Annotated in this window: 21 protein-coding genes and 1 pseudogene (1 of these 22 only partly in view); 13 read left to right on the forward strand and 9 right to left on the reverse strand. The window is 54.2% G+C overall.

All coding sequences use genetic code 11. The features are described from left to right. Positions 1-231: 231 nt before the first annotated feature. The 5 genes from VO84_RS05910 to VO84_RS05935 form a co-directional block, all read right to left on the reverse strand. On the reverse strand, positions 232-6018 hold the full coding sequence (locus VO84_RS05910) for a beta strand repeat-containing protein (protein ID WP_058186384.1): 5787 nt from the start codon (positions 6016-6018) through the stop codon (positions 232-234). Positions 6019-6334: 316 nt separating this feature from the next. Then, positions 6335-9154, reverse strand: coding sequence for a GH116 family glycosyl-hydrolase (locus VO84_RS05920; protein WP_058186387.1), 2820 nt, complete (start codon positions 9152-9154; stop codon positions 6335-6337). Positions 9155-9593: 439 nt separating this feature from the next. Then, complete coding sequence (locus VO84_RS05925; RefSeq protein WP_058186389.1) at positions 9594-11168, reverse strand: ribulokinase; 1575 nt, start codon at positions 11166-11168, stop codon at positions 9594-9596. After that, positions 11165-12760: a fucose isomerase gene (locus tag VO84_RS05930; RefSeq protein ID WP_058186391.1), complete on the reverse strand. Its 1596-nt coding sequence runs from the start codon at positions 12758-12760 to the stop codon at positions 11165-11167. The genes VO84_RS05925 and VO84_RS05930 overlap by 4 nt, the downstream gene beginning before the upstream one ends. A gap of 166 nt (positions 12761-12926) precedes the next feature. Further along, positions 12927-13946 carry a LacI family DNA-binding transcriptional regulator gene (locus VO84_RS05935; RefSeq protein ID WP_058186393.1) on the reverse strand — a complete coding sequence of 340 codons (1020 nt, stop codon included), beginning with the start codon at positions 13944-13946 and terminating at the stop codon, positions 12927-12929. A gap of 476 nt (positions 13947-14422) precedes the next feature. On the opposite strand from VO84_RS05935, the gene VO84_RS05940 reads away from it, so the two are divergent. The 5 genes from VO84_RS05940 (at position 14423) to VO84_RS05960 (ending at position 22395) form a co-directional block, all read left to right on the forward strand. Further along, on the forward strand, positions 14423-15574 hold the full coding sequence (locus VO84_RS05940) for a glycoside hydrolase family 172 protein (RefSeq protein ID WP_197413914.1): 1152 nt from the start codon (positions 14423-14425) through the stop codon (positions 15572-15574). Between the two features lie 132 nt (positions 15575-15706). Next, positions 15707-16627 (forward strand): hypothetical protein, encoded by a 921-nt coding sequence (locus tag VO84_RS05945; protein WP_197413915.1) that lies wholly within the window; start codon positions 15707-15709, stop codon positions 16625-16627. A 70-nt stretch (positions 16628-16697) separates the two neighbouring features. Further along, positions 16698-18032 (forward strand): L-fucose:H+ symporter permease, encoded by a 1335-nt coding sequence (gene fucP, locus VO84_RS05950; protein WP_058186537.1) that lies wholly within the window; start codon positions 16698-16700, stop codon positions 18030-18032. Between the two features lie 56 nt (positions 18033-18088). After that, complete coding sequence (locus tag VO84_RS05955) at positions 18089-20413, forward strand: glycoside hydrolase family 88 protein (RefSeq protein WP_058186400.1); 2325 nt, start codon at positions 18089-18091, stop codon at positions 20411-20413. A gap of 146 nt (positions 20414-20559) precedes the next feature. Continuing rightward, positions 20560-22395, forward strand: coding sequence for a tetratricopeptide repeat protein (locus VO84_RS05960; RefSeq protein WP_231737804.1), 1836 nt, complete (start codon positions 20560-20562; stop codon positions 22393-22395). A 210-nt stretch (positions 22396-22605) separates the two neighbouring features. Here the strand turns inward: VO84_RS05960 and VO84_RS05965 are convergent, their stop codons facing one another. Then, entirely contained in the window at positions 22606-26088 is a 3483-nt protein-coding gene (locus VO84_RS05965) for a TonB-dependent receptor (protein ID WP_058186404.1), read from the reverse strand. Positions 26089-27398: 1310 nt separating this feature from the next. Here VO84_RS05965 and VO84_RS05975 point away from each other — a divergent pair. After that, positions 27399-28211, forward strand: coding sequence for an SDR family oxidoreductase (locus VO84_RS05975; protein WP_082661772.1), 813 nt, complete (start codon positions 27399-27401; stop codon positions 28209-28211). Positions 28212-28372: 161 nt separating this feature from the next. Continuing rightward, on the forward strand, positions 28373-31729 hold the full coding sequence (locus VO84_RS05980) for a glycosyl hydrolase (RefSeq protein WP_058186408.1): 3357 nt from the start codon (positions 28373-28375) through the stop codon (positions 31727-31729). Between the two features lie 86 nt (positions 31730-31815). Here the strand turns inward: VO84_RS05980 and VO84_RS05985 are convergent, their stop codons facing one another. Then, positions 31816-35895, reverse strand: a complete 4080-nt coding sequence (locus tag VO84_RS05985) for a DUF7948 domain-containing protein (protein ID WP_157439745.1) — start codon at positions 35893-35895, stop codon at positions 31816-31818. Positions 35896-36083: 188 nt separating this feature from the next. On the opposite strand from VO84_RS05985, the gene VO84_RS05990 reads away from it, so the two are divergent. Continuing rightward, positions 36084-36647 (forward strand): ECF-type sigma factor, encoded by a 564-nt coding sequence (locus VO84_RS05990; RefSeq protein ID WP_082661756.1) that lies wholly within the window; start codon positions 36084-36086, stop codon positions 36645-36647. 11 nt (positions 36648-36658) lie between these two features. Here VO84_RS05990 and VO84_RS05995 read toward each other — a convergent pair whose 3' ends face one another. After that, on the reverse strand, positions 36659-39736 hold the full coding sequence (locus VO84_RS05995) for a protein kinase domain-containing protein (RefSeq protein WP_197413917.1): 3078 nt from the start codon (positions 39734-39736) through the stop codon (positions 36659-36661). Between the two features lie 242 nt (positions 39737-39978). Here VO84_RS05995 and VO84_RS06000 point away from each other — a divergent pair, with 242 nt between their 5' ends. Continuing rightward, the gene (locus tag VO84_RS06000; protein WP_058186415.1) at positions 39979-41115 is read left to right on the forward strand and encodes a hypothetical protein; all 1137 of its coding nucleotides are present in this window, start codon (positions 39979-39981) and stop codon (positions 41113-41115) included. Positions 41116-41245: 130 nt separating this feature from the next. Here the strand turns inward: VO84_RS06000 and VO84_RS23425 are convergent, their stop codons facing one another. Continuing rightward, positions 41246-41560, reverse strand: a complete 315-nt coding sequence (locus VO84_RS23425; RefSeq protein ID WP_456243279.1) for an outer membrane beta-barrel protein — start codon at positions 41558-41560, stop codon at positions 41246-41248. Here VO84_RS23425 and VO84_RS23275 point away from each other — a divergent pair. The 4 genes and pseudogenes from VO84_RS23275 to VO84_RS06020 form a co-directional block, all read left to right on the forward strand. Further along, positions 41465-41923: a response regulator transcription factor gene (locus VO84_RS23275; RefSeq protein ID WP_197413918.1), complete on the forward strand. Its 459-nt coding sequence runs from the start codon at positions 41465-41467 to the stop codon at positions 41921-41923. The genes VO84_RS23425 and VO84_RS23275 overlap by 96 nt on opposite strands. Further along, positions 41868-41987, forward strand: a pseudogene (locus VO84_RS23280) (winged helix-turn-helix domain-containing protein); the annotation flags it as partial. The gene VO84_RS23275 and the pseudogene VO84_RS23280, both read left to right, overlap by 56 nt. A gap of 254 nt (positions 41988-42241) precedes the next feature. Further along, a complete protein-coding gene (locus VO84_RS06015) occupies positions 42242-50050 on the forward strand; it encodes a SpvB/TcaC N-terminal domain-containing protein (protein WP_058186421.1) in 7809 nt (2602 codons plus the stop codon). 169 nt (positions 50051-50219) lie between these two features. Continuing rightward, positions 50220-57671, forward strand: partial view of a Tc toxin subunit A-related protein gene (locus tag VO84_RS06020; RefSeq protein WP_082661759.1) — the 5' portion only. 1893 nt of this gene lie beyond the right edge of the window; 7452 of the gene's 9345 nt are visible here — the first part of the coding sequence; its start codon is at positions 50220-50222; its stop codon lies beyond the right edge, outside the window.

Below are 57671 nucleotides of genomic sequence, written 5' to 3' on the forward strand. Positions count from 1 at the left end.
TAACAGCGGGCGAGGGTCTCCGATTGATAAAGACGGAGGACGAGTGGACGCAGTTGTAGCGTGCTTGCCACTAAGGGAAAGCGCTGAGAGCTGAAGATGCTTCTCTCATTACCAGCTGCTCATGCAGGCAGGGTGAACTTGCATTCACCTGCATCCTCTAATTTGGGCGCATCGCTCTACACGAGCGGGCTCTCGTTTTTGCGGAGCTTCGGATTCATGCGTTGGCGCTGGTTAGTTGACCGTCAATTGCAACGTGGAGGTCTGTGAGACTGAGCCAGAGGTTGCGGTTACAGTCAGCGTATAGTTCTGCGAAGACGGCGGCGGAGTGGATGAGTTGTCGCCGCCGCCACCGCAGCCTGTCAGTATTCCAGCGAGCGCAACCGCCGCAATGGCGAACATCATGATGCGGGCTGTGCCGTTGCGCCGCCATGTGCGCCGCAGACCCATCATCGGCAGCAGAACCAGTCCGAGCCCCACGGGAAGGGGAATGCCCCTGAAGGGTGGTGGGGAGATGGCAGCCGAGCTGGATGGCACCTTGATTGAGAGCGTGACATTGGTAGCGCCGGAGCCCGCTGCAATTGTAGTCGGCGAGAAGGTTGCTGTAGCTCCTGCAGGCAAGCCTGTGACAGCGAAGCTAACTGCCTGCGGAAATGTCTCGTCGGGAGGCGGAGTTGCGGCGAGGGTGTAGGTCGCAGTTCCGCCGGGCGAGGCCGTTGCCGAGGAACTGGAGCCGGAGGGTGGCGCGAGAGTAAAGCTTGAGATGACCGATTCGCTCACCGCGGTGCTGGTGAGGGTTGTATAGTTCGCATCGCCGGCGTAGACGGCGGTGATGGAATGTGATCCTACGGAGAGTGATGAGGTGGTATAGGTTGCTGAGCCGGCGCTTACGGTACCAGTCCCGAGAAGTGTAGCGCCGTCGTAGAACGAAACAGTGCCCGTTGGGGATGCACCCGAACCGGAGGCGGTGACTTTGGCCGTGAAGGTGACGGAAGTTGCGGGGTAGATCTCGGCTGTCGATGTGCTCAACGCAACCGCAGGCGTAGCTTGCGACACGACAAGAGCGCCGTTGACCTTAGCCACGGTGTAGTCGGCGAGGTTTGTGCCTGTCACCGAGGGCGTGATCGTGTAGCTTCCTGGAGTGCTTGCTGGCGTGGCTGTTGTTGTGCCGGAGACGGTGAAGGTGTCTCCATTGACTGCACCGGTCGCGGTCCCGGTGAGTGCGGGATTGGCTGCGCCGTAGACGCGAGATGCGTTAGCAGCGGTGACGGTGAGTGCGGCCTGCGATACGGTCAAAGTGCCATTTACCTTCGTCACGGTGTAATTGGCGATGTTCGTGCCAGTAGCGGACGGCGTGATCGTATACGTACCCGGCGTGCTTGTTGCGGCAGCGGTTGTGGTACCAGAAACGGTGAACGTATCTCCATTGACTGCGCCGGTCGCGGTTCCGGTGAATGCGGGATTGGCTGCGCCGTAGGCGCGGGATGTGTTTGATGCGGTGACAGTGAGTATTACGGGACGGACTGTCTGAGTGATCATGCCACTAGACGACGCGGTAAACATATTGTCCCCCGCATAGTTTGCAACAATTGCGTCTACGCCTGCCGGCAATGTTGACAGCGTGAGCGAGGCCACGCCCGAAGCAAGCTTTGCCGTGCCGAGGGTGACGCCCCCCATTGAGAACGTGACAGGCTCTCCATTGGTGCCGACAGGGCTCAGTGTTGCGGTCAGTGTCACGGATTGGCCGTAATTTGTTGGATTCGATGTCCCGGTTGTCGTGAGCGAAAGTGTTGTTGTCTGCTTTGGAAGACCCACCGGTACTGGAGCGGATGTACTGCTACTGAAAAATGAGTTACCACTGTATTGGACAACCAGTGATTGATCTCCCGCCGGCAGCAAAATTGGATTTGTTTCGAACGCTGTTGTAAAAGAGTAGGCGTTCAGAAGTGCAGTAACCGTATGCGATGAATTGTTCGCACTGGCTACGTCCATCATTCCATCGCCATTCCAATCTCCAACTACTACCGAGACGGGAGCGTTGCCGTTGCCTATGCTCACTGTAACGAGGGAAGCGGCGCTTTCAATGGGAAATGCGCCACTTCCGTTGTTGGGCAATACGATAACGGAGTTTGAGGACGAAGCTGCTATCGCCAGGTCTGCATGGCCCAAGCCAACCAGATTTCCGGCTACTACAGATTCCGGGTAGGATTGGCCGAGCTGAGTGACGACCTGTGCCTGAAAAGTTCCGTCACCATTCCCTAATAAGACAGAGAGACTGCTGTTGCTGGAGAGGTTGATGACTGCGAGATCGATGCGGCTATCAGCATTCAAATCGGCTGCAGCAATGGAGACCGGCCCGGCACCTACGGTATAGGAGACGATTGACTGGAAGGTTCCATCTCCTTTGCCGAGGAGAACGCCCACTGTGCCATCAATATTGTTGGCTATGGCGAGATCTGTATAGCCGTCGCCGTTGAAGTCCGCCACGGCCACCGCGTCGGGGCTGTTGCCAGTAGCGAATGTCTGCTGCGCCTGGAAGGTCCCATCACCGTTGCCTATAAGTATGGAGACGGTGTTGTCCTTTTCGTTTGTAACTGCCAGGTCCAGGATGCCGTCTCCATTGAAATCACCCACGGCAATCGCGGCTGGCCCGGTTCCTACGGTATAGACCGTCTGCGCCTGGAATGTCCCATCGCCGTTACCCAGCAGAATCGATACTGTGCCGTCGGAGAAGTTGGCGATCGCAATGTCCGGGTTGCCGTCGTTGTTGAAGTCTCCCGCAGTCACGACAAACGCGCCATTCCCAGTACTGTAAGTTGCCTGTGCCTTGAAGGTTCCATCACCGTTACCGAGCAATACGCTCACATTATTGTCGCCGGAGTTGGCCGTTACCAGGTCGGGGAATCCGTCGTGATTGAAATCCGCAGTGGCGATGGAGAAGGGCTTGCTGCCAGTTGCCGATTGTGTTTCCAAAGTGAAACCCAGTGCTGAAGAAACCGAGGGAAGACCAATCGCGGCCGAGGTTGTGGGTACCGGGCCGGTATACAAGGTGTAATTGGAGTAGGTCTGGTCCTGCACCGTTACAGTGCCTGTTAATGGACCCGCAGCTGGCGACGCGGTTGCCTGTATGGTGAACCACACATTGCCTGGATCTGTCAGGTTAGGGAAAGAGGCCTGGACTGCAGACGCATACATCCCTGTAGCCGTGAGCACGGACGGGGCAGAAATACCGGGCGCCAGACTATTTGTACCTGCAAAATATGCTTGCAGCGAATGCGACCCGATTCCCGGCCGAACTATCAAAGAGGCGGTTCCCGAACTGGTCAACTGCGCTGTGCCCAGTTCAGGCGTTCCATTGCAAGCTGCGGTTGGCGATATAGATGCGTCGCAGAAGACCACCGTACCGTGCATAACCGAAGCGCCGCCAGAAGTGACCGTGGCGGTGAGCGTGACCGGCGTGCCGGATGTAACGGATGTGGCCGGAGAGCCCGCGCTGGTGACTCCTAACGATACGGCGGTTGCCTGAGCGGTTTGAGCCACCGTGTGGGAGACGGTATTTGAAGCTGCGTTGAGATTGTTCGCATCTCCCAGATAGGTTGACGTGAGGGAGCTGGAACCAAGCGGCAGCATGGAGGCGCGGAATATTGCCGTGCCTCCGGAGAGGGTTGCGGAACCAATCATCTGTCCTCCGCTGTAAAACCCGATGGACTCGCCGTTGGTTGTTCCGTAGTAGCCACTGAGGGTTGCCGTCAGAGCAACCGTCTGTCCGGGTAGGGTGGCTCCCAATGGGCTGGCGCTCAGAGTGATAGTGGGTTGAGCCTGCGTTGCGGTGATTGAAACCGATGGGTTAGAGGCGTATGTGAAATCGAGGTCACCTGAATAGATAGCGGTGAAACTATGTGGGCCGAGGGACAGCGGTGGAGATGCGAGCGTGGCTACTCCGCCGGAGAGCATACTTGTGCCTATTAGCGTGGTGCCACTTATGATGTCGCCGTCATAGAAAGAAATTGTCTCGCCGTTTGTGGTGAAGCTCAGGTAAGAATAAGGATTCAATGTGGCGGTCAGTGTGGGTGTCTGGCCGGCCACAAGGCCAGAACTGGGAGTCAAAGTCAACGAAAGCACCGTCTGTTCCCGGTTGTCAATGGTAATCGGCCCACTGACACTTGGAGCGAAGTTACTGTCGCCGGAGTAGCTGGCTACTATGGCATGCGATCCGTAGGTGAGAGTGGGCGAAATTGAAGCCGTGCTTTGCTGCCATGCAGTTAACCCGACAATATCAAGAACCTGTGTGTCACTGGTTATTGCCAAATCGGACATCCCATCTAAGTTGAAGTCCGCAGCCGCCATAAAAGAGATACCAGCATTTGGCCATTGTGTGGTGTAGGAAGCCGGAAAAGTGCCGTCCCCTTTGCCCGTATACAAGGTTGCCGCTGTGGAAGAGGCGTTTTCCCCGGCTATTCCTACCAGATCCGGAATTCCATCGCCATTGAAATCTCCGATGGCCATATCAGAAAATTGGACAGTCTGATTCGGAGCAGCTGCTTGCGTAAAGGTTCCATTCCCAACACCTTGGAATATAAATATGGCCGGACCGGAGAACGGCGCGGTGAGGATTGCCAGATCGGAGATTCCATCGCCGTTGAAATCGGCGACAGCGACATTGGAAGGATAGCCGCCGAGGGTAATTGGGGTGACTGCCGTGAACGTGCCGTCTCCGTTGCCCTGCAAAATATTCGCCAAATTTGGCGCATCGATAATTGCTTCTTCCGGTGGTGTGGCAGGTAAATAGACAAGGTCCGGAATGCCATCGCCATTGAAATCGCCGATAGCAAGCGCGGTGCGTGAAGCCGGACCGTAACTACTGAGAGTTAAGGACCCCTGCGAAAAGGTTCCATCCCCTTTACCAAGAAAAACTGCAACGCCACCTGCCTGGTTGAGAACGCCATCTACGTAGTAGTCGTTATTAACCGTAATCGCCAGATCGGGGATACCGTCGTTGTTAAAGTCTGCTATGACAGGAGCGCCTGGGTAAGGTTGATAAGCACTTGTCGGAGCATCGAGGGTAGCGCCGGCCGTGAATGTTCCGTCCCCATTCCCCAGCAGGATCATTATCTGTGATGTACCATTGGGCCCACTTACATAGACGGCCAGATCGGGAACGCCATCGCCGTTGAAATCACCGGCGGCCATCTCCTCGGGGTTAGACAATCCTGAAGCGGCTGCGAGCTGCGTAAAACTGCCGTCGCCATTTCCAAGATAGACAGTTATCGCGCCGACTCCCGATATCGCGATGTCCGGAATGCCATCTCGATTAAAGTCAGCGATTGCAAAGGATGATTCATAGGACACCGTATAGGGAGTTGCAGGCCCAAGATTGGCGGAAGTCACAAATGACATTGACGCCGAGGAAGAACTGAGCGGTGCTGTGCCGAGCACGGCGTTGCCATTGCTCTTGTCCAGGAAGGAGACTGTCCCTCCTGGTCCCTGGCTGAAGCCGGTGTCTATGACTGTGCTGGATAGCGTTGGGTTTGCTGTCGATCCAGACCAGGAAAGGGTAGTTGAAGTGGGAGGAAGCCCGGTGACGCCGAGCGGCGAGGCCGAGGAGCTGCTTGTGGCATTTGTTTTGGTGCCCACGAACACGGCTTTGTAGCTATGATTCCCCCCTGTTGGGCGGAGAACAACCTTTGCTGTGCCAGCGGAGGTGAGTTGCGCCGTGCCGACGATGTGGAAGTCTTCGCAATAAGTTACTGTGGCGTCGCAGAACTTTACCACGCCCTGCATGACGGGAGCTGAGCCGGCTATGACTGTGGCCGTGAGCGTGACCGGCGTGCTGGACGCAACCGACGTGACGGCGGTGCCGCCATTGGTGATGGCTAGCGTGGTAGTGGTCGCTGTCTGGGCGACGGCCGGAATGGTCGCAGCGAGGCAGCTGAGCAGCAGACATTGCGCGGCTCTATGCAAGGAAGTTAACAAGCGGCTGGAAACTTTATGGTCTTTCTGGGGCAAGGATACGCTCTTCATATAATCCTCCCGAACGCATGTGCGAGGCTCGGTTGGGGCTGGATTTTCTTGTTATGGTTGCTGGTTCAATAGGAAAATTCGAGTGATAGGAGCCTGCGGGCCAAGTATAGCCTGCGGAGCGGACGCGCTTCGATCATTTCAAACGAGATCATAGTTTCCGGAAACGGCCAGATGAGCGGAGTTGAATCCCTGCAGGAGCAGGAAAAGCGAAAGCCCGCTGATTCAGCGGGCTTTCGGCCTTTGTCAGGATGGACCTTATCGGAGAAAATCAGGTTCATTGACTTAGGCGTCGCGCTTTTAAGCTCGATTCTCCATATCAGCTTTTGGACCCTTCGGCGACATGCGACAGGCGTATGGCTACCGAATTTCCGGGCGAGAGACGTATTTCCTGCTCAAATTTGATCTGCAGTATTTCTCCGCTTAATTCGCTCTGAATCTTCGACAAGCGGCTTGAGGCCGAACCTGGAACGACAGAGGCCGACAGAATCGCCACGCCGGTTGCATTCTTGAGCTGAATCTGTCGTAACGGAATTTCTCCGTGAAGAACTTCGAGATGAATTTCCTGCACGGAGCCCTTCACTGATTGGGTATAAGTTCCCCACCCCGAGCCGGCGGCAAAGAAGCAGCGGAAGCTCTCCTGATTGATCCGCGGTGTGAAGGTGAGAGATTGCTCAATGGCTGAATACCGGAAGCCGGAGAGAGCGAGCAGAACAGCGTAACTGGCCATCGCACGCGAGTAGTGGTTACCCCATTCGATCTGGTTCCACGGGTTACGCCGCACGCCGTCGTAGCGATCGCTCACCGCCTTGGCGACGGCGAGCCCCTCTTCAAGCAGTCCACGATAGATCAGGTCGGCGGCAACCTGGTATTCGACTCCTGTCCAGACCTCATCGGAGTAGACAAACGGAAGTGCAGGACGGCCGCCGTCAGGCCAGGAACAGAGCACCAATCCATTTTCGTCATTGATGGCGTAGATGCGCTGAGTATTGGCATGAGTCCAGAAGGTGTGCATGAAGTTATTGCGATATACCGACTGAAGTGCTGAGCGTACATGATCCTTCGGCAGGCCTATATCCAAACCGAGGACGTCCGCAAAATACTGACCCAGCATTTGATCTGAGAGGCATCCCGCGCCGAACTGATACTTCAACTGGCCGTTGTCAACTACGCGCTCTTTCCAGTTGGCCTGATCGTAGGGCGGCATGGGCTTGATGTCGCTGACCGGAGTCGTCTTCTGGATATAGAACCGGCCATTCCACATGGTTTCGAAGTTCTTGACGCCCGATGCCCAGACGCTGTGATAGCGGGCGGCAACGTCGTTTTCGCCAAGCGCCGACGCCATCTTTTCACCAGCCCTGAGCGCGCCCAGATAGAGCGTGGTCATCATTGGGTTGGCGCCGAAGAATTCAATGTCATAGGTGTTGTGCTGTTCGCCTTCCATCACGCCATCTTTGTCCGCGTCCCAAAACTTCCAGGCAAACTCCAGGGCACGCTTCGCGTTAGGCCACATCTTCTTCAGGAACTCGGTGTCACCCGAGAGCTGCCACTCGCGATAGAGCTTCATGATGCAGCCCATCTGACCGTCGGCGGCGGGACGGAAATCCCACTGCTCGATGCCCAGCGGCACCATGGCGCGAAAGGCCAGGCTGTCGTCGCTGCGCATTTCGTATTGAAAGTCGGTGACGCGCATGAAACGCTCCAACTCGGGGAAGAGGAAGGCCACTACCTGCTCGTAGTTCCATACGTGCGAACAGTTCATCCATCCGTTGTGTTGATCATCGCCACATCCCTCGAAGCCGAAGAATTGTTTGCCTTCGAGAAGGATGCATGTATTGGTGCGCATGATCGAGGCTTGACTTGAGACAGCTTCAATCACGTACGGCGGAAGGGTGCTGGAAGTGAGGGACTCCGCGAAGGATCGGGTCTTGCTTTCCAATTCCTGCAGGCGGCTGGCGGTGTGGCTTGCAACTTCCCAGGCACTCTTGAAGCGAGTGCCATAGTAGTTCGTCAGCTTCTTGCCCTTCATCTTCGCGTTGTCGTCGTGCCAGTAGTTTTCACGCACGGGAAAATACCAGGCCAGCACGAAGGTGATCGTTGTCGACTCTCCGGGAGCCAGGTGCGCGTGAGGAGCAAGGGTTGCATAGTCCGATTTGCCGTCGTCGGTTGGTTTCGCCGGCGAGGGGTCTTTCAATGTGCCGTCGGCTGAAAATTGGTCGACCCACTTTTGATATGTATCCCACCATGCGCCGCTGCCCCAGGTTGTCCTCGCAGTGACTGAGGGATGGGTGGTCAGCAACGCGAGCGACCCAGACCGGGGATCTCCTGCAGCATACTTGCCTGAAGTCATCTCGAGGCCGGTAACTCGCGTGCCTGCGCCGGCATCCTCTTTCAGGGTTGTCAGATTTTTACCGAAGCCGGGGAAACTGGAGTCTTCGAGAAATGCCTTGCCGTCATAGCCCACAGGGTTCATCAGCGAGAATGCCAGTGCGAAGTTCACCGGCTTTTGCGTCCGATTCGTCACGCGATATTTGAAGATCACCACAGGCAGGCTGGAATCGTCAACGTTGAGGGGAATGAAGGGATTGAAGGCTTCCAGTTCAACGGTTACCGGGAGCGAGCTATCTTCAAAATCGATGTGAGCGATGGGATAGGTTCCGCTGAACCTGGCACCACGAAAGTGCGGTAGCCCTTGTCCTGACTCCCGTTTATATCCATTCCAGCCGCGGAATGGAGGAAGCGGCGGCCCCTCCACCACTCTCATGCTGCTATTGCCACCCTCGGACTTGGCCCACAGGGCTACAAAGCTGAACGGCAGGATTCGTCCCTTTGCAGGACGGTTGAAGATCTCCAAGTCGCGGAGTTGTCCCTGCCCTCCAAGGGAGATCGTCCCGGTGCCAATTCCTCCAAGCGGAAATGCGACCTCCGCCGCCTGTGCGCCAGAGAGAACTTTGGCGGACGATTTTCCGGTAAGCAGCTCGGAACGTGAATAAGGAACGAGCGATCCTGCCTTCGATTGAAAGGATGAAGGGCGCTCCGGCTCCGAGGCTTGCGCCCCTGGAAGTGCGGCGGCGCCCAAGGCTGCCGCAGACGATGCGAGGAGAAACTTTCTACGATTGATATTCTCTTTGTTCCACATAAATCCCCCTGAACTTCATCTACGGCTTGCCTTGTCAATCAGTCCTAGTTTGCGATCATTTTCGTAACGTTCTATTTCGGAAGAGAAATTTGAGCATGGGGCCATTCGCCTGTCAAGGAGTTTTTCAGAACGCGCTGGGGATAATTCTGAAGTGATTGAATTATCTTCCATTATTTTCATGCATTTAATGAGCAAACTAGGCACTCCATGCAGAGGATTAATGGGGATTTAGAAAGCTTCAAGGTAAGCTTCCCAATCTCTTGTTTTCAATCTATATCAGATCATAATCATAACGATGCAAGTGTCGACGTAAACGCCCATACCGAGACCATCTCGGTTTGTTTCGGGAGGATGCTGATTGAAGATTGAGTTCCCTGGACCGTTGGACAATTCAAGCGGGGCGGACCACAGATAAGCGGGAGCGGTAGGCCACTCGCGGTTACGAAACCGCCGCTAACCTTCGCAGGGTGGGAAGGACCTCAGTGAGATGGCACGAATAGGGTTCTTTGTTGCCCAATGCGTAATAGAGGCTCTTGAAGCAGCCGAAGAGTTCATCGTATACAGGCAGCGCCGCGGACTGCGGCTCGTAAATCCTGCAGGGAGGGCATAACGCCTGCTGCGCCTCTTCGAGTGAGGCAAAGATTCCAGCCGTGAGGAACGCGAACGCCGCGGCGCCGGTTCCGGTCACGTCTCCAACTGGGGTGACCACCGGGGTGTTCAGGACATTCGCATAGATCTGGTTAAGAAGTTCATTCTTGCGGGGAATGCCGCCGCCATTGATGACGCGTGCCACCGGTACACCATAGCTCTGCATGTGTTCAAGAATGATGCGCGTGTGGAAGGCAGTTCCTTCAATCGCCGCGAAGAATTCATCCTCCGGCCCGTGAGTCAGATTCCATCCCAGGGTGACTCCACCCAAGGAAGGATTTACCAGGATTGTCCTATCTCCATTGTCCCAGGCAAGGCGAAGGAGTCCGGTCTGCCCCGCGCGGTAGTGTTTCACCTGTTCACTTAACTGCTCCACGCTCCTATCTGCGCGACGGGCGATCGCGTCAAAGATATCGCCTGTAGCTGAAAGCCCGGCTTCAATTCCGGTGTAAGCAGGATGTACCGAGCCGGGCACAACTCCACAAACGCCTGGCACCAAAGTCGCTGCATCACTCATTCCGATGATGCATGTCGATGTGCCGATCACGTTGACAACATCTCCCAGCCTGATTCCCGCGGCTACAGCGTCCCAGTGCGCATCGAGAGCGCCCATACCAACAGGAATTCCCGTCGAGAGTCCCAGTCGCCTGGCCCACTCTGCGCTTAATGTGCCCGCCGGCACGCCTGCCTTGCGATATTTTCCCAGCGTGATTGCGGCGCGAATGCCTTCGAACAAGGGATCGACGGAGACAAAGAATTCCTCAGGCGGAAGTCCGCCGAGCGCTGCGTTCCACATCCACTTGTGGCCCATTGCGCAAACGCTGCGCGGCAGCTCGTCCAGGCGCTTGATGCCGCACAATTCGGCAGCAATCATGTCGCAGTGCTCCAGAGCAGTTGCGAACTGGCTGCGCTTATCAGGGTTGTGCCGCAGCCAATGAAGGACTTTTGCGAAACCCCACTCCGAGGAATAGACGCCGCCGCACCAGTCGATGGCTTCAAGGCCGTAGCTGTGTGCAGCCTGAGTAATCTCCGCGGCTTCACGCCAGGAGCGATGATCGCACCATAGGTAATAGTCGTCGAGCGGCCGGAGCTGCTCGTCGACCATTACGACACTCGACCCGGTTGTGTCGATGGCGATTGCAGCAATGGACAGACCGTTGATGCCGCCTGCAGCGAGTGCGGCAGCGGTCGCTTCGCACAGCGCTCGCAGATGATCCGCGTGCGCCTGCGTAGCGAAGTCCGGATCTTCTTTCTTCCGCTTCAGTGGATATGGCGCTGTTCCCGAGCTCAGTCTGCCCGCCTGATGATCGAAGACTGAAACGCGCACGTTGAGCGTGCCGAAGTCGACACCAAGCACGAGGCTCATTTCGTTGCGCCGCCGCAGAGATAGACATCCAATCCAAGCTCGCGGAAGGCTACTGCCTTTGCCATCAATGCCTCATCGGCGGACTGTGCATTGTCGCCGTATGCCACTTGAATGTGATTCGACTTGTGCCGTCCCATCAACTGGTCGCGCGTCACGCCATGCAAAACCGCGTTCATCATTGGCCATTGCGGGGTCGTGATCTGCCATCTGCGCTCCACTTCTTCTTTCGGCAATTCCACGACGGTCGCTCTTCCCATGTCGGCCTTGATTTTGTTGTCCTCAACATACACACGGCTCCATACAATCTCGCCTGGCTTGCTGATTCCTTTCAAGGTGCCGCCGCCCAGAGGGAAATACATGGGTGGCTGGCGTTCGCTTGTAGCGCCCTTGTAGCCGTCAACGAAGTGCTCCGGCGGCGCGGCGCCAGAAATCTCAAGCACCCACACGAATTGCCCGTCGTACTCTTCTCCAAAGCGAATGTCATGCAGGGTTGTTTCCGGTGCAAGCCCAAGCTGACGCCACACGCGATTGGTAACAAGCGCGTCAACGCCGGCGCACTCGTCCACTTCATTAAAGTGGGGCAGCGCCTGGCCTTCATACAACACGCGACCATTTCCCTCCGCCGTCACCGGAGGCCGATCTACGTTGTTCAGCAATCCCTCAACAAGATCAGAGGCCGGAGTCAGATCTTTCAAACCCTGCTGATACTGGATTCCGATCGCATCGCACCCAAAGTTGTCTGCAATCCGCAGCGCCGCAATGTACATCTGGCATTGTTCCAGAATCTGCGCATCTGTCAGTTCGGTAGCGGAGTCAGATCCGGTAGAAAACTTCATGCCGCGCGCATCCAGCCACGACCGAACCGACTGCGCAAGCTCAACAGGCACCTTGCGCATGCCGGCGTAAAGCGCCGACTGGCTCATGCGCTCTTTGAAGAAGCCGATCGCATGGAGCAGTTCATCGGGAATGATGGCGTTGTACATTCCCATGCATCCCTCGTCAAAGACGCCAAGGATTGCCTTCCTCTTAGCAAAATCTTCCGCTACAGAACGGCCAACGCGTTCTGCGCTGTCCGGCACCGGCGATGCATGCAGAGGCTTCACATGGGAGGAATCGTGAATGACGCGACCGCCATTGAGCCAGGCCTTCAGCCGGTCGAGGAAGTACGCGTCGGTAAAATCCTCACTCCAGAGGGTGTCATATTTCACTCCAGCCTTCGTCAGGCCGCCGTTCAGGTTCAGCATTCCAACCAGGCCGGGCCATTGCCCACTCCAGTTAGCCGCGGTGAGAATGGGGCCGCGATGGTATATCAGGCCGCCAAGTACATGATGGCTGTATTGCCACACCGCCTCGATCACGATGACCGGGGCTTCGGAAGGAATCTGCTGAAAAATCTCCAATCCATACCGCTGGCTATCAATAAACCCGTGCCCTTTTTCGGGGATCACCGGATGTGCACGCTCGACCTTAAAACCCAACTGGTGAATGGCCTGCGTAAGTGCGGCCTCAGCTGCCTGTTGCGCGGGCCAGCACTTTTGGTTGGCCGACGGCCGCAGATCACCGCTGGCGACCATGAAGATGGACGAAGACATTAGGGCCTGCCCCTCTCTAAAGCGAAGTCAGTGTACCGCAGGCTCTTGCACTGTGCAATAGAAACGTTACGATTTTGGATTCAGCGCATATTTCAGGGCGATTTTTGTCACGTTGGCTCGGTGTCGATCTCTCGGAACGGGAGCGGATCCGGCTATTCGACGCTGCTTATCGACGGGCTGTTGAATTCCTGATGCGCAGTTCCGCCGGGATCAGCATATGCGTTGGAGCGGTGTCATCAGTGGGGGGATTCTGGATGAGCTGATGGAGCAGTTCAAAGGATTTTCTGCCGATGTCACCTGTAAGTTGAGCAACGGCGGTCAGCCCGGGACTGAAGTGCATGTTCCACAAATAGTCGTCGAAGCCGAGCACGCTTAAGTCTTTTGGAATCGAGATGTTTCTTTCTTCAACAGCCTGAAGCACTCCCAGCAGGAGCTTGTTGTTACTGGCCAGGATTGCCGTGGGGGGAGTGGGCAAACCGAGCAGGCGATGACCGGCTTCAACGCCATCTTCCACCTGTACATTCCCTGCAATCAGGTACTCGTCCAGGATGGGTAGATGTGCCTCCTGCATTGCCTTGCGAAACCCCTCCAAACGATCGTGGTGGGGCGACAGTCCCATGTGGCCCGCCAGCATTCCAATGCGTTTGTGACCAAGCCCTAGCAGGTGTTCCGCGGCCAATTGCCCTGCCGCTACATTGTCTGTGCAAACGCTATAGACTGCCCTCGAAGGCGGTAAACGATCAATAAATATAACCGGAATATTGCGCCTTGCAATCTGCTCGGTCGCTCTTGAATTCACACAGCAGGCCAGGATGACGCCGTCAACACGGCGGGAAAAGAGTGCTGTAAGATGCCTCTCTTCGATGGCTCGATCTTCACTCGAATCACATAGCAACACGGAATACCCGGCAGCTTGCGCCGCCACTTCCACTCCGCGAATGACCTCGGGGTAAAAGGCGTTGGTAATGTCGGGAACAATGACCCCTATAGCGTTGGAGCGACCGGTCTTAAGGCTGCGCGCAATGGCATCAGGCTGATAGTCCAGCGCCGACATCGCCGCCAAAACTCGCTCTTTGCGTTTCGGACTGACAACAACCGACTCGTTGATGACGGCGGAGACAGTCGAAGTGGAAACACCAGCGAGGCGCGCCACGTCTCGCATTGTGTATTTTGCCCTTTCGGCCATTCTGACTGGTTTCCAACCCCTTCGATTTCAACAAGTATCGTGAACGATTCCAGTATTACCTATAACGTTCCAATTGCAAAGCGCCCCCATCACCGGGGCGTGACTCACTGTTCAGTTCCTTCCCTGCCAGCATTGCTTCCAAAATTCACTGGACTATCGATCATCCTGGCGGAAAAAGCCGTTTTTGGGCGGAGTGTCGGGCGAGTTCGCTAGGCAATCCCAATATTATCGTAACGTTTCGCTTGACAGCTGGGTACGGGCCGATTTAGAAAGAATCCCGACGTTTAACCGTGAAATCTGAAGTTCTGAGACAGGCTTGGATCATGAGGACCGGCATGACGTTATGGAAATCAGATTTGATTTTGGTGGCTGGCTTTTCGCAGGGACTTCCAAAGGTTTCAGGAGAGGTCAGCCAGAGTCAAATTGCGCACCTGTAAGGACTTTTCCCTCTTCTAAGGCTGCCATATGGAGAAACGATGACACGAATGCGCGATTTTGCATTACTCGGGGTATTGCTTGCACTGCCAGCCTCGACTTTGGCCCAGACCACGCAATATGATGGCCTCACTACCAGCCTCAGCAATATCTACCGGACGTCGGACGCGCATACCTATTCCATCAGCCCTGAGAATCTCACCGGGGAAAAAGGTAAAGGCGGCATAGCGACCGAGGGCACCGGCCGTAGCGCGGCTCGTGACCTGGGGCAGGGCTGGAAGATCAGCCCGTCGATCAATGTGAATGCAGGCCAGACCATTACACTGGCTGATATTGATGGATCGGGACAGGTCCAGCACATCTGGATGACGCCCACCGGCAACTGGCGCCTTTCCATCTTCCGCATATACTGGGACGGCGAGACCGAACCATCGGTTGAAGTTCCGGTCGGCGACTTTTTCGCTATGGGATGGAACAAATATGCGCCGATCTCGTCTTTGGCCATCTGCGTCAACCCGGGGAGCTCCTTCAATTCCTATTGGCCGATGCCGTTCCGGAAAAAGGCGCGCATTACACTCGAAAACCTCGACGACAAGCCTATGGTGATCTACTACCAGATTGACTACACCAAGGCTGCCGTACCTGCGGATGCAGCTTACTTCCATGCCCAGTTCAGGCGCGTAAATCCTGTTCCCTACAAACAGGTCTATACGATTCTTGACGGCGTGGAGGGCAAAGGCCAGTACGTGGGCACGTATCTTGCGTTGGGCACGCACAACAACGGCTGGTGGGGCGAAGGCGAGATCAAGTTCTACATGGATGGTGACACCCAGTTCCCCACGATTAACGGTACGGGCACAGAAGACTATTTCAACGGCTCATACGATTTCGAGAACCCAGTCACGCACCAGTACGACACTTTTACGTCGCCCTACTCAGGCCTGGCTCAGGTTATTAAGCCTGATGGTTTATATGAGTCCCAGCAGCGTTTCGGAATGTACCGGTGGCATATCCCTGATCCGATACGCTTCGATCATGACCTGCACGTGACCATCCAGGATTTAGGCTGGCAGAGCGCCGGCCGTTATCTGCCGCTCATGGACGATATCTCTTCGGTCGCGTACTGGTACCAGACTGAGCCGCACAAGCCTTTTCCGAAATTACCCGCCAGAGATTTGCTGCAGCCGAACTGACGAACTTCTCATCTTCGCTCCGCCGGCGCAACATGCGGCACAACAGATTTTTGCAAATGAGGGAATGTAATGGTTAGGAAGCTATTCGTTCTAGTGGCAATTCTCACTATGACAACTCTAACGAGGGCAGCCGTGAGTGTTGAAAAAGTAGAGTACAAAGGTTGGGCGAATTGCTACAAGATCAGTAATGGTGAAGTCGAACTGATTGTCACCGGCGACGTGGGACCGCGGATCATCCGCTTCGCATTCATCGGCGGCGAGAACATCTTCAAAGAGTACCCCGACCAGATGGGCAAAACGGGAGAGGCTGCCTTCCAGCTCCGCGGCGGCGACCGCGTTTGGAAAGCGCCCGAAGATCCCATCGCAACCTGGGCGCCAGACAATGTGCCAGTCACGATTGAGGTCACGCCGAATGGTGTTGTTGCGCGCGAACCTGTAGAACCACTCACCGGACTCCAGAAGGAGATTGCTGTCAGCCTCGCTCCAACGGGAAGCAATGTCACCGTCTATCACCGCATCACCAATCACTCTCTATTTCCGCTTGAGTTCTCGCCCTGGGCGCTGACCATGATGGCGCAGGGCGGAATGGTTATCAGCGGATTTCCGCCGCGCGGCCACCATCCTCAAAACCTCGAAGCAACAAACCCCTTGACCATGTGGGCTTATACCAATCTCGCTGACCCACGCTGGAAATTTACGCGCAAATACCTCACCCTGCGTCAGGATCCAAACAACAACGAGGCGCAGAAGCTGGGCATGTTCAACCAGGACACCTGGGCAGCTTACCTGCGTAAGGGCGAAGTGTTCGTGAAGCGCGGCACGGCCGATCCTTCAAAACAGTATCCCGATTTTGGATGCTCGTTTGAGACCTTCACCAACAATGAATTCCTCGAAATTGAAACTCTAGGCCCGCTCACGAAGCTGGCTCCAGGAAAGACCGTTGAGCTGGTCGAGCACTGGGGGCTTTTCCGCAACGTGAAATTGGATGCGATAACCGACGACGATCTGGATCGTGCCATCCTTCCGCTGGTTCGGCAGGTACCGGCAGTATAAGAACAACCGAGAGTTGTATCGTCTGAACACGACTTTCGGGACAACGCTGCCCTATAAAGGTGCTGATGCCATGCAAACTTTTCAAAGCAATCGACCGGACTCACAATCCGCGGATCCGAATCATAAGCCGCGGATGTTTCCTGTCGATCACCGGCTCCTGTTCGCGCTGGTCATTGTGCTGTTCTTTCTTTGGGGAATGTCGAACAACCTTACTGACATTCTGGTGCAGCAATTCAAGAAATCCTTTGAGCTGACGCAGCTGACTGCTCAGCTTGTGCAGACGGCAAATTTCCTCGGCTACCTGTGCATGGCTATTCCCGCCGCGCTGTTCATGCGGTCCCGGGGTTACAAGGCGGGTATGGTAGCGGGCTTGTCCGTTTTTGGTCTGGGAATGATTCTCTTCTTTCCGGCAGCCGTTATGGGGCAATATCTGCCTTTTCTACTGGCCTTGTTTGTCGTCGGCTGCGGCGCATCCATCCTTGAAACTGCCGCCAATCCCTTCATGGCGCAATTCGGGCCCGCCGAAACATCCGAGAGAAGACTGAACTTTGCGCAGTCGTTTAACCCTCCCGGCACCATCACCGGCGTCATTCTCGGCGCAAGCTTCATCTTCTCGGGCGTTGAACTAAAGCAGCCGCAGATTGATGCAATGCGCCAGGCGGGCACTTACTCCGGATATCTGCATCATGAATTGATGCGCGTAGTTCCGACTTACGTTGCCCTTGGCGCCACTGTCCTCATCTTTGCGCTGATTCTCTCGCGCATGGAATTCCCCACAATTCGAAGCGAGCATGAGAACACAACGGAAGATCACGGCTCGTTCCGCGCGCTGCTGCATTATCCGCAGTTGTGGCTGGCTGTGGTTGCGAACTTTGCCAATGTTGGCGCACAGGTTGCGACATGGAGCAGCCTGATTCCGTATATGAAGCAGTTCACCGGAGTGAGCGAGCGTACAGCCGCCGGTTACCTTACTGCGACTCTTGTGGCTATGGCTTTGGGCCGCTTCTTCAGCACACAACTGATGAAGTATGTGGATGCAAGGAACCTGCTATCAATTTACGCGATAACCAATGTTGCGTTGCTGGGATTTGCAGCCGCCGTTCCCGGAATGCACGGCGCTTATGCCATTGTGATAAGCAGCTTCTTCCTTTCGATTATGTTTCCGACCATCTTCGCCCTCGGCCTCAAGGGCCTTGGGCCCAACACCAAACTCGCCGGATCATTCCTGGTAATGGCCGTAGCGGGCGGCGCTGTTTTTCCGCCGATCCAGGGATATATCGCTCGTCAGACGGGCAGCATTGCAATCGGTTACGTGATACCGCTGTTCGGATACGTGGTTGTTTTTCTGTACGGCCTGATTGTGCGCCGCAAAGGTGTAACTGCCACAGCGGTTCAGCACGGATGAGCATCGCGCAGCATAGCTAACCGCAAATACATACGAAAGATGCAGGAGGTGCATCGGTGAAAGTTCGAAACTCCACTGCATTCATTTGCTTGGCAGTAGTAGCAGGATCGCTCACACACGCCCAGAAACTGACTGGTACCGCGATTCAGATCGAGGCGGCCACGACGGGCGCGCCACGAGAAGTCTTGTCCGTCAAGATCAATGGCGAGTGGCAACCGGTGCTTTCGGCCGCATCGCTGGTACACATAGTGACTAGCGCCGGTGCTGAAACCTGCCCTATCTCCAAGGCTGAGTTGACTGATGGCACTCTGGTGTTCAGCGGCACATGCAGCGCAGGCTCCTTTGTTCAGCATGTCACGCTGACGGCTGAGCACGACGTCGTCGATGTGTCCACGAGGCTCCAGCTCAATAAGGGCGCATCCGTGCGCTCCATGGAAGATCGCTACGACTTTTTGCCTCCACGGCATACATCGATCGACGAGCACACCGGTCCTCTCGATTTTGTGTGGTCCCAGGACATCAAAAGTGAAGCCGATGATTTGATACCGACCAACAGCTTCAAGTCTCCGGTCCTGATCATGCAGCAAGGCGATCTCTTTGCCGCGCTGTTGCCGCGTGTCAATGTGCATCACGCTGAAACGCGTGCTATGGATCTCGACGTGACATCGAACGACAAGCCCTGGATGTCTTATGGCGCAATTCCAAGCCAGCCGCATGGTCACAGCTACTTTCGTCGCGCGTCCAACGAGACGGTTCACAGCATTGATAACGGCCTCGATAACACCGTGAACTACGACTATTCGCTTGTGATCTCGGAGCAACCACCGCGGTTGGGATACCGCAGAGTTGTGCGCTTGCTGTGGGAGCGGCTGGGACATCCCGCGCTAATGGTTTCATCGGACGAACAGCAGAACGCGGTGCACCACGAACTGAGCTCGTTTGCAAGCTGGAGAGACCGGGCATGGAAGACCGATGCTGACCGCCTCTATGCCGGCTTTACCTGCGACGGCAAACAATGTGGCACGCTATCAAGCGATCGCAATTTAAAAGGCGAGTGGGACAAGCCGCAAACCGATGCCTGGTTCAATCCATGGTTCCAGACTCTGCGAACCGCGTATGGATGGTACATACATGGACGCGACACGAATGACACAGCAATGATGGCCAAGGCCGAGAGCGTTTTGAACCTCGCCCTCTCTTCACCGCGCAATGGCGGAGCCTTCTCAACCATCTATATGGTCGCAGACAAGAAATGGATACCCAGCGATGGTTGGGCGAGTTACGACGACAGCTATCACGCATTTGCAATGTCATGGACGGCCTATTGGATGTTGCGATGGGCCGAGGACCTGACCCCTGGACGCAAAGCCGAAGTTCTTGCCTTCGTTAAGCCCTATGCAGAGTTCCTGCTCACACACCAGGAGCCATCCGGGGTCATTCCTTCCTGGTATTACGCATCGACCCTTGTACCCCGCAAGGAGTTTCGCGATTTCAATGCGGAAACAACCGCATCGGCGCTGCTTCTTGCCACTCTAGGAGAGATCACAGGCGATCAGCGCTATATTGTTGGCGCAGAGCACGGCATGAGCTTCATCGAGCGTGAAGTGCTGCCGCGCCAGCGATGGTTCGACTATGAGACCTATCTCTCGTGCGCGCGCAAGGATTACAGCTTCTTCGATGCATGGACTGCGCAGTATCCGCAGAACAACATGGCTGAAATTCAGGCCCCGGTTACAATGCTCACCCTCTATCGTTTGACGCACAAGCCGGAGTACCTCGAGAGCGGCACAAAGATGCTCGATTATCTTCTGCTCACCCAGCAAGTGTGGAACAATCCCCTGTATACCCCCATGCTGCTGGGCGGTTTTACCACACAGAACACTGACCAGGAATGGAGTGACGCGCGCCAGGGTTATGCAGCCATCGTATTGGCCGACTACTACGACGTGACGGGTAATTTCGAATATCTCGAGCGCGCAATCACCGCGGCGCGATCTACCTTTGCCGTCGCACCCTCTGAGAATTGGGCGCATGTTGGCTATCCTGATGAACCCGGAGGTATATCGAGCTTCCATTGGGGCACCGGCAGTGCAATGACCTCAGTGGAGCTCCTCTCGCCCAAATTTGGCGATGCCTTCATTGATCTGCATTCGAAACGTGGCGTCGGTTTTGACCAGTGCACCGTTACCGATGTCGAGGTCAAAGGAGACAGCATCTCATTCCGCATCGCCTCTTCCGCGCGTGAGAGGCAATTCCTTGTCAAGTTCCGCGGCATTGATTCAATACACCAGTACCGAATCGTCTGGAATGGGAATGTAATCGACAAAGTAGCAGGGAGTGAGCTCTTAAAGAATGGGCAGCTCGTGGGGCCTCTTAAATAAGTCTGCCCCAACTTTTTTGCCTGATCAGGGCAGGCGCTGCCCATGCGGATGCCTCCCACTAAAAATGAGCAGATGGAATAAGCTCTGAAGTTGTAACAGTGGGTGATCGTATGAGTTGCGTCAGGAGAATGGGCTGCGTGGCCTTCATGGCTGCCATTTCAAGTATGGCGATATGGGCTACTCAGATTAACCAAACACAAAATCTCGAATCGATCCTGACCGCCGCAAAAGACGCTCAGGCGAGAAGCGATTTCTCTGCGGCTGCTGGATATTATCGGCAAGCTGTCAAAATAAGCCCCAACATAGCGGAGTTATGGGCCAACCTTGGGCTCATGGACGATCTGGCAGGAAATTCTGCCGAGGCAGTCACGAGTTTTACCCAGGCGGCTCATCTCAATGGATCCATGTATGTGCCTCAACTTTTTCTGGGGATCGAGTATCTGAAGCTGAATCGTGCTGAAACTGCAATTCCCTTTTTGCAAAAAGCAGAACAACTCAATCCACAAGATCCGCAAGCTCCGCTGGCATTAGGCCGAGCGTTAGCGATTGCCGGCAAGGGAGATCATGCAGGCGATGCATATTCAAGAGCCGTGAACCTGGCGCCAGACGACGGGAACGCGTGGCTCGGACTTGGTATGGCTGACTTGCAGCAATCCAGCGCTGATGATCGCTTGATGGCTGAAACTTACAAGGAATCGGTTTACACCAAACTACGCGCTGGAGAGACATTTGCGGAACAGGGCAAGCTTACTCAAGCTGCTGGAGCCTACACATCTGTGTTGACGGCCAAATCGCTCTTCCCTCCTTGTGTCCATGCCGGCTACGGCATCGTGCTGTTGCGGCAACAAGAGGTTGATAAAGCTCATGCGGAATTCGACAAGGAATTAACGCTCAATCCGAGTTGCAGTCTGGCCAGACTTGGCCTTGTCGCCGTACGCGTGGCGCAGGGGAATACCGACGGCGCATTGAAGGACCTGGTAGCTCTTTGGCATGCAGATCGAGGTTTTCTGCAGGAAAATTTGCCGCTGCTGCGCGATGGGCTCACAGAAAACCAACGCGACCAGCTTTTGCGCATGGCTGAAGATCTGCAAGCGCATGAAGTCGTCCCCCCCACCGAATCCGGGAATACACCTCATACTGAGTCGAAGTCGGAGACGACTCCACAGCTCTCGAAGGAAACAGAGGCATTTTACCTGTCTGGCCAGTACCAGAAATGCAGTGAGGGCCTGCGGCCCCGGTTGAGCGTTTTGCCCGCGCCCTCTCTCTTGCTTTTGACTCAATGCGCCTTCTACACAGGCGATTACAAAACCGCTTCATCAGCAGCACGAAGGCTTAAATCGACACCTGCAACACGTGTGAATGGGCTTTACTGGGAGAGCAAAGCGAATCAGAGACTGGCCGTTGCCGCGTTAACTCGCGCTGGCGAAACCGGCTCGAATTCTCCGCAGCTGCACGTTCTCCTGGGCGATGTCTATCGTCAAAAACAGCTCTGGGACGATGCTGAGAATGAGTATCGAAAAGCACTCGCTCTGGAAGCACAGAATCAGAGCGCGAGCCTGGGTTTAGCCATGGCGCTGTTTTCAGAAGGAAAGAACGATGAAGCGCTGGCTATCGATAAAGCGTTACTGGCAGAAACGCCAGATTATCCTGAAGAAAATCTTTTAGCCGCTGAAATATTGGTGCGCAACGGCCACTTTACTTACGCTGAAACCTATCTCAAAAAGATCCATGACACGGGACAGAAGTCCATGCCTCGCGTGCACACCCTGTTGGGTGAAATTTACGCCGGGACAGATCGGCTTCCTCAAGCCCTCTCTGAGCTCAAGTTGGCCCAGTCCGCCGATGATGATGGCAGTATTCACTACCAGCTCGGTCGCGTTTATCAGAAACTGGGTGATAAGGAAAAGGCTGCAGAAGCTTTTCGAGTCTCACAACAGCTGCGTGAACAGTCTGATGATCGCCTAGATCTCCCTCCACAATAAGCCTTAATAATTCACCTCAACTTGAGATGCGAACTGATGCTGCGCTATGTCGTACCGCATCGTGTCATGTAAATGGCTTTCCTTCCTGGGGATCAGACCGACGAACAACTCCTTCCCGAGTGCAGCTCTGCCCGGTACATTGTAAAGCTCAGAGGGCGCCGCGTATGCGGCGCCCTCTGAGCTTTTCCTTCCCGTGATTTCGTCTCCGTGTCAGAAGACGAGCCTCAAGCCAAGTTGCAGAGTTCTCGGACTATTCTGTTGGCCGTTAATCTGCCCAAAGGTTGAATCGTTGATCGTAGTATCCGGCGGAGCGAATTGAACGCGATTGAAGGTGTTGAAAGACTCTGCGCGGAACTCCATTTTTATCGTGTCATGAATGTCAAATTTCTTGAACAGTGACATATTCCAATCGTCCACTCCTGGCTGATACAGGTCTGGCATGAGCCGGGGTGCATTTCCGAATGTGAAAGGCGCGTTGTAGGAGAACTGGCTGGTGTCAAAGTATTTGTCGAGGCGCCCCGTCACAGATCCATGAAGAGTTGCATTCCTCCCGCTCCAATTAGGCCGCTGCTGACCCTCAAAGGTTCCGCTGCTATTTCCTCCATACATTTCCATTGGAGTTCCGCTTTGGAATGTCGTTAGGCCGTTGGTCTGCCAACCACCAACGATAGCATTAACAATTCCGCCCTTGTTCAAGAGGGGCTTACCCTTACCCAGGGGAAGCTCATAGATGTAGGACACTACGAGAGTTTGGGGAACATTGTAACCAGCCAGTGACCGCTCTGATTTCGGGTTCCAGTAATTCTGCGGAAGCCCTATCTGGAACGAAGACCCCGAGAACCCGCCCCAGTTCGGAGAAGGTATTACGTTATCGATCAACTTGCTCCATGTGTAAGATCCCGACACTGAGAAACCATTGGCCAGACGCCGCGTTACCGTCAAAAACAGCGCATGGTAACTTGACTCACCATAGGTGGCAAGGGCGCTGTTGACATCGGTAAATTGTGGATAGGGCCGCAAAGATTGTCCCAGAGTGATCGTAGGTGTTGCCAACGGTCCTGAGGTGATGACTCCGTAATAGGGATTCGGAACCTGGTTATTCAGCGCCGACCCCATGCTGAGGTACTTGGGATTTAGCTGGTCATAATCCCAGGTTCCAACAAGATGTGTACCCCTGGACCCCGAGTAAGCGATCTCAACGGCGGTCTTACCCGGCAACACTCGCTGGACGTTGAAGTTCCATGCTTGCAGGTACGGCTGCTTGTAATTGCGATCGACAAAGGTCAGTGGTGAGCCGAGGTTAGTCAAAAGACCGGCTGAGCTGCCGGATGCCTGGCAGAACTGGCCGCCCGGGAATGGATTCGAGTAGGTTGCGTACGGCGTCAGGCCGTTATCCAAAGTAGTAGGAGAATTTGTCGAACAGAAGAACCCGTTTTGGGGCATTGCGCTATTTGAGGTCGAGCCACCATTTCGTCCGTTCCCCCAGCTATTGCCATAGAAGATGCCATAGCCGGCGCGCAGTACCGTCTGAGTCCCGAGAGCATAAGTCAATCCGAGACGAGGTGCAAAATCCTTTTTGGTGCTGGTCCACTGACCGCTTGGAATGCCATTCACGCCGGGAAATTCCAGGCCTCCGGTGACGACCGTACCGTTCGGGAGGTTTGACGTATCGGTGAAGTCAAAATTTGACATCTCGTTATGAGCCTCTCTTCGAGGATCTTCATGGTCCCAGCGCAAGCCCAAGGTTGCTGTCAGATTGCGCGAAAGTTTGATGTCATCTTCCCCGTAAAAGCCGAAGTACGGCTGGGTGTAATGGCCGACGATTTCGGTTACGTTTTGCTCGCCCGAGCTCATTGTGCCAAGAAGGAACGAAGCAAATCCGAAGCCCGATGTGGCGCTCCCCTCAAGTGGATTGGGACCTTGCGTAAAGCTGAGGTTCGACGAATAAGCTCCAGTCGAATTGTCGATGGTGTTCATGTGGTATCTTCCCTTGGCCACGGTTCCACCAAATTTCACCGTGTGCTTTGACCACATCTTCGTCATATTGGCTTCGCTTTCGTAGCGATCCGTCACATCGTTCTCGTTATAGTAGTTGCCCAGGCAGGACATTTCTCCCGGACAAACCGACGGAATACCTAAAGTAATACTGTTCGCTGCCAGGTAGCTAGGAAAGCCAAGTTGGCTTGGGTCAAACCCATTCGACAAGCCTTGTGACGCGTAGAACCAGCGTGTCCAGGAAAAATGGAATTCTCCAAAGAAGGTGGGTGAGAACGTCTGAATAATTTTTGCCAGAGCATACGGATGATGCTGAGGCTTGGTAACGTAGCCTGGGCTTGCAATATTGCTCATGCCGAATGTTGCGGGAACAACCCAGGGCGAGAGGTTCTCAAGAGAGAACCGGCCCATGAGCGTGGTCTTGGAACCCAATTGGTAGTCTCCCCGGCCGGAAAAGTTGTTTACACTTTGCTGGTTTGACCCGCTGAAGAAGAAGTTGTTGAGATCAGTGCCGGGACTGCCTGGTTGATTCGGCTCGGGGAAAAATTTAGTCAGGTTCGCCGCTACCGTGTCGATCAGTCCTGCAGGAATCTGGTTGTTGGGAAACGCCGTGCGCATGTATTGACCAGGATTACTGGGATCCGCCACGGTGGACCACGGGTTGTAAATCGTTATCGGTTGCCCTGAGCCGTTTGTAAGTTGGGAGAAATCGCCGCTCCGTTCGAGATCTGTCGGGACGCTGGTAGTTACCACGTCAGGAGTTTTCTGTCTCAGCCCTTCGTAAGCAAAGAAGAAGAACAGACGTTTCTTAAGGATAGGGCCGCCAAGGGTTCCTCCAAACTGGTTATAGCGGAGCACTGGACGCGGAGACCCTGCCCTGTTGGAGAAGAAGTCGTTCGCGGAGAAATCATCGTTCCGCAGATATTCAAACAGGCTGCCGTGAAATTGGTTGGTGCCTGTCTTGGTGGCAATATTCACGATGCCGCCTGCGCTGTTGCCAGTTTCAGCGCCGAAATTACTTGTCTCAACACGATATTCCTGCACCTCTTCCACCTGGGGGGTGTACTCGGGGCCGTTAAAGGCAAGATTCGTGTCGTTGCCTCCGTCCAGGGTGAATTTGCTTTGATCTGGACGCGAGCCATTGATGGAAAAGAATTGATAGTGACTTTCCAGCACAGGATTGTCTGTTGTTTGCCTTGTAGAAATAACACCAGGCTCCAGAACCATGAGGGAGTTTGAATTGCGACCGAGCATGGGAAGATTTTCGACTTGGGCCGGCTCGACCACGCCACCAATCGCGTCACTTGAGACGTCGAGGAGGGGCGTGGAATCTGAGACGGTGACAGTTTCAACGTTCCCGCCCACGTGCAAATCAAAGTTCAACGTCGCGGTCTGCCCTACCTCCAGCACCACGCCGGTTCGGCTAATGGAAGTAAATCCCGTAGCGCTTATGTCGACCTTGTAAGATCCGGGTTTCAGAAATGTCACAGTGTAGACGCCAAGAGTGTTCGTCTTTGCTGTCTGTGTAATGCCGGTATCCACACTTGTGACAACTACGCTGGCCCCTGCCACCGCAGCGTTCTGCGCATCAACAATAGCGCCGGTGATTTGTGCTGTCGTCTGCGCATGTAATTGTCTGACCGCACAGCTGAACAGCAATACGGTAACTAGGACAAATTGCGTCACTTTCCGCATCATGCATTCCTCCCAAAGATTTTGTTGCTCTACAACGTTGCGGTCGCGGCCCGTTTCAAAAAGGCCATGGTTGAAGTTAGGTCATCCTCGAAGCTGCTTTTGATCGATAGATTGCCCACGGGATCCGTAGCTGAATCGATTAACAAGAAGAGTGAAAAGCCGGATAAAGGGCTTCGGGAAGGCTCATTTTCAGACCATGAAGAAACGTCGTTGAGGTTGATGAAGTTCTGCAGATAGCTGAAATTCGCATCAGATCTCACGAATTGACGGCAAGACCGCGGAACAACGAGATGATGTTTTCGAGATCTTGACGATTTCGGAAACGGTTGATTTGGGCCCGATTTGTGGGCACGTTTACGACTACCGTCACTAGAACGCCGGTAATCGGAAGAAGAGTGGAGATGGAAGTGGTCGGCACTCATGATTCGTGCCGATGCGCGACTCTCACTGAAGCCCTCGTGCCACTCTGCCCGCTCAAGAGGACATACTCTGCGGGCCTTGCACGCCTGGTGTCGCAGGGCAGCGTCGAAATCCTTTTGCCGTGCCAGCAGGCGCACTTGATTGGCAAATGGGAGACGACTGCTACCCGCAACTCGGTGGATGGATTGGCACATTTTGAATAGGCCTCAGTTCAACGGCACGAAGTCTACTCGATTCAGAGTGTAATTTGCAATAGGAACGTTTCGATATTTTATTTCCCTGTATTTGCGGGCATTATGCGGTTGTTCTATAAACGATTCGTTTTCCGATACCCATATCCCGGAAACCGAACTCAGGCACCATGAGAGAACCGCACTATGCAGGCTTACAGGTCGTCATCTTATACACAGTACGCGTCGTGAAAAATTCGGAAATAGTTCTTTATTTTCTCGCACTTATATAGAATTTCTCTTTTATATGCTCTGTTGCTTTGGCCGCATCGCTTCTTCAGGATGAAGGTTCGATCCCATTGCAAGTTGGGACTTTCTTCCCTGGGCTTTCCCTACTCCACTTCTGGGGTTGCAAACGAACTGATTACCGGCAGCGCGCTTTCGGGTCCCAGCCCACGGTCAGACGACTCCGTGCAAACAGTTCCATCATTCTCGTAACGTTTCGCTGGCGAGATACGCGCCCGACAATGCCCCACCTGATCAGACTCTGGGGACTTCGTTCGCGGCCCTGGACGACCGGCAGCAATTTGGCAAAAGTGCAAGAACAATAAGGCGGTTACGCGAACCAGATTTCAGCAGTCTTTGCGGCAGAACACTGGGAAGATGAGAAACATGTGACTCAAGTGGCAGCTGGAGGCCATTTTTTCGATATATTTGGATGCGGTGGACTTAGGGCTAAAAGATGCAGTAATCGTTGTGACCGGAGGCGCTAAAGGCGTCGGCGCTGCCATTGTAGAGTTGTGCTCAAGTGAAGGAGCGATTCCAGTCATTGTTGATCGTGATGAGGCCGCTGTAACGGCAATTCAACAAAAACTTCGGGGAAGAAATCACAGAAGTGAAGCCGTCACTATGGATCTAACCGATCACTGTGCGACCGATCTTGCTGTGACAGAGATCGCAAAGAAGCTTGGCCGTATCGATGCACTCATAAATAATGCCGGAGTCAACGATGGGGTTGGCCTTGAAAATGGTACTCCCGAAAGATTCACAGCCTCTCTACAACTTAATCTGGCACATTGCTATGCGATGGCAAAGACAGCTTTGCCGTTCCTGATCGCTTCCAAGGGTGCGATTGTGAACATCGGATCCAAGGTGGCAATTACCGGACAAGGCGGAACATTGGGGTATGCTGCCTCCAAGGGAGCGATTCTTGGGCTCACCACTGCGTGGGCGGACGAATTGGCAAAATATGAGATTCGAGTCAATGTAGTGATTCCTGCTGAAGTATTAACACCGCAATACCGTACCTGGCTGGATAAATTTCCAGATCCAAATGAAGCAGAAAGAAAAATTACTTCGAGAATCCCGCTTGGTCACCGTTTTACCAGTCCGGCCGAAATCGCTTCCGCCGTTCTCTTACTTCTGTCGCCAAGTAACAAGATGAGCGGTCAAGAAGTATATGTGAACGTATCCAAATTTGCCCGGATCTCCCTAAACAGAGGGCCAGTTTATTGGGTCATCCCTGGTCGCGATTAATCCAATAGAGAAATAATTTTACCTTTTGACACACCAACTCATGCACGCCTATAGTTTTGCTTGTTTATCAACCTGAAGCAGAACATACCTCGCCTCTCTGTACTCCTCGAGAGGCGCCGCGAAAAGCATGCTTCAGGATCAGCTTTCGGAGAACTCCAGAGATGACAAAGATCGTACATAGACTGGGACTGGCCGCCGCAGGTTTCAGTATGCTTCTTGCAACTTCCGCAGCAATCGCACAGCAATCGACGGATCCGCTCAGGAATGGATTTGAGAATCCGCCTGCAAGCGCTCGCCCGCGTGTGTGGTGGCACTGGATGAATGGGAATATTACAAAGGAAGGCATTCAGCTTGACCTTGACTGGATGCATCGGATCGGCCTGGCCGGGTTCCAGAATTTTGATGCCGCGCTGGATACGCCACAGGTAGTGAAGCAGCGCCTTGCCTACATGACTCCGGAGTGGAAGGATGCCTTCAAATATGCGATTCAAGTGGGAGACAAATATGGCTTCGAGATGGCCATTGCCGGTTCACCTGGTTGGAGCGAGTCCGGTGGCCCGTGGGTAAAACCGCAGGAAGGCATGAAAAAGTATGTGTGGAGCGAGACCGAAGTAGTCGGCGGCAAGCCCTTTCACGGCACGCTGGTACATCCGCCGACGAGCACGGGCGAATTTCAGGATTATGTGCGGCATGAGTTCAACGCGCCTGAATACTATGCGGATGCAGCTGTCGTAGCTTTTCGCCGTCCCGCAAGCGACCTCACGGCTGAGCAGTTACACGCAAAGATTACCGGCAGCAGCGCAGACTTGAACCCGGCGATGCTCTCCGATGGGAACCTGCAAAACAGCACGGGCGTGAAAATACAGCAGGAAGGGCAGCTCGCCTGGATTCAGTACGAGTATCCGCAGCCGGTAACCATGCATGCTCTGACAATCGTGGAGCCGGCGAGAGATTGGAGACGATTGGCTGCTGCCGCCGGGACGTCGCGGCCGAAGAAAAATCTGGAAGCGAGCGACGACGGCAAGAGCTGGAAACGCGTAGTTGAAATCAGAAATCCGGATTTCTGGGAAGACACTATCGCCTTCCCTGCCGTCACGGCAAAATACTTCCGCGTAACCTTCGAGAGAACTCCGCCTCCGCAGTCTGGTCGCCACGCGGCACGCACCCAGGATATGCCCAAAGCACCAACGACATTTGACCTTTCGGAGCTGGTACTGCATACCGGTGCGCGTGTAAACAATTGGCAAACCAAGGCAGCATTCCGGCTCGATGGCAATCTCTATCAATACGCGACTCCGCCTGCGGAACCTTCGGATGTGATTGCCAAGGCCGACGTGGTGGATTTGACCGGCAAGATGAGCGCCGACGGAACGCTGGACTGGACGCCTCCTGCGGGTGACTGGGTGATTTTGCGGCTGGGCTACTCGCTGCTCGGGATTGCGAATCATCCGGCGACTGCGGAAGCAACGGGCCTGGAAGTCGACAAGCTAGACCGACGCTATGTGCGTAGCTATTTCGAGAAGTATCTGGATAGCTATAAGGAAACAGTGGGCGCCGATGAGATGGGCAAAAAGGGAATCCAATTTGTCATCAACGACAGTTGGGAAGCAGGCTCACAGAACTGGACCGACAAGATGCTGGAGCAGTTCAAAAAGCTACGCGGCTATGATGCCACGCCATGGCTGCCTGTGCTTACCGGCCATGTCGTAGAGAGCTCCGAAGCCAGTGATCGCTTCCTGTGGGATTTTCGCAAGGCCATTGCCGACCTGGTCGCCACGGAACATTATGGCGAGCTCGAAACGATTTTGCACGAACGCGGAATGGGTCATTACGGCGAATCGCACGAAGGCGGTCGCGCCCTGCCGGCCGACGGTATGGAAGTAAAGAAGATGAATGAGATTCCGATGTCCGCGATGTGGACGACCCATCCCGGCGTCAATCCGAAGCAGTATGGTTACAATGCCGATGATCGCGAATCGGCTTCCGTGGCGCATCTTTATGGGCAGAACATTGCAGCGGCTGAGTCCATGACTGCCGGAAGCGATCCGTGGGCGTGGTCTCCTTATACTTTGAAACCAACAGCAGATGCGGAGTTCTTGAACGGCATCAACCGCTTTGTGATTCATGAGTCTGCACACCAGCCGCTGGCTGATCCGAAGAAGGCGCCTGGCCTGACGCTTGGACCCTATGGCCAATGGTTTAATCGCAATGAGACGTGGGCCGCGCAGGCCGGCACATGGATCAACTATCTTGCCCGCACCAGCTATTTGCTGCAGCAGGGGCATTTTGGCGCGGACATTGTTTACTTCTACGGCGAAGATTCCAACCTCACGGAAATCTTCGGAGGCAGTGCGCCACACATTCCTGCGGGCTATGGGTTTGATTACATCAATGCTGATGCGCTCATCCATGAGCTGAGCGTGAAGGACCATTTCATCACCACAAAGAGCGGCATGAACTACCAGGTTCTGGCGCTCGATCCGAACAGCCGGTATATGTCTCTTCCTGTGTTGAAGGCGATTCATACGCTGGTGGAGGACGGCGCGGTGGTTGCCGGGCCCAAGCCTCTGGACGATCCAAGCCTGGCTGATGATCAAACCGAATTCAAGCAACTCAGTGATCAGCTTTTTGGCAACGGCTCCGGCATGCAAACGGTGGGCAAAGGCAAGGTATATGCAGGGCAGAAGCTTGCAGATGTTTTAGCGGATTTGCATCTCGCACCGGATTTTGATGCCAACCGTGCGGGCGTGGATGTGGAGTTCGTTCATCGCAAAGTTTCTGGCGGCGATTTGTACTTTGTGGACAACCGCAGTGACCAACCGCAGACTCTTAATGCGCAATTTCGCGTAACCGGCAAGGCGCCCGAGTTGTGGTACGCCGAGAACGGAAGCATGAAACCTGCTTCCTTCACCATTGCCGATGGGCGCACGACGGTTCCTCTCACGCTTGAACCCTGGGGAACGGTTTTTGTGGTCTTCCGCAAACCTACTTCGGAAACTGCACACACACTTCCTGCCGTATCGGAGTCGCAGGTAGCAGCGGTGGATGGTCCATGGATGGTGGCCTTCCAGCCTGATCGCGGCGCACCGCCTTCGATCACGCTCAATGCGTTGGCTTCATGGACGGATAATTCCGACGCCGGTGTAAAGTATTTCTCCGGAGCTGGAACGTACACCAGGACAATCCAGGCAGACGCGAGTTGGTTTGCGAAAAGCGAGAATCTGTATCTCGATCTCGGAGACGTCAAGAATCTTGCCGAAGTGAAAATCAACGGCAAATATCTTGGCGTTGTGTGGCACGCGCCATATCGGGTGGACGTAACAGGGGCACTCAAACCGGGCCCCAATCAAGTGGAAATCAAAGTGGTGAATACGTGGGTAAACCGCATCATCGGCGACCTTCAGCCGGGCGCGACAAAATGCACGTTTACTGTCGTCGAAAGCTACAAGGCAGATTCACCGCTGATGCCTTCGGGACTTCTAGGACCGGTCACCGTGATCCGAGCGGATAAGCGGTAGACGAGGCATTTGCGGATGGAAGGACTTTTAAGACAGGAGCCCTTCCACCTGGTGATCGCATGCGATCCGCGTACTTCCGTCCTTTGCTACTCGGTCAGCGTGAAGGTTGTGCTTTGCGTAAGCGTTCCTGACGTAGCCGTGACAGTTACTTTGGAGACAGTGGGTTTCGGTGTACCGCCTCCGCAGCCGCTAATAGCCACGGCGCCCATCACACTGAGAAGCAGGACGCATAGCGATCGCATCCAACTGCGTGCTCCTTTGCCAATGAAGCAGAATGCCACTACGAGGACTGCGGGCAGCAAAGGCATTCCCTGTTTGACTGCCGCAGCGGAGGCTGTTTCTGCCACGGTAAGTGTAGACGTAGCTGCAGATCCTGAAAGCGTCACTGAACTCGGAGCAAACGTGCACGTAGTATTGGACGGCAAACCGGAACAAGTAAGAAGAACTGCGCTTGAAAATCCGTTCTGCGGCGTGATGGTGACCGCGTCTGTAGCCGAACTGGCAGACCTAACCGTAAGTGAAGATGACGCAAGCGCAAGTGTAAAGCCAGGAGGCGGCAAGTTGATGACATAAGCCGCGCTCGCCACGCTGCTGTTTGCGTAACCGGGCGCAGAGGCAATGGCTTCAATAGTCTCATTGCTGTTGATGGTGACCGAAGACATGCATTGCGATGACGAAGTTGTTGGAGTCGTACCGTCTTTCGTGCAGTATATGGTTGCGCCCGCTGTTGCATCGCTGATCGTCACGCTTTGCGCTGACGTATACGTCCCGGCCGCGGGTAAAAATGTAGGCGTGGTGGCGGCACTCAGCGCGGTGATCGTCAGCGTTCCGTCCACATATGTAAATGTATAGTTGGCCGCCACGAGCGATCCAAGCGAGGGCGTGATGGGATAGGTTCCCACCGGGGATCCCTGGGCTGCGTACACTAGTTCTTGCGGACCGCCGCTTATCGCCGATGCGGCAGTATCTCCGTTGACAAATCCTGTGACGGTAAAGCCGAAGAGTGGCGGAATGGCTTGGCCGTATGGCACGCTAACATTGTTTGCCGTCACAGTGAGTTGAACCTGAGTCGCAGTCAACGAAAATGCTGCTGAGCCTGATACGCCGGTCGCGCTTGCAGAGGCCATCAAACTCTTCGAAGCAACTGCCGTAGCCGTAACGGAGGCTTCGCCATTCGAACCTGTCGTTGCGGTCATGCTCGAAAATTTGAGCCCTGTGCCGGTAAATGTGACAATCACATCCGAAACCGGATTTCCATTTGTATCTTTAACAATGACTATGAGCGGATTTGCAAACGCAGAGCCATACGGTGCTGTCTGGCCTGAACCTGAGACTACTGAAATGCCTCCCGGCGAAGGACCATTGATAGTTTCCGTATACGGTGTGGCATTACTGGCCGTGTAGTTCGAGTCTCCTGAGTAGCTTGCATTGATGGTGTGTGCGCCAGCAACCAATGTGCTGGTGGAATAGGTGGCTTGGCCGCTCCCATTTACTGCTTCCGCGGTTCCGGCACCACCATCCACGCTGAATGTCACCGTTCCTGTAGGAACACCGGACATGCTCGCTGGGGTCACCGTAGAGGTAAACGTTACTGCTGCACCTACGTTCGCAGGATTGGGATCTCCAGTAAGCGATGTTGTAGTGGAAATCGTTGTACTGGTGGCGCTCATGGAAAATTTGGATATGAATGCACTGCCATTTACAGGATTCGTCGTCTGGTATGCACCAGTCGTGATCGGGAAATTTGACGAAGGTGCGTTTCCGGTCAGATACACATTGTTGCTCGAATCCAGGGCAAGCCCATATCCCTCATCGCAGTTATAGATGCTAACGAGAGGGCCTGATACGTTAATCGTGCCACTACCGCCAAAATAAGTGGAATAAACGAGCTCTGTGCCGGTGGGGTTTAACTCCGCAAAGACAGGGCTTTCGTATTCGTACGGTACTGATTCGTAGATTGCCAAAGCGCAGGCAGGAGCAGCCTGATAAGCGTTGGCTGTAACGGGAAAATCCGTTCCCATTGCATAGCCGGTTATATACACATCTCCGCTTGAGTCCACGGCCATGCCTGCCGATCCCGCATTCGCATCAAGAGCACTGCCGCCAAGATAGGTTGAATACACAAGAGATGCACCGGATGTATTTAACTTTGTTACAAAGTAATTTGGGCCTGAAGCCGAACTAAAAGCATTGTTTGCTATTTGGTAGGCTCCCGATGAGGTGGGAAAATCGGACGAAGATGTGAGTCCAAAAATATAAGCATTGTCTGAAGAATCGAGAGCAATGCTGAGAGCCCCGTCTCCGTTATTATTTCCAGACGGTCCATTCGGGTTTCCAGAACCTCCCAGGTACGTGGAATAAATGAGGGATGATCCAGTCGCGTTCAGCTTAGCGACAAATGCTTCACTGCCATTTCCAGAATCATTGTTTGAACTTTGATAGGCTCCGCTTGTCACAGGAAAATCACCTGAGTAGGTCCCTCCGGCAATGTAAGCATTCTCGCTTGCATCCACGGCAATTCCCATGCCACTGTCGCCATCGCTGCCGCCGAGATACGTAGAGTAGTCAAGGGTTGTTCCATCGGGGCTGATTTTGCTCACAAAGGCGTTGGGACGTGAGTTCGTTGCACTCTTATTAGTAGTTTGATAGGCGCCACTGGTGACAGGGAAATTGCTTGAATATGCTTCACCAGCTGCATAGGCACTCCCCGAACTATCGATAGCGATCGCAGAGCAACCATCGCCTCCGGCGACACCGAGTGAAGCTTGCCCGGCATATCCGGAGATGCCACTTCCGCCGAGATATGTCGAATAGACCAGCGCTGTTCCGGTAGTATTCAACTTCGTGGCGAAGCAGTTTGAAACTCCATTCGTGCCGCCATTATTGACCGTCTGATAGGCACCGCTGGTCTTGGGAAAATCAGTCGAGAAGGCGATGCCCGCCACGTATGCATTGCCACTGCCGTCGACACGAATTGAGGTTGGATAATCTCCGTGATTCAAAGTTCCGGCCACACTGATATTTCCGCTGCCGCCGAGATAGGTCGAGTAAACAAGCGCGGTACCGGTTGCATTTAACTTGGTGACAAATACATCGAACACTGTCGGTGTGCTGCTATTGTTTGCAGTTTGAAAAGCACTGCTTGTCGTGGGAAAGCTTGTCGGATACGCAATTCCAGTGACGTAGGCATCGCCGCTTGAGTCCACCGTGATTGCTGTTCCATAGCTTCCACCGGACGTGCCTCCAAGATAGGTCGAATAAGCCAGTGTTGGATCAATGATCAGCGGCTCGGAGTGATCATAGGGGCCCACGACAAAACCGATGGCGTGGCCAGCTTCGAGGACAAATCGCCCTTCGACCGGTCGCCGCAGGCCATCTTTATTTTGATAAACAACAGGCTTGTGGAACGTGATCTCGCCATTCTTCACGATCACATCGAGATTACCGTTTTTATCGATCTCGAGTCGCTTCGCACCGTCGAAATGTACCTTGATTGAACCCGGATTGGAGTTCGGTGCAACGATGAAGTCATACTCCAGTTGCTGCTGATTGCCATAATAAACAAGGTCAACGCCCGGATATACGCCGGTATATTCCACCTTGCCGTAAGTAGGTACATTGCTATGCCACTTCTGTGGATCGCTGCCGATGAAGTAATTCGCCGTGCCGGGCAGTTTGTCTTCTCCACTGATACGCAGGCCTCTGCCCGTGCCTTCGAAATGCATCCGGACTACGTCGGTATTGAATTTTTTTCGGCCCGGTTCAGCAGGTTTGTCATAGAGGAGACCACTCGCTTTATGCGGCACGCGCGCATCAGGCTTGCGCAATGCAAGGACGGCTTCTCTGTCTGTCAAAAACAACGAGTAACCGCTACCGCGCGAGAGAAACCGGACCTGTGTGCTCGTCTGCCCCTGGTTTGCTTCGAAACTCATCGGCAGCTTGCCGTAGTTTGCAGAAATAGAGGTGCGATTGACCGTTGCTACGGAAGACGATGTGGCTTGTGCAGTGGGCTGGCCCTGCATTGTCGCGATTAACGACGTCGCCAGTAGTAATGCTGCCTGAGTCTGCCGCGCAATATGTTTCGGGATAAGCGATAGAAGGGGACGTTCCTTGCCGTGAATCGGCTGATCACACACTGAGACTGAATTCGATAAGACAACGCGCACGATTCCTCCGGGGCTCGACGAGCATGGTGAATGAAGCTACCGCTCCGGGGGGAAGGAAGGTAGAATTGGCTGCTATAGGGTTATGCGGAAAAAACCGCTCTCTCTGCCACAGCGATATAAAAAATTCATGCGCTAGGACTGAAATCAACCAGCGCAAAACACATAACCTCACCTGACCGAGGAAGAACGTGGCAGCCCAGACTTCTTTAACTGAGCAGTTGCAACGCTATTTTGAAGGCGATATCGAAGTGGCCGAGTCTGTCTTGCAGACGGTCCTGCCCCAGCTTCACAATATTGCCGAGCGCGAACTGAGGCGCGAAAGGCATGGGTCGCATCTATCTCCCACCGAACTCATTCATGAAGTGTGGATGAAGAACATGAGCAAAGGCGGTTGGGAGATTACCAGCCGACGGCATTTCTATGCTCTGGCTTCACTCGCCATGCGTCACATACTTGTCGACTTTGCGCGGGCCCGGCTGGCGCAGCGGCGGGGGAACGGTATCTCGCCGGAGCCTTTCGACAAAGCCGCGTTCAATCAGTATGCAGAGAATACAGATCTCGAGAGCATTGTCCGCATCGGACAGCTTATGGACCTGCTCACGGCAGTTGATCCTCAGGCTGCCCGAGTAGTCGATATGCACTACTTCGTCGGCTTCACCTTCGATGAGATTGCCTCTCACACAGGCATGACGTTTCGTCAGGTTCGCCACCGTTGGGAAAAAGGCCGCGATTGGCTGAAGCGGCAGATGTAGCACGAGCTGAATTAATCGGATTCCAGATCGTAGGCAATGCAATCGGCAAATTCCCCAGCATTTGCCGGCCTGCGCGCAGGATCGAACTCAAACGCGGAGCTGAAAAGTTGAATGGACTCGGCCGATAGCCTGACGGGCAGAGACGGAATCAGATCGCGCATCCGGTCGGGCAGATCCATTGAAGCGTCCGGCAGTAACATCGCCAATCGCGTACCGGTGATCATCTCAATGAGCACCTTGGCAAGGCTGTAAATGTCTGTGGCGGGGTGCGCAAAACCGATTGCCTGTTCCGGAGCCATGTAGCCGATTGTCCCGGCTGCGCGAGAAAGTCCGTGAACCGTCTTGTCCGGGTCTTTAACAATTGCAATGGAAAAATCAATCAGTACCAGCTCCTGGCCGGGCGCAGCGTCATGACGCAGCATCAGGTTCTCAGGCTTCACGTCACGGTGGTAGATATTGTGGCGATGAACAGCATCGAGCGCGCTGCCCACCTGGCGCAGGGAACGAGCAATTTGCCGCGGCGGAATCGGTCCCTGATCCAGCAGTGTCCGTAGTGTGATGCCTTCAATGAATTCCATGACGAGGTAAAACGAGCCATTCGGCGCCACTCCGCTGCCGTAGATGCCCACCACATTTGGATGGTTCAACTGTTCAAGGGCGCGCACCTCGTGGCGAAAGCGATGTCCGATCCATTCCTGATCAACTGCGTCGTGGTAAAAGACCTTGATGGCGCAGCGCTTGTTTCCCTGACTTTCATCGTGCCCATCGGCAACTAATGCAAACCCTCCGCGCGCCAGGATTGCGCCTACACGAAACCTGTCGTCGAGTAGCTTACCCTCCAGCGATTGAAATTCCGGGGAGAGCGCGGCCAGCCGCCACGGCGCCAGATCCGGCAATCTGCGGCGCATTATCTCCTTGCGTCTCTGTCTCCATCGAAGGCCGGCGAGGCCGGTACCGATTCCCACGAAGGCATACGAACCAAGGGCCGGCCACGTCAACGCAACCGGAACCATTACTGCCATTGCCTGCTCGACCGGCTGTGACCATGGCCCGCTGCCAACCTGTCCCTGCAGTTGCAGCGTGTGTTTGCCCCACCCCGGTCTGCCAAGCGGCAAATCAAAATCGTTTGCTTCTCTCCATGCGCCATCTCCCGGCAAAAGCCGGTATCGCATATGCAGCGATTGACGCCTGTCGAACTGTAAAGAGCCAAGATGCGCTGTTACAACTGAGCCGCTCGGAAATCGTGCACTCGCCTCGTCGATGCGCAGAGGATGATCACTGGAGGAAAATCCTGTTATCGCAACAGAGGGCGCGAGAGATGGATGAACCAGATCGTCAGGGACGAAAAAGTGGATAACATCATAATCTGCGCCAAACCATATAGAGCCGTCCCTATCCTCAAAGATTGAATTTTGATTACTGTTGAGGGCAGGCAGGCCATCGGTCAGACCTAAATGAATCCATTTCCCCTGGCGCGCCTGTTGGGGATCGGCAACATAGAGGCCGTCCGCATTACCCCGCCAGATCCAGCCCCGTTTGTCGACTGTTATGACATTGGTTACGCCGCCAGTCTCGCCGACTGTAGGCGCCACTCGCGCAACGGGTGTTTTGCCTGCAGCCTGCTCAACATAATAGACAACCCCTTTCACGCGCGCCGAATACCAGACGCTGCCGTCTGCCGTAACCGCCAGCGATTCGCATCCCGAATTTGAATCGGCATTTTCAGTCGGCACCGGCTCCCATGCCGAGGTCACTCTTCGCATCAGTCCGTATTGGCCGCATGCCCACAGGACTCCGTTTGCGTCTTCTTTGATGTTGAGAGTATCCGGCGCAACTCTGACGGCATTGTCAGATTCAAACGACAGTTTTCCGTTGCCGGAGTCAATTCGGTAGAGAACGTCACCGACTGCCCAGATATTGTTATCGCGTCGGCGAGTCAATCCTTTTAGATCAGCGATCTGGGAACGCCCCAGCTCATGCCAGCCGGGCGTCATTCGATAGACGGTGTTCCCCTGCGCTACAAGCATATTGCCGTCGGCTTCAGGCATCATGCTCCCTGCCGGCGATTCCAAAGAGCGCCAGGTTTTTCTGTCAGCATCCAGAATTTTCGTGGTTTCATCATCCTGGACATACATGTTTTGTTGACTCCGGGCGATCGACCACGTGTTTCCCTGTAGCCCTTCCGATCTGCTCCAGTATTCCAGTTTGAGACGCCTAGGCAGGTACATAAGGCCATCCGCAGTATTGGCCACCAGTCCTCCGTCCCGCAGAGGAACTACGATCCCGGTTGAGATATTCGTTACCTCCATCTTTTCCGGCCTACCGATGGCAATTTTGGCAAAGCTGGGGATTAAGACGGCTCCATCGTCAAGTTCATAGAGTTGGGGATATCCGGCACCAACATATCTGGGATCCAGCTGGATTGGCTTCGCATCACGTGGGCATTGATAAGAGGCTTGAGCGATGCTACGGAACCAGATGCAATTTTGTCTGTCGCGCAACACAGCCGACGAACCAGTGGCGTACTCGTCTCCCAATCCCAACACATATTGACGGACGACGAGCTTTTGTCCGGGCTTCCATCTGACTACATCGTCAGCCGAAAGCTCACAGAAACCGCCTGTGCATCCGTAGAGAAGATTTCCTGCCGCATCCTGATGAAACTGAATCTCCCGTACATTGGTCAGAACGCTATCGAACCGCCATCCATTGCCTGTTCTGGAAACACGGATCGCGTCAGTCGTGGCCGACTTTTGTCCCTGCGATTGCATGGTAAATAGAAAGACGTCGGGCGCGACGCGCACAATGCCTGCGAGCGCTAGTCCGGCAAAGACGTTCGTAAGCTTACCCTGGTAAATCCGAAAAAGGCCCTGGCTCGATGAGAGCCAGATTCCACCTTCTGAATCCTCCACTATTCCGCGTACAACTCCGCCATTCTGTACCCCCTGTGGAGAGAGAAACCGCGAGCCGTCGAATACATAGAGGCCTTCAGACCCGGTCTGGCACCCCGCCAGCCAAAGCCTTCCTCGGCTGTCTTCAAACGGGAACAGGCAGCCCACCTTTGGAGAACTTGATCCGCCGATTGACACGAAAGGATGCTGCTGCGCCATCGAGATATACGCAGGCGACAGGGCTAAAACAGCGTTAAGAAACCACAGTATGAATCGTTTTTTTTTCGTCGTCATACGTGTGAGCCACTGGTTGCCTATTTTTTAAACCTCGTGGCACCTGACTGTGATTTATACGCATAACAATACAACAACGTCTTCATGTCGTCCGTCCCCGAAGGCGGCAGCTCAACTAAATACGCTTATCCATTACAGGAGAAATTGTGCGCGCCAAAAATCTTCCTATTTTTTTAGCCTGCCTCCGCGGTCCGAGTACCGAATCTTCTGTTGCCTATAGCCTTGCGCTGTCAGAGAGCCGACGATGGCTGGCGTTAATTCTGCTGGCGACGGGACTATGCGCCAGCACCCAGAAATTGTCTGCGCTACAGGCGCAGAAACCGAGCGTTGTAGAGCAAAACAGACTGGTTTCGCCCAGCGATGCGATCAAGGGCGCAGACTGGCTGAAGGCGCAGGGCGTGCAGACAGGGCTGGATCAACTGGATCTGGGCGTGGATAAGAAAGGACATCCGATCAAGTTCCAGGTGTCGACCGATGGCGCGGGCGTGCAGATCAAGCTGACTGGTTCGGGACTGGATATGGCGCTGGCCGGGGATAAGACCGGTGGCGGAATTATGGGGAAGCTTAAGAAGAAGGACGAGAGCGCAAAGGGAGCCAGTGGCCTCACGATAACAGATATCCTCGGCCCAAAATTTGCACCTTACGATCCTGAAAACAAAGGCAGCCGGGAAGAAAAAAGCGTAGGACACGAGTTGGACAAGGTTGGCAAAGTAAATGAGTGGCTAGGCGGAGGAAAAGACCATTACCTGAAGGGAACCAATCTCTATCCATCCGATGTGAGGACGATTGAGCAGAATGCCCCTGTCATTAAGCTGCTGGCGGAGGGCAAGCCTGACGAAGCCAATAAGCTCTTTTCCTCTCTGCATTCGAGCGCTGCGGATGCCGACCTTGGCACGAGCGATCCGGCGAATTTGGCTCTGATCCAGAAGGCGAATGCCACGATGGACAACCTGACGGCGCAGGAGCAGATGGGCGCGAAGACCCTGCACTTCAAGGCGGAGAGCGGCAATATCATCACGCATCTGGACGATCAACAGGCAACGAATCTCGATAAGGTTCTACAGAGCATGAACCAGGAGAAGCTTTTCGAGACGGGCAAGTTTACCTATGCAAAAGATTCAGCCGGTAAAGGCATTGTGACGATGGACAGCAGTATCACTTCCGGGGAGATTGACGCAGGAGCAGCGTCTTTTAAGGTTGCGATTGACACCGGGGATGTGAAAAAGGTGCAAGCATACCAGAAATACAAAGGGCTGAGCGATCTCAACGTGCCGAAACGGTGACCGTAGTGCATTCAATGCTGCAATAGTCGTTTCGTGCCGTTCTTTGCCCTTGCAGTCAAAAAGTGCGGGCCGGAACTCCTTGAAGTTCCGGCCCATCTTCGGCGGCGGTTGGCTTTCCTCCGCCTCGGCTTTAGAACTCAACCCGCAGTGCGAATTGTCCCGTGCGGTGGCCCGCATTCTTTGCAGTCTGCGCTGCTGTGAGGTTGCCAAACGAGCCGGGATTGCTAATGTTCGTTGCAGGATGCGCGAAGTTGGTATGGTTCAGCACGTTGGTAAACGTCGATTCGAAGCGTACATGCCAGTGCTCTCGGCTGACGAGAATCTTCGCGAGGCCACCATTGACTGCGATATGCCAGGAATCGGCGGTATCAAAACCTGTCGCCGTATCCGTCGAGTCTCTGCAAAGCAGCAGATCCTCATGCCGACAGTCCGCGACGATGAAGATGACAAGGTTGAGGCGTTGGAGGCCAGCGCCGACGATTACGTGACCAAGCCATTTCAATTCCGCGAATTGACCGCCAGAATACGCACCGCCATTCGCCGCTTCAGAGCTCCGGAAATACCTGCAGAAATGGCCATCTTCATTGGGTCCATCGAGCTTGATCCGGTTCGCAGGCGTGTTGAACGAAATGGATCCGAGGTGCACCTGACTGCGCGCGAGTTCAATGCGCTTCAGCTTTTGATGACACACGCCGCAGACCGGTTACCCATGCGCGACTGCTTCATGCGTTGCGTGGCCGGAGTTTGTCAACGATCATGCGTATGTGCGCGTTCTCATCGGCCAGCTGCGCAAGAAGATCGAAGATGATCCAGCCAACCCAGCGTACCTTCTCACCGACAGCTATATCGGGTACCGTTTTCGGGAGCCATGACGTAGTTTTGATCAATTGACTTGCAAAATCCACTAGACTTTCCCGGTTAAAAGTGAAACGATGCTCTCCCGTTCGTAACTATAGCGTAGGCGGCTGCTACTTTGGTCGGACTGAGCGAAGAACCGTCAAAGCAAAGAGCTGGCTTCGGCTCAGAGGCCGTGCATTCGAGGCCTTCGAATTCGCTTGATTCGTCGTCGAATGCCGTCCAGGCACCCTCCCTGAGTCTTCCCAAAGGCGGTGGCGCGATCCGAGGGATGGGAGAAAAATTCAGCGCCAATCCGGTTACTGGCACTGGATCTCTGAATATACCGATCTACACCAGCCCGGGTCGCTCTGGATTTCAGCCTCAACTCTCGCTCTCTTATGATTCTGGCTCGGGAAATGGTCCCTTCGGATTTGGATGGACATTGGCGTTGCCGGCTGTGGCACGCAAAACCGAGAAAGGCCTGCCACAATACGAGGACGCCGGGGAATCCGACATATTCATTTTGTCTGGAGCCGAGGACCTTATACCTTCCCTTGAGGAAGTTGGCGGGCAATGGGTGCGGGATATTGCACCAACCAGAACGCTTTATGGCAGCCAATATTCAATTCATAGTTATCGTCCCCGCGTAGAAGGGCTGTTTGCGCGAATTGAACGCTGGGTCAATCTGACAGATTCTCAAGACACGTTCTGGCGTTCTATTTCCCGTGACAACGTCACGACCTGGTACGGCAAAACACCTGAAAGCCGGATTGCAGACCCGGCAAATCCGGCCCATGTCTTCAAATGGCTTGCCTGCATGACCTATGACGATAAAGGGCATGCAATGGTATTTGAGTACAAGTCAGAAGACTCGAGCGCCATTGATTTCACGCAAGTAAACGAGCGCAACCGCACCGATATGGGCCGTTCTGCAAACCGTTATCTGAAACATGTCTTCTACGGTAATCTCACATCCTATTTTCCCGACCTGACAGCTGCCGCCGAAGTGCCGCTGCCAACCGACTGGTGTTTCGAACTTGTCTTCGACTACGGCGAGCACGATCTTCTGAATCCTGTTCCACAAGAGACAGGCACCCTTTGGACCCTCCGGCCCGATCCTTTTTCGACTTATAGATCGACGTTTGAAATTCGGACTTACCGGCTCTGTCGGCGAACGCTGATGTTTCATCATTTCCCGGCTGAGACGAACGTTGGACCCAACTGCTTGGTGCGTTCAACCGACCTTTCATATGCTCTCCCTCAGAATCTTCAGGATGCGAGCCAGCCATTCTATTCTTACCTGCTGTCTGCAACCCTAACCAGCTATAGCCGCAACGGCGCCGACGGATATTTTTCAAAATCACTGCCTCTTCTGGAACTTAAGTACACGCAGGCAACCGTAGATGAGACCGTACGGGAGATTGATCCCAGGAGTCGGGAAAACACGCCGTATGGAATTGAAAACATCCAGTACCGCTGGGTCGATCTGAATGGGGAAGGTTCAGCGGGCATCCTTACTGAGCAAGCTGGAAGCTGGTTTTACAAACCAAACCTGAGCCCTGCAAATTTGCAGACCATTAACGGCGAAGCGTGCACGCTTCCGCAGTTCGGACCTCTGGAGTTGGTTGCCAGACAACCCGCCGCGGCCAATCTCAATGGCGGGCGGCAACAACTGCTCAACCTTTCTGGTGACGGTCAGTTGGATCTGGTGGACTTTCAAGCTCCGATGCCCGGTTATTTCGAACGAACTGAAAATGCTGATTGGACGCCATTCGTCAGCTTTCAATCATTGCCGGTTTTGGACTGGCATAACCCTGAACTAAAATTTGTCGATCTTACCAGGGACGGCTTCGCAGATTTGCTGGTAAATGAAGGCGACGGTTTCTGGTGGTACAAATCGCTGGCGACACTGGGGTTTGCCACCGGGCAGCGTTCGCCACAGGCCCTGGACGAGGAGAAAGGTCCAAGGATCCTCTTCTCGGACGGCACGGAATCCATCTTTCTTGCCGACATTTCCGGCGATGGACTAACCGACATTGTTCGTGTTCGCAATGGAGATGTGTGTTACTGGCCCAACCTTGGCTATGGGAACTTCGGTCCCAAAGTCATCATGGATCATGCGCCACTTTTCGACCGTCCGGACCTGTTCGACGGGCAGCGTATTCATCTCGCGGACATCGATGGTTCAGGGACAGTCGACATTCTTTACTTCGCCGGCGGTTCAGTCCAGCTTTACTTTAACCAGTCTGGAAATGGCTGGGGAACGGCGCGAATACTAGGCCATTTCCCCACTGTGGATAGTCTCTCGTCTGCTGCAGTTTTTGATCTTCTGGGCAACGGAACAGCATGTCTGGTGTGGTCATCTCCACTTGCGGGTAATGCTCAAAGGCCTATGCGTTACATCGATTTGATGGGCGGCCAGAAGCCGCACCTATTGGTGCAAATTACAAATAACCTCGGCGCCGAAACGATGATTCAATATGCGCCGTCCACCAAATTCTATGTTGAGGACAAACTAGCCGGCACTCCATGGGTAACTCGCCTTCCCTTTCCAGTGCATGTTGTCGAACTCGTGCAGACCTATGACTGTGTAGGGCGCAATCTGCTGGTAACACGATATGCCTATCATCACGGCTTCTTCGATGGAGTCGAACGCGAGTTTCGTGGTTTTGGGCGTGTTGATCAATGGGACACCCAGGAATTCTCAGCCCTCGCAAATTCCGCTGATTTTCCTGAGTCCAATAACCTGGATACTGCCTTTAATGTGCCGTCAGTGTTAACGAAAACCTGGTTTCATACGGGTGCATATTTTCAATCGGCAAAGATCTCCAGTTGCTTCGAAAAGGAGTATTACGCGGAAGGAGATGTTTCCGGTGCAATCGCGGGTCTACCTGACTCGCAACTCCAGGCCATGCTCCTTGACGATACAGTTTTGCCCTCAACTATCTTGCTTCCCGATGGCACACATCGGCCCTACACCCTTTCGCCAGAGGAGCTTCGGGAAGCATGCCGCGCGCTGCGCGGATCGATTTTAAGGCAGGAGGTCTATGCACTCGATGACACCGAGATGGCGGATCGGCCGTACACCGCGTCGGAACGAAACTACATGATCGAGGTTGTCCAGCCTCGAGGCCCGAACCAGTTCGGCACGTTTTTCGCGCATCCGCGTGAAGCTATTGATTTTCAATACGAAAGAATACTTTACAGCGTTGTGGACAACACCATAACGACTCAGATCCCGCCGCCGTCCAACGCAATCGTTGCTGCTGATCCAAGAGTCACTCATGCAATGACGCTGAAAGTGGATCCATTCGGAAATGTTTTGCAGTCTGTCACCGTGGCCTATGGGCGTCGTTTTTCCGACCCGTCCACAGCTCTCACTGCAGAGGATCGCTCAAAACAATCCATTCTCTTGGCCACTTATTTAGACAACTCATATACCAACGCAATCATTGCGGATGACAGCTATCGCGTTCCACTGCCCGCCGAAGCAAACACTTATCAGCTCCTCCAGGTCCAACCGGAGAACACGCACCAGGGTTTGACTAGCATTTTTGGATTTACAAAAATGCAAGGCCTCATCCAGGCAGCAAGCGATGGAAACCATGACATTGCTTATGAAGATCTCAACCCTATGGGATTGAACCCCGGCGAACCTTACCGCCGAATTCTCGGGCAGGCACGCATCTTGTATCGGCCGGATGACCTCGGTGCATCTGCTGGTTCCCCGCAAGCTTTGTTGCCATTAGCCAAGCTCGAATCTATGGCCATTTCTGGCTGCAGCTACGAACTCGCTTTCACAGAGTCGCTCATCGCGCAGGTCTATGAGCGCGGCGGAACGCCTCTGCTGCCTACGCCGGTCACTGTGTTAGGCGAAATTGGCGCTGACGGTGGCGGATATGTGGACATGGACGGCAACGGTGATTGGTGGACACAATCCGGACGTGTTTACTATTCAGTCGCTCCAGGCATTCCGGATGAATTGCAGGAGGCTCGCAACAGCGGTTTTCTGCCGCGCCGTTTTGACGATCCCTTCGGTAACGCCGCTACAGTCGCATACGACAATTACGGATTGCTGCCCATTCAGACAGCCGATGCCATAGGCAACACCACGATTGCCGTCAATGACTACCGCGTTCTGCAGCCTTTATTGCTCACCGACGCCAATGGGAACTGCGTAGCCGCCAGCTTTGACATTCTTGGCATGGTGGCCGGCACCGCAGTGATGAGCAAGGCCTCTAATAGTCCTGTGCTCGGGGATTCACTCAACAACTTCATCCCGGATTTGACCGACGATCAAGTTAACGATTTTTTTGCAGCTGACGATCCACATTCCATCGCAAACGATCTTCTGGGAACGGCTACTACTCGCATCCTTTACGATCTAAACCGATTCCAGAACTCGCAGGCTGCAGCACCAACAGACCCAACCCAATGGCAGCCCATCTTTGCGGCCACTTTAGCTCGCGAGACGCACGTCAGCGATCTGGCAACGGACGAGGCGACCAAGATCCAGATCACTTTCAGCTATTCCGATGGCTTAGGGCGCGAAATTCAGAACAAAGTCCAGGCGGAGCCAGGTCCCGTGGTTGATCAAGGTCCTGTTGTCGACCCGCGTTGGGTAGGCAACGGATGGGTCATCTTCAACAACAAGGGTAAGCCTGTTCGTCAGTACGAACCTTTTTTCAGCCAACTTGCGAAAGGGCATCAATTTGAATTTGGTGTGCAGGTGGGTGTAAGTTCCACACTCTTTTATGACCCGGTTGAAAGGGTTGTGGCAACTCTTCATCCCAACCAGACCTACGAGAAGGTGGTCTTCGATCCATGGCATTCGCAGAGTTGGGATGTGAACGATACAATCCTGCAGGCAAACCCCGCTGAGGATGCCGATATTGGAGACTTCTTCCAGACGCTGCCAGAGAGTGATTATCTGCCGACTTGGTATGCTCTGCGCACCGATCCCGCATATGCAAGCCAGTCCGCCCAACTCTGGCCCGATCCAGTCATTCTGGCTAAAGAGGTAGAGGCCGCAGGAAAGGCCGCCGCACACGCAGGCACTCCTTCTATTGCGTATTTCGACGTTCTCAGGCGATCATTTCTGACCATTGCGGACAATGGCGGAGAGCAGAAATACGCAACCCGCGTGAAACTGGATGTTCAGGACCTTCAACGGTCAGTGACGGATGCGCTCGGTCGCAAAGTCATGGAATACGACTATGACATGCTCGGCAACCGAATTCATCAATCGAGCATGGAAGCTGGCGAGCGTTGGACCCTCAATGACGTTACAGGCAAGCTGATCCACGCCTGGGATACGCGTGGACACAACTTCAGAACAACGTATGATACTTTGCGCCGTCCGTTGGGTTCGTTTGTCCTTGGAATTGACGCTGTCAACTCGGATGCGCGAACAACAGCAGCGGAAGTTCAGATACAGAAAACCGTGTACGGTGAAGGACTCTCGCCCGCGCTCAATCTCAACACCCGCGTGTATCAGGTCTACGATACCGCCGGCGTGGTAACCAGCGCCGCGATCAATCCAACAACTGGAGAGCAGGAGGCCTACGACTTCAAGGGAAACATGCTGCGCTGCAGCCGCCAGTTCGTCGATGATTACAGGGCCCTCCCTGATTGGTCATCTACGACCGCACCGGTACTGGTGGAGAAAGTTTTTGCCAGCGGCACGCAATATGACGCTCTCAACCGCCCCCTGGCGGGCACCACGCCGGACGGGAGTGTCGTCCGCGCAACCTACAACGAAGCGAACCTGCTTGAAACAGTGAGCGTCAATTTGCAGGGCGCAGCAAGCTCGACACCCTTCGTTACGAATATCGATTACGACGCCAAAGGACAGCGAACCCTGATCAATTATGGCAACGGTGCTGCGACAAGCTACGCCTATGATCAGACGACTTTCCATCTGACTCGCCTCACCACTACCCGCCCCACATTTCCCATTAATCAGCAGGTTGTGCAGGACCTTCAATATGTTTATGACCCCGCCGGAAACATTACGCACATTCAGGACGACGCAGATATCCAGAATGCCGTTTTCTTCAGCAACCAGCGCGTGGCGCCGAGCAGCGACTATACGTATGACGCCATCTATCGGCTAATACAGGCTAGTGGACGCGAGCAGCTTGGGCTGGATAACAATGGCAAGCAGCTGGCGGCGACACCTGGGTCTTACAATGACATTCCTCGCGCCGGCTTGCTCAATCCGAGTGACGGCAACGCGATGGGAACTTATACGGAGCAATACAACTACGATCCGGTTGGCAACTTCCTTCAGTTCATTCATAAGAGCAGCAGCGCGAGTAGCCCCGGATGGACGCGCTCTTATAGCTACAACGAAGCCAGCCTGCTCGAACCTGCAAACATGAGCAATCGGCTGAGCACCACCGGCTTTGGTGAACAGCCACCGAGCGAGACCTATGGGTATGACCTTCATGGAAACATGATCGACATGCCGCAACTGCAGCTAATGCAATGGGACTTCAAGGACGCTCTATACATGTCGCAGCGGCAGGCTGTGAACTCGACTGATGCCGACGGCATCGCGCATCAGGGCGAGCGGACATACTACGTGTACGAGGGTAGCGGTCAGCGTATTCGGAAGGTGACGGAGTCGGCTGCGCAGCTCAAGAAGAACGAAAGATTCTACCTCGGCGGTTTTGAGGTCTATCGCGAGTACTCGCTAAGTGCAGTCACCCTGGAACGAGAAACCTTGCATGTCATGGATGACAAACAACGCATCGCTCTGGTGGAGACACGAACGCAAGGGACGGATGGCTTAGCAGAACAGCTTGTCCGCTATCAATTCGGCAATCACCTCGGTTCTGCTTCTCTTGAACTGGACGACTATGCGAATGTGATCACGTATGAAGAGTACTGCCCCTACGGCAATACTTCGTATCAGGCAGGACGCAGCGCAGTAGAAGTAGCCCTGAAACGCTACCGCTACACCGGAATGGAGCGAGATGAAGAAACGGGACTTAACTATCACGGGGTACGGTACTACGCTTCGTGGTTGGGAAGGTGGACATCGAGTGATCCGATAGGAATAGGTGATGGCGTTGACATGTACGCCTATGCGCGAAACTGTCCTGTCTTGTTGACTGATTTAGGTGGGACTGATTCGCGCAAGCTTCCGCCAATCTCTCCAGGCGAATTCGAGTCAGATGTCGAAGTTGTTCACCGCTATGGGGTACACTCGCGCTACGCCGATAGAGAGAGTATTCGGACCCTTATAGATCTCGGATTCGCTCAGAATACCAAGGATCATTCTATTTTCTCTCATGACAATAACACCCCAGCAAAGGCCAATCTAGCTGACATATTCGACATAGGGGCAGCGGCCTATGCTACGCGCTACAACCTGAATCAGAGATTTTTATTTGCCGCTCTGCGTGGAAACCAAGCTTTTGAGAATGCCAACGACAGCCACATTTACCAGGACGACGACGGCAAGAATCGGACTGGCAAGGATTCGCGGGAAAACAAAGTCATCCGAGAAAACGACAGACTTTTCGCGATCCCGGTAGCGTTGGATTTGCCCGGCCTATTAGGTGAAGGCACAGCAGGAGGTGGGGGCGGGGGTGGCGATACGGGTCCTGTGGAATTCGCCTGGGGAGCGCCACTCGAACCGCCTCCAGCGGAAGGCGGAGGCGCCAGAGAGGGGAATAATGCAGCGGGGCAGATTCGCGAAGAGTATTCAGGAACACCATTGGGAAAAAACACGGAGTATGTGGAGGATTTAAGCCATGTAAGCGGTCAGACTGCATTCGTTCGGAACGCTTTGATACGCCATGTGCTAGCGAATGATCTGCCAGGTTTTGAACTGCCATTTATCCCCAAATACAATCCGTTTTTAAAACCTTTGGGGGTCGCCAAGGAGGGTCTAGGAAGTCAACTCGGAAAACTGGCTTTCGCTAGCCGGCGGCAAATAGCAGACACAATCGTCCATGAAACGCTTCACCACTTCTGGTGGTCACGTGGCCTGACGGACCATCATAACGTGGCAACGGACGCTTTATTCCATGAAGAAGTAGGGCAAATTCTAGATCATTATGGAATACCAAGGAGCAGCTATCGATAATTGTGAGTCGCCCATTGCTACGACCGCAGACAAAGCAAAGATGTATACGACCAACGGTTTGTGGCGAGCGCTACGAACATTTCTTTCAATCACATCTCGTAGCGAATCATCACTGTCGCTCTCGACTCGCTCGCAACGGTGACCTTAAGTATCAAGAAGGAAAACGCTGATGACTAACCCGTTACTAACACCAGGCACTATGGGCCATATCGTAGCGCACCTCCACGCGCTATTGCAGCAGCTCGGTTTCCATATCCCTGCCACTGACATAGAGCAAAAAACATACGGCCCGGCGACACAAGAGGCAGTGCAAAAGCTTCAGTTACAGCATGGTCTACAGGTAACTGGTGTGGTCGATTTTGAGACTGCGAATAAGTTGGCAACTCTCACCAATTCCCCCTCTTTGCTGCTTTCGCGTATCTACATGCCAGGGGATCAAAGCGAGCCCAATGCCATGGTGCGAGGCAGGCTTGTAGATCAAGACGGCGAGCCCATCGTCGGCGCGAAAGTCGCACTGTTTGCAAAGAGTGTCCGGAATGAGACGCAACTTGGCGAAGCCACAACGGGAGATCAGGGCGACTATTTGTTCACTTACCTTCGGCCGAATGCCTTCAACCTGGTAGTGCGGGCCTACGGTGCGTCCGGGAATATCATCGCGCAGTCCACTACCGTCTTCACGGCAGCAGCGGAAGTCGATATCGACATCACTACCGCTGCAAGCGGAGTCATAAAGACGCAGTCCACATTTACAAGTATCTCAAAAGCCACCGCTGCGAATCTGCAAGCTACGCCGCTCACCGACCTCAGGGAAAACAAAGATACGCACGAACTCCAGTTTTTGGCAAACGCCACGGGCATCCCTTTCAATCACATCTCCCATCGATTCATTGCTGCCGCCCTCAGCACCAGGAGCGGCATCCAGGAGGAAACCCTGTTCGGCATTTTCTCGCAGAGCCTCCCGCCGGCCCTCGGCTCTGCCCTTACGAGCCTTCCGGACGCCGGCATCAACAGTGCGTTTGCCGCGCAGGTCCTCAGCGGTGTACTAGCGCACTCCAGAGACGCACTGAGCAGAGCGCTCACTGCCGCAGTAAGCTCAAATTTTCTTCCGGCGTCATACACATCCTCGCAAGATTCTGAGCTCAATCTTCTGGATGCATTGCGAGTGCAAAGCGTGGGAAATTCTCCCTACCGCCACGGGAAGACATCTTTGAATGACTTGCTTGCTGCAGGAGGTATAACCGACACGCTGAAGACCGCGTTTGTTCAAGCCTACGCCGATAATAATCGTCATATAAAGTCGACCTGGACAAGTCTTCGCACGAAGAAAGATCTTGTCGCAGAGGATCTCGCAACACTGGAAACAACGCTGAATGTTGGTGCACTCCTCTCCGGGCATCTTCCACTTGTGAAGGATACGCTTACGCGTCTCTCGCAGAAGACTCTCACCAGTGTGCAGCACCTCGCTCTCCTCGATGAAGATGACTGGACGGCCCGTCTCACGGCAGTCGATCCGCAGGCGACCTCCATTCCGAAGCTGTTTCCAAACAATTCACCTCAGCTGAAGATCTCGTACTATGCGAAGAAACTTACTACCCGCTTCGCCAACAAATATCCAACCACGGCATTTGGCGGTCGCATGTCCAAGGCGAAAACGTCTTCGTTCGCAAAAACTAAAGACGAGCTGGTTCCGTTCTTCGTGTCGAATCCCGCTTTTTCCTTTGAGAAGACGAATGTGGATCACTTTGTTGCTGCTAACAAGATCACAATTTCTGCAGACGCGCTGGTTGATTTGAAAACAGCCTATCGGCTGGCTAGAGTTACGAAAACTTATGAATCGATTGAGGCATTAAGAAATGCAGGTCTGGACTCAGCACAGAAAGTTTATTTTATGGGCCGGGGCCCATTCATTGCCCAAATGAGTAATGCTCTCGGCAGCGCATCAGCAGCCAAGATGGCCTATGCGCGTGCGCAAATGATCTATGCCACAGCGATGGCCACATACGGGCGTTACAACCTGGCACTGAATGGAACCTCAATCGCAACTCTTGCCATGGCGACTCCGGATCCTGCGCTTCTTACAAATCTTCCTGATCTGCAGGCGCTCTTCGGTTCCCAGGATTCCTTTCAATGCTCAGACTGCCAATCTGTTTCAAGCCCGGCCGCCTATCTGGTGGACCTGTTGCAATACCTGGCCCAGTTCGGGCCCGGCGGTAACGAAGTTACGAACGCCCGCGATGCGCTTTTCCTGCGGCGTCCTGATATTCAATACACCGCGCTGAGTTGTAATAACACGAACATCACTCTGCCCTACATTGATTTAGTCAATGAAGTCCTGGAAGCCGCAATAGCGCCTCCAGCAACTCCAGTGACAGTCATCGATACGACTGGGACGTCCGACGAACGGCGCGCGTTGCCTCAGCAGACCTCGCAGGCTGCGTATGCACTGACTGCAACCGCTGTGTTTCCTCTTGGTCTTCCATTTGACCTTCCGTTCGCACGCACCACGGCTTATGTGGCCGCTCTGGGTACAACCCGTACCGCACTCTTGACTCTGTTTGCGGCCAATCCTCCCGCGCCCGACCAGGCGGCTATCATCGCGGGCGCTAGCCTTGGAATCAACCCTGAGATGCAGGCGGTGATTACCGGTACAGATACACACAACGCGTGGGATCGCTGGGGGCTGGCACAGAACCCGATGCCTACTACCGACTGGGTCGCAACCCTATCGAATGTTCCTGCGCTTCTCAACCAGACTAACTTGACTCTTCAGCAGCTTTATCAGCTCTTGGAGGTGATCTGGGTTACCCAGTCTGGCGTTACGCTGCAGGCCGGAACTACGGCATCTGGATCTATACAGATTTTGAGTGCAGACACTAACCTGATGGTTTTTACCGGTCTAACAGCGGACGTGCTTGACCGTGCCAACCGCTTTCTGCGGTTATGGACAGCGACGGGCCTGCAGATGTGGGAGTTGGATTGGGCTTTAGAGGCTGTACCTGGCACCCTGATGTGCAATCCGTTCTTGAGTTTTCTGTCCGGAGCGATAGCTGTTCAAAGCAAGCTCAATCTTCCCTTTCAGGAAGTGCTGAGTTTCTGGACACCGCTGGAAACACGCGATGTCACCAGTCACCTCAGTGATGAAGACGCGGTTGTTCCGTCCACTTACACCGAAGTGTTTCGCAATGCCGCTGTCCTATTGAATTGGAGTGGGGTATTTGTATCAGTCAATCAGAGCGCGATCACCGCTAGCTCGGCCGGGACGAACATCCTCACGGCGTTGCCCCATGGATATCAATCCGGAATGCAGGTGTCCGTTGTCGGAACATCCGGAGGCATATCTGTTAATGGTACGTTCACCATCACCGTCACTGGACCTGTTTCCTTCACGTTGAGCGGCTTTACCGGGACAGGTACCTGGATCGGCGGCGGGATTGTAACGGGACTACTCTCCGGCAATCCAATCAATCCATCGACCCCCGGTACGTCCACGCCTGAGCAGATCGCCATCAGCGCTGCGCTCGCCCTGAGTGGGAGCGATATCTCTGCAATATTGGCGTTCAGCGGTGCGACAAACAGCCTCTCGCTAACTACACTCAATGTACTTTTGCAGTATCAGCGGCTGGCGGTGTCACTCTCGCTGCAAATTTCAGACCTGATTCTGTGGATTCAGTTAACTGACTGCAAACCTTTTGGGATCGACTATACACCCTTAGATACGCTCGAATTTCTCCGCCGTTACGCTGTGCTCCAGGGTACCGGTGCAACTGCGGTTGACCTGGACTATCTGCTTCGCAATCAATCCACAGACGTAAGTTCGCTGGCATTTACATTTGCTCAAAACACAGCGGTTCTACAGACGATGCGTGACGCGCTGGCCAAGCTTCCAGAGAACGGCTCCGTCCTCATCACTGGAGCGTCGAACACATCGCCCATCACGATCACCACTGCGTCGCCTACCGGCCTGCAAAACCTGGACTTAGTAACCGTCACCGGGATGCTTGGAAACACCTCAGCAAACGGCCAATTTACGATTGCCGTCGTGGATTCGACATCCTTCACGTTGAATGGCTCGAAAGGAAATGGCGATTGGACCCAGGGTGGTACAGCTCAATTCTTCGACGGGGGTCTGGATCCAACAATACCTCAGGCAATTTTTGTCAACACATTGACCACAGCGCATGGTACGACCGCAAATGTTGTCAATGCTCTTATTCCGATGGGTTGGGTTCCGCTCGACCGGGAAGTGATAGCCGCTTTGGTAGCCCAGACGTCCGGGGTTGATCTCACGAAATTTCCCACCCTCAGTTATCTCTTGCCGGAGATAGCGAGCGGTGTGGCACTTTTCAACCTGCTCGGAACATCCGCGACAGACTTCACGTTCTTGATGCAAAACGGCGGAACGTTCAATTGTTTTAATCTGAACGACATTCCGGTTTCTCCGGTCACAACAAGCCTATTCAGTCGTTTTGAATCACTTTTACAAGCCATAAAGCTGAATAAGCGCCAGCCGGCTCGCGCGCCGCGTCTGTTCGACATTCTCAAGTTATGGCTTTATCCCAACTCACTTCCAATTGATCGGCAGAATGCAATAATGGGGCCGTCCGGCCTGGCTGTGGGTCTCAATGCCAATGCGCAGGATGTTCTTACAATAGCAACGCAACTTGACGCCGCACCACCGGCACTGACAACCCCGCTGCTCCCTAGTTCAACCATGCTGCCAGGTTCGCTGGGCGACATTGCAACACTCGCATCGATCGCGAATGCCCTCGATTTGGCCGCTCGTTATCGTATGGATGGTGCAACGCTCACACAACTTTCGGCGACCGCCGCGACAGCGGATACAGCTACTAAGGCCATGACAACCTTGCAGGCGCAATACTCACAGAGCGCCTGGTTTGGTGCAATCCAGCCGGTTGAAGATGTGCTGCGCAAGAATCGTCGCGATGCGCTTGTTGCATATCTTCTTGGTCAGGCGCCGACACAGTCCGCGCCTCAAATGCAAACCGCGGACGATATCTTCGACTACTACCTGATCGATCCGGAGATGAATCCATGTGCGCTGACAACTCGTCTTCTTGAGCCCTCGCTGGCAATCCAGCAGTTTGTGCAGCAGTGCTTTCTCAATCTTAATTTTTCCGGCATCAGCATCGACATGACCAACTCACACTGGAAAGAGTGGCCCTGGAGGCAGCAATACCGTTTGTGGCAGGCAAATCGTGAGGTCTTTCTATATCCGGAGAACTATGTCCTGCCTGAAACGCGCACCGATGCATCGCCATTCTTTTCTGATCTGGAAAATGATCTGCGTCAAGGCAATGCCGATGCGGACGCCGCTGAGTCTGCGATTGAAAACTACTTGAGGAAGCTCGTAAGCGTTGCACGTCTGCAGGTATCGGCCTCTTTTGAAGAAACGCAGCCGGACGGGACAATCGTCTTGTACGTTTTCGCACACACCAGCAAGACTCCGCCGGACTGGTTCTGGCGAACGCGCACCACGCGGCCCGGTACTACGACCATGCCGGTGTCAAAGAGCTGGAGCGCATGGCAGCCGCTCAACCTCGACATCGCTTCTCAGCACGTTATTCCGGTGATCTGGGACCGGCACCTATGGCTGATATGGGCTGTATTCAAACAAATATCGCAACAGACCCAGGATTCTCAGCTCACGCCGCCGGCGGCCGGTGGTGTGGCAGCAGCCTCTGTTCCGCTGCCGGTCTGGACGATCGAGTTTGCGATGAGCGAATTGAGCGCTGGACAATGGCAGGTAAAGCGAACCCTTGAACAGAAAGCGTTTCTTCCTGGCCGTTGGCTTACCACTCAAACATCTCCACTCACGTTCACGTTTGGAGCTGGGCAAGATGCAACCGGAGCTGGTCTTAGCATTCAGGCTTACGAAAACTTTCCAATATCAACTGCTGCCCCTGGACAAATTTATGCCGTGGGTACCCTTCCGACACCGGAAGCGCCCTTATCGATTGAGGAAATGGTCCTGATCAAAATCTTATTGGACCCCATCGATCCAGTGCAGGAGCCCACTTATTCCTTACTAGCATGGGGAATTACTCCGGGAACGCTTACCGTACCCACTTCCTATATCTGGTCAGGGCAGGATCTTATTCCTTACACAATCAATAGCTCCGACAACAGCACAAGTTTCGTAGGTCCGCTCAGAGTCACAGCCGGGAACGGGGGCAACGGCCAGCCGGTCAGCGTTCCTCTATTCGGAACTGCAACCAGCCATCGGATTGTCGCTAACCAGAAAGGAGGAACCGTCGACACCACCGATCCAATGTTCTTCGTGGATCCGTCGCGTACTTACCTTTTCCAGCAACTTGAATTCAGCGACGCGGAGGGCAGCCGAGGCTATGCCGTTCTTGACACCAGCTATACTTTTGAAACCTTTTATCATCCCTACGCGCGAATCTTTCTACGGGAGCTCGAGGTCGGGGGCGTTCCGCAACTCATGTCGCGCAACCTGCAGTTGAATCCGCAAACCGTGGCAGGCTGGACGCCCCCATTCGACTTCAGTTCCTATGCTCCCTCCACCTGGGTTGCACCACCGTTCCCTGGCATCGCGAATCCGCTCGATCCAGGCGAGAGCGCGTTGGACTTTTCGGTGGGATCGTACGGTGCATACTCCCTCTACAACTGGGAGGTGTTTTACCACATTCCAATGTTTGTGGCATCACTCCTGATGCAGAATCAGCAATACCAGGACGCGATGACATGGCTCGAATATATATTCAATCCGACCGACTCAACCGCGTCTTTCCCTTCGCCTCAGCGCTTCTGGGAAACCGCGCCCTTCAATGTCATGCAATCTGCGGATTGGCTTAATCAGCAAATTCAAAACATCCTCACTACGGGTATTGACAGTACCGCAACCAGCTTGGCAATAGCCGATTGGATACAGAATCCCTTCGACCCACACAGCGTAGCGAGCCTTCGCATATCAGCATACGCAAAAGCCACGGTCATGAAGTTTCTTGATCTACTGATCGCCTGGGGCGATTCATATTACAACCAGTACACAGCAGAGATGGTCAATCAGGCAGAGCAGCTATATATCCTCGCCGACCTTATTCTTGGTCCAACCCCGCAGATGCTGAGGCTTCCGAATTCGACACAAAGCGGTGCTCCGGCGGCAACCTACGCGTCTTCTGTCCAAAGCCTCGATCTATTCTCAAATACGCTTGTGGCTATAGAGAATCTGATTGTCGCCCCGGAACCTCCGCAGTCGTTCATTGACGGAACCGCAACCACACCATCGCTTCCTCTTCTTGTCGGCTCAGCCGAAACGCCTTTGTTCTGCATTCCGCCAAACGATCAGCTTCTCGCTTACTGGGACACCGTTTCTCAACGTCTCGACAATATCCGTAACTGCCGGAACATTCTAGGAATAGTACAGCCGCTGCCTCTATACGCGCCGTCGTTAAATCCATTACAACTCATAGAAGCACAAGCCAGTGGTGGCAATATCTCCAGTGCTATGCAAACTGCGCCAATCTACCGTTTTGCCGTCTATCTGGAGAAAGCGATTGAATTGACGAATGATGTTCGCGCATACGGATCGCAAATTCTATCGGCTCTTGAAAAGCAGGATGCGGAGAATCTTTCCGTA

It is taken from the genome of Occallatibacter gabretensis (genome assembly GCF_001449115.1).
GTDB classification, from domain to species: domain Bacteria; phylum Acidobacteriota; class Terriglobia; order Terriglobales; family Acidobacteriaceae; genus Telmatobacter; species Telmatobacter gabretensis.

Bases quoted from the DNA above. Each gene is read 5' to 3' on its own strand.
- VO84_RS06015 (WP_058186421.1), top strand. From the start codon at position 42,242: ATGGGAGAAAAATTCAGCGCCAATCCGGTTACTGGCACTGGATCTCTG.
- VO84_RS05935 (WP_058186393.1), bottom strand. From the start codon at position 13,946: ATGGCCGAAAGGGCAAAATACACAATGCGAGACGTGGCGCGCCTCGCT.
- VO84_RS05960 (WP_231737804.1), top strand. From the start codon at position 20,560: ATGGCTGCCATTTCAAGTATGGCGATATGGGCTACTCAGATTAACCAA.
- fucP (WP_058186537.1), top strand. From the start codon at position 16,698: ATGCAAACTTTTCAAAGCAATCGACCGGACTCACAATCCGCGGATCCG.
- VO84_RS05930 (WP_058186391.1), bottom strand. From the start codon at position 12,760: ATGTCTTCGTCCATCTTCATGGTCGCCAGCGGTGATCTGCGGCCGTCG.
- VO84_RS05920 (WP_058186387.1), bottom strand. From the start codon at position 9,154: ATGTGGAACAAAGAGAATATCAATCGTAGAAAGTTTCTCCTCGCATCG.
- VO84_RS05910 (WP_058186384.1), bottom strand. From the start codon at position 6,018: ATGAAGAGCGTATCCTTGCCCCAGAAAGACCATAAAGTTTCCAGCCGC.
- VO84_RS05925 (WP_058186389.1), bottom strand. From the start codon at position 11,168: ATGAGCCTCGTGCTTGGTGTCGACTTCGGCACGCTCAACGTGCGCGTT.
- VO84_RS05965 (WP_058186404.1), bottom strand. From the start codon at position 26,088: ATGATGCGGAAAGTGACGCAATTTGTCCTAGTTACCGTATTGCTGTTC.
- VO84_RS23275 (WP_197413918.1), top strand. From the start codon at position 41,465: ATGCCAGGAATCGGCGGTATCAAAACCTGTCGCCGTATCCGTCGAGTC.
- VO84_RS05980 (WP_058186408.1), top strand. From the start codon at position 28,373: ATGACAAAGATCGTACATAGACTGGGACTGGCCGCCGCAGGTTTCAGT.
- VO84_RS05940 (WP_197413914.1), top strand. From the start codon at position 14,423: ATGACACGAATGCGCGATTTTGCATTACTCGGGGTATTGCTTGCACTG.